28 protein-coding genes and 2 tRNA genes are annotated in these 42192 nt (G+C 57.0%); 10 read left to right on the top strand and 20 right to left on the bottom strand.

Annotated features, from left to right (window positions below):
• Window positions 1-165: 165 nt before the first annotated feature.
• A complete protein-coding gene (locus PQR63_RS19355) occupies window positions 166-1254 on the bottom strand; it encodes a hypothetical protein (protein ID WP_408169585.1) in 1089 nt (362 codons plus the stop codon).
• A 627-nt stretch (window positions 1255-1881) separates the two neighbouring features.
• On the opposite strand from PQR63_RS19355, the gene PQR63_RS19350 reads away from it, so the two are divergent.
• Entirely contained in the window at window positions 1882-2382 is a 501-nt protein-coding gene (locus tag PQR63_RS19350; protein WP_408169584.1) for a hypothetical protein, read from the top strand.
• A 73-nt stretch (window positions 2383-2455) separates the two neighbouring features.
• On the opposite strand, the gene PQR63_RS19345 is transcribed toward PQR63_RS19350, so the two are convergent.
• A tRNA-Ser gene (locus PQR63_RS19345) sits at window positions 2456-2546 on the bottom strand.
• A 204-nt stretch (window positions 2547-2750) separates the two neighbouring features.
• The gene (gene acs / locus PQR63_RS19340; RefSeq protein WP_408169583.1) at window positions 2751-4733 is read right to left on the bottom strand and encodes an acetate--CoA ligase; all 1983 of its coding nucleotides are present in this window, start codon (window positions 4731-4733) and stop codon (window positions 2751-2753) included.
• Window positions 4734-5302: 569 nt separating this feature from the next.
• Between acs and PQR63_RS19335 the strand changes: the two genes are divergently transcribed.
• From PQR63_RS19335 to PQR63_RS19320, 4 genes are all read left to right on the top strand, one after another.
• Entirely contained in the window at window positions 5303-5926 is a 624-nt protein-coding gene (locus PQR63_RS19335) for a YqhA family protein (protein WP_408169582.1), read from the top strand.
• Window positions 5927-5970: 44 nt separating this feature from the next.
• Window positions 5971-7515 carry a fumarate hydratase gene (locus PQR63_RS19330; RefSeq protein WP_094564584.1) on the top strand — a complete coding sequence of 515 codons (1545 nt, stop codon included), beginning with the start codon at window positions 5971-5973 and terminating at the stop codon, window positions 7513-7515.
• Window positions 7516-7570: 55 nt separating this feature from the next.
• Window positions 7571-8443, top strand: coding sequence for a glutamate racemase (gene murI / locus PQR63_RS19325; protein ID WP_408169581.1), 873 nt, complete (start codon window positions 7571-7573; stop codon window positions 8441-8443).
• 119 nt (window positions 8444-8562) lie between these two features.
• Window positions 8563-8638: transfer RNA gene (locus PQR63_RS19320), tRNA-His, on the top strand.
• Window positions 8639-8943: 305 nt separating this feature from the next.
• Here PQR63_RS19320 and PQR63_RS19315 read toward each other — a convergent pair.
• On the bottom strand, window positions 8944-9612 hold the full coding sequence (locus tag PQR63_RS19315; RefSeq protein ID WP_408169580.1) for a response regulator: 669 nt from the start codon (window positions 9610-9612) through the stop codon (window positions 8944-8946).
• 656 nt (window positions 9613-10268) lie between these two features.
• Window positions 10269-11084, bottom strand: a complete 816-nt coding sequence (locus PQR63_RS19310) for a ferredoxin--NADP reductase (RefSeq protein WP_408169579.1) — start codon at window positions 11082-11084, stop codon at window positions 10269-10271.
• A 243-nt stretch (window positions 11085-11327) separates the two neighbouring features.
• Between PQR63_RS19310 and PQR63_RS19305 the strand changes: the two genes are divergently transcribed.
• Both PQR63_RS19305 and PQR63_RS19300 read left to right on the top strand, forming a co-directional pair.
• The gene (locus tag PQR63_RS19305; protein WP_408169578.1) at window positions 11328-13094 is read left to right on the top strand and encodes an autotransporter assembly complex protein TamA; all 1767 of its coding nucleotides are present in this window, start codon (window positions 11328-11330) and stop codon (window positions 13092-13094) included.
• A 42-nt stretch (window positions 13095-13136) separates the two neighbouring features.
• A complete protein-coding gene (locus PQR63_RS19300) occupies window positions 13137-17105 on the top strand; it encodes a translocation/assembly module TamB domain-containing protein (RefSeq protein WP_408169577.1) in 3969 nt (1322 codons plus the stop codon).
• A gap of 243 nt (window positions 17106-17348) precedes the next feature.
• Here PQR63_RS19300 and PQR63_RS19295 read toward each other — a convergent pair whose 3' ends face one another.
• The 3 genes from PQR63_RS19295 to PQR63_RS19285 are packed head-to-tail and all read right to left on the bottom strand — an operon-like array spanning window position 17349 to window position 20694.
• Window positions 17349-18335: a magnesium and cobalt transport protein CorA gene (locus PQR63_RS19295; RefSeq protein WP_408169576.1), complete on the bottom strand. Its 987-nt coding sequence runs from the start codon at window positions 18333-18335 to the stop codon at window positions 17349-17351.
• 22 nt (window positions 18336-18357) lie between these two features.
• Window positions 18358-19248 (bottom strand): DMT family transporter, encoded by an 891-nt coding sequence (locus PQR63_RS19290; protein ID WP_408169588.1) that lies wholly within the window; start codon window positions 19246-19248, stop codon window positions 18358-18360.
• Window positions 19249-19269: 21 nt separating this feature from the next.
• A complete protein-coding gene (locus tag PQR63_RS19285; RefSeq protein WP_408169575.1) occupies window positions 19270-20694 on the bottom strand; it encodes a DHA2 family efflux MFS transporter permease subunit in 1425 nt (474 codons plus the stop codon).
• 203 nt (window positions 20695-20897) lie between these two features.
• On the opposite strand from PQR63_RS19285, the gene pabB reads away from it, so the two are divergent.
• Entirely contained in the window at window positions 20898-22745 is a 1848-nt protein-coding gene (gene pabB / locus PQR63_RS19280) for an aminodeoxychorismate synthase component I (RefSeq protein ID WP_408169574.1), read from the top strand.
• A gap of 22 nt (window positions 22746-22767) precedes the next feature.
• Here pabB and PQR63_RS19275 read toward each other — a convergent pair whose 3' ends face one another.
• From PQR63_RS19275 to PQR63_RS19255, 5 genes are all read right to left on the bottom strand, one after another.
• A complete protein-coding gene (locus PQR63_RS19275) occupies window positions 22768-24234 on the bottom strand; it encodes an efflux transporter outer membrane subunit (protein WP_408169573.1) in 1467 nt (488 codons plus the stop codon).
• A 26-nt stretch (window positions 24235-24260) separates the two neighbouring features.
• Window positions 24261-27506, bottom strand: coding sequence for an efflux RND transporter permease subunit (locus tag PQR63_RS19270; protein WP_408169572.1), 3246 nt, complete (start codon window positions 27504-27506; stop codon window positions 24261-24263).
• 28 nt (window positions 27507-27534) lie between these two features.
• Window positions 27535-30702, bottom strand: a complete 3168-nt coding sequence (locus tag PQR63_RS19265; RefSeq protein ID WP_408169571.1) for an MdtB/MuxB family multidrug efflux RND transporter permease subunit — start codon at window positions 30700-30702, stop codon at window positions 27535-27537.
• A gap of 10 nt (window positions 30703-30712) precedes the next feature.
• The gene (locus PQR63_RS19260) at window positions 30713-32362 is read right to left on the bottom strand and encodes an MdtA/MuxA family multidrug efflux RND transporter periplasmic adaptor subunit (protein WP_408169570.1); all 1650 of its coding nucleotides are present in this window, start codon (window positions 32360-32362) and stop codon (window positions 30713-30715) included.
• 333 nt (window positions 32363-32695) lie between these two features.
• A complete protein-coding gene (locus tag PQR63_RS19255) occupies window positions 32696-33223 on the bottom strand; it encodes a Spy/CpxP family protein refolding chaperone (protein WP_408169569.1) in 528 nt (175 codons plus the stop codon).
• A 207-nt stretch (window positions 33224-33430) separates the two neighbouring features.
• On the opposite strand from PQR63_RS19255, the gene PQR63_RS19250 reads away from it, so the two are divergent.
• Entirely contained in the window at window positions 33431-34159 is a 729-nt protein-coding gene (locus PQR63_RS19250; RefSeq protein WP_408169568.1) for a response regulator, read from the top strand.
• Entirely contained in the window at window positions 34156-35616 is a 1461-nt protein-coding gene (locus PQR63_RS19245; protein ID WP_408169567.1) for an ATP-binding protein, read from the top strand. The genes PQR63_RS19250 and PQR63_RS19245 overlap by 4 nt, the downstream gene beginning before the upstream one ends.
• Window positions 35617-35671: 55 nt before the next feature.
• Here the strand turns inward: PQR63_RS19245 and trpS are convergent, their stop codons facing one another.
• From trpS to PQR63_RS19210, 7 genes are all read right to left on the bottom strand, one after another.
• Window positions 35672-36727 (bottom strand): tryptophan--tRNA ligase, encoded by a 1056-nt coding sequence (trpS, locus tag PQR63_RS19240; protein ID WP_408169566.1) that lies wholly within the window; start codon window positions 36725-36727, stop codon window positions 35672-35674.
• 324 nt (window positions 36728-37051) lie between these two features.
• Window positions 37052-37615: a glycine zipper family protein gene (locus PQR63_RS19235; RefSeq protein WP_408169565.1), complete on the bottom strand. Its 564-nt coding sequence runs from the start codon at window positions 37613-37615 to the stop codon at window positions 37052-37054.
• 92 nt (window positions 37616-37707) lie between these two features.
• The gene (locus PQR63_RS19230) at window positions 37708-38040 is read right to left on the bottom strand and encodes a hypothetical protein (RefSeq protein WP_408169564.1); all 333 of its coding nucleotides are present in this window, start codon (window positions 38038-38040) and stop codon (window positions 37708-37710) included.
• A gap of 268 nt (window positions 38041-38308) precedes the next feature.
• Window positions 38309-39697 (bottom strand): class II fumarate hydratase, encoded by a 1389-nt coding sequence (fumC, locus tag PQR63_RS19225; RefSeq protein ID WP_408169563.1) that lies wholly within the window; start codon window positions 39695-39697, stop codon window positions 38309-38311.
• 156 nt (window positions 39698-39853) lie between these two features.
• The gene (locus PQR63_RS19220; RefSeq protein ID WP_094564604.1) at window positions 39854-40198 is read right to left on the bottom strand and encodes a DUF3579 domain-containing protein; all 345 of its coding nucleotides are present in this window, start codon (window positions 40196-40198) and stop codon (window positions 39854-39856) included.
• Between the two features lie 177 nt (window positions 40199-40375).
• Window positions 40376-41332 (bottom strand): CobD/CbiB family protein, encoded by a 957-nt coding sequence (locus PQR63_RS19215; protein ID WP_408169562.1) that lies wholly within the window; start codon window positions 41330-41332, stop codon window positions 40376-40378.
• A gap of 190 nt (window positions 41333-41522) precedes the next feature.
• A complete protein-coding gene (locus tag PQR63_RS19210) occupies window positions 41523-42188 on the bottom strand; it encodes a CoA pyrophosphatase (protein ID WP_408169561.1) in 666 nt (221 codons plus the stop codon).
• Between the last annotated feature and the right edge of the window lie 4 nt (window positions 42189-42192).

Genomic DNA, 42192 nt, shown 5'->3' with positions numbered 1-42192 from the left:
GATCGGGAGCCTTTTTGTTTGCTGGTGCATCGCGCACCTTCGCGACATTTCGGAAGACGGATAGCAAGATCATCACTTCGTCGTGATAAGCACTTTCAAACCCGGCTCCCGAGACGAAGAAGTTTTAACTTCCCGCTAGCCGGAGCTTACGGGAAGGAATATATCTCAACCACGCGCAGCCCAGGGGATAGCGATGTTCGCCAGGATACAAGAGACTAACAAGACCCAGAACATCACTCGGTCAAGCGCATAGGAAAGCGCCTTGTCTTCTTTCTTGACCATGATGAAGTTGGACAGCAGCGCCAGGATCAGGGACAGTGCGATCGTGGCCAGACCGAACGCTGCCACATAATCGACCAACCCGAACGAACCCGAAGGCGGCAGGATGGAATTGGCCACGTAGGAATTGGCGACAGCACCGAAATACGCTGCTGACGGCAACGAAAACCGCGGCCCCACGTCAGATGCTTTCACGTAAAAACTGCACAAGGCCAAAGCAAGCGCCGCAAACAGCGACAGGAAAATCTTGTTGTAGACGCCCGCGCTTGAGCGCGCGATATTGATGCCAGCGATATATTGCGTAAATACCTTTTCGGTCTTCGCGTCCACACGTGGATCGCCATAGGACGAGCGGTACGCATGCGGTTTGACGACACTGGATTTGCCGGTAATCTTGTAACCGGAAATCTGTACCCGCGAGCTGACATTGGAGCTGGCATCCGCCACGTAACGCAACTTGGTGCTGTCGCGCGCGCCGTCTTCAAGATAAATATTGAGCATGTGGTCCTCAAGCGGAACCCGCATGGTATCGAAGAATTTCAGGAATTTGGCGGAGACTCTGAGCCGCTGATAGTGCGTACCATCCTCGCCATGGTATTCCTCGAGCAGTTCTTTCTTGGTGATATTGCCATCGACGACGACGAGCTTACTGCCCGGGTCGAGCGATTTTTCACCTTTCCATCTGAACCAGACATAAAACGTCCCGCTCCAGCTCGAATCCCTGATAGAGAATGTGTCAATCCCATCCACATAAGTACCCACCGAGACGGTAGGAATATCGCTGCCGGCAGATGCAAGCCCCGACGAGGAATCGCCCTGCTCTTTTCCCAGGCTTGACATGCGCGCCTGATGGTTCAGCTCCGCTGTCACGCGGTTATCCCGCAGAACCTGCACGCTAAGCAGAATGCAAATCAGATACGCCACTGCAACAACCACCGCCATCCCGATGACGAATTTCTTCTTTTCCGGCGCCAATTCGCGCCACGTCTTAAAATCCATTTCCCCGCCCCTAAAAAGTATGACTGATCCCGATCAGTCGTTCTGGCCAACTGCTCACTTACCAAGTGGCAGTTTTGGGCCTGTTGATGGCTACGTATTCTGATTTGAAGCAGGAAAGATCCGCTCTTGCTGCTGGCCATACATCCACGCCCAAATGATTGGCATAGTGGCCCCCTTCGATTTCATGATCGAAGATCAGCGGCCACAAGAATATTGAGCGCAGGGATTGCTGTTTGAAGACTACCTTGTCGCAGTTCCACGAATCGACTCAACGTATTTTTCAATGCGCCCCATGAGAAATTTTCAAGTTTTACCAATCGCAGATCGAGATAGCGCTGCAATAGTATCAAACAATCATTGTCGAAAGGCTAATTGCGGTTGGTGTAAAACTGGTGACATGAGCCGTTACATCAAAACCGGCAGGAGATGGCGCAAGCGCAAGATCTGCACTTACTCAGTGTCCTGCCGTCCTGACATTCGGATGCGCAGGTTCGATCTCGGCTTGTAACATGCGTCCGCATTGTTGCCGCAAAACAATGCAACAACAATGTCATCGCCTACCTGGTTGCGATGGCTACTACATAAAATTTATAAGGAATGGGAATGCAATACCGACAATTTTTCACAGGCCTTGCGGCCGTTTCGGTTCTGATGACGACCACGCTGGCCATCAGCGCTGAAACTGCGCAATTCAATATCGCCCCAAAGGCGGGAAAAACCATCTGCCAGTCAGGAAGCAGCCAGATCGGCGACGCTGCGGCCAAGGTCGAATTGTGCGTCGCTCAGGGAAATTTTTCCCATGACACGTATCTGGTAAAAATCGATGGCAAACAGGTGCTCAAGGGCATCGACGACGAGACCACCAAAGGTGTTTCAGTCGCCTATCAAAGTAGAAAATTGAACCTGGTCTGTACGCCACAAAATGAAGGGCCAACTGACGTCGCGCCGGAGCGTGTCGCCGCCATGCAGAAGAACATGCCCAAGCTATCTGAAGCAGAGGCTAAAGCGATGGTGATCATGATGGAGACTGTGGAAGTCGGCCGACTCTGCAAAGCCACGCTCGACGATCAGGCGTTGTTTGCGGCGCAAGTCACTTTCGAATGACGTGATTGACCTGACGGTCTGCGACTAATAGCACAAATGAAAAAGCCTCCATGTTGGAGGCTTTTCTATGTTCTGGCGGAGAGAGGGGGATTCGAACCCCCGATAGGCTATTAACCTATACACGCTTTCCAGGCGTGCGACTTCAACCACTCATCCATCTCTCCGGAATTTGGCTTCGTTTTTAGCGAAGCCGCTGATTATAGCAACATTTTTCAGAAAATGAGATGGTTTTCTCCCCTCAACCACTAAAAAATAATGGCGACGCATTGCTGCACCGCCATTATTGCTGCCTGATTGCTACTGATCGCCGGACAGTCAGCGGGCCTGATGCGCTGCCCGCCTGCCCTGCCGATCAGCTACTGACCGCTTTATTGCGCTTCTTTCAACTGATCCAAAATAGCTGGATTTTCCAGTGTCGAGATGTCCTGGGTGATGTCCTCGCCCTTGGCAAGCACACGTAGCAGGCGGCGCATGATCTTGCCGGAGCGGGTCTTGGGCAGGTTGTCGCCGAAACGGATTTCCTTTGGTTTGGCGATGGGGCCGATTTCCTTGGCGACCCAGTCGCGCAGTTCCTTGGCAATGGCTTTGGCTTCGTCGCCGGTCGGACGTGGGCGCTTCAGGACGACGAAGGCGCAAATCGATTCGCCGGTAGTTTCGTCCGGTTTGCCGACCACGGCGGCTTCGGCAACGATAGGATTGGCGACCAGTGCGGATTCGATTTCCATCGTACCCATACGGTGACCGGATACGTTGAGCACGTCGTCGATACGGCCGGTGATCGTGAAGTTGCCGGTGTCCTTGTTGCGGATTGCGCCGTCGCCGGCGAGGTAGACTTTGCCGCCGAACTCTTCAGGGAAATAGCTCTTCTTGAAACGCTCGGGATCGTTCCAGATGGTGCGGATCATGGATGGCCACGGACGCTTGACGACCAGAATGCCGCCGGTGCCGTTGGGCAAATCGTTACCGGTTTCGTCGACGATGGCGGCGGTGATGCCCGGCAGCGGCAGCGTGCAGGAGCCAGGCACTTGCAGCGTCGCGCCCGGCAGCGGCGAGATCATGTGGCCGCCGGTTTCTGTCTGCCAGAAGGTGTCGACGATCGGGCATTTTTCATTGCCGATGTTCTTGTAGTACCACATCCAGGCTTCGGGATTGATCGGCTCGCCGACTGAACCCAGCAAGCGCAGCGACGACAGATCGTATTGCTTGGGATGGATTTTTTCGTCGGCGTCGGCGGCCTTGATCAGCGAGCGGATCGCGGTCGGTGCAGTGTAGAAAATGGTGGCCTTGTGGCGTTGGACCATGTCCCAAAAACGGCCGGCGTTTGGATAGGTCGGTACACCTTCAAACACGATTTGTGTTGCGCCGACAGCCAGCGGGCCGTAGGCGATGTAGGTGTGGCCGGTGATCCAGCCGATGTCGGCGGTACACCAGTAGATGTCGTTCGGCTTGATGTCGAAGGTCCACTTCATCGTCAGCACGGCCCACAGCAGATAGCCGCCGGACGCATGTTGCACGCCCTTCGGTTTGCCGGTGGAGCCGGACGTATAAAGAATGAAGAGCGGATGTTCGGCGTCGACCCATTCCGGCTCGCAGATGTCGGACTGATTGGCGACAACGTCGTGCAGCCACAGATCGCGGCCTTCGACCCAGTTGATGTCGGCGCCGGCGCGCTTGTAGACGACGACGTTTTTGAGCGTGTCGCAACCGCCCATGGCGATCGCTTCGTCGACGATCGATTTCAATGGCAGTTGCTTGCCCCCGCGCACTTGATAGTCGGCGGTGATGACGGCCACTGCGCCGGCATCAATAACGCGCTCTTGCAGTGACTTGGCGGAGAAGCCGCCGAACACCACCGAATGCGTGGCACCGATGCGGGCGCAGGCTTGCATGGCGGCGACGCCTTCGACCGACATCGGCATGTAGATGACGACGCGGTCGCCTTTCTTGACGCCGAGCGATTTCAGTCCGTTGGCGAAGTGACAGACTTTCTTGTGCAGTTCGCGATAGGTGACGCGCGTGACTTTGGCGTCGTCGGATTCGAAGATGACGGCGGTCTTGTCGGCATTGCCGTTTTCAAGATTGACGTCGAGGCAGTTGTACGAGACGTTGATCTGGCCATCTTCAAACCATTTGTAGAACGGCGCGTTGGACTCGTTCAGGGTTTTGCTGAAGGGCTTTTTCCATTGCAGATTCTCACGCGCCAGCCGGGCCCAGAAGCCTTCATAGTCGCGCTCTGCTTCGGCGCATAAGGCGTTATAGGCATCCATGCCGGATACGGTGGCATTTTTTACGAATTCTGCCGGTGGAGCGAATACACGGTTTTCCTGCTTGAAGGTTTGAATATCTGCCACGATTAGTCTCCTGCGATTGATGATTTTTGCTTTTGGCAAAAGCCGGTTAGTTTTGCGTGCCGCGAACACCGGTTTTTATGTTTCATAAAAACCGATCTGTTTTTGCGCGGCGCTTCACTTCTCACTTTTGCGTTTTGCAAAACATAGGCGTTTTCACTTACTCAGTCCTTACACCTTCCGGATTGATGATCCGCTGGAACCGGCGTCTGTGCGATGTTCGCTGCAGAATTCAAGCGCATCGAAAGGTCTGACCACAATGCTACGGTGAAGTTTGCGATAACTCTGAGTTGCGCCGGCCTTGCGTCCGTCTTGCAATATTGCCCGCCTGCATTATCGCATTTGACGGCAAGATCGACAGCGATGCGGTTGGAATCCCGCTCCGCCGCCAAGAGAGCGGCAAGGGAGTGTAAAATAGCGCCCTGAATTCGTCCGCAGCTTGCGACGGCGCGCCAGACAAGGTATCGACCGAGTACCGCTTACATGGCGGCAACGATTGAACAACTCGTTGCCCAGATCGCGCCTTGCAGAAATCTCCGGTTTCAACTCTACGACTTTTAAGATTCGCGCCCATGAAAGACACCCGTCCCGCTGCTTCCGGTAAGAAAAAGATCGGCATCCTGCCCAATCTGATTTTCATGAGCCGGTGGCTGCAACTGCCTTTGTATCTTGGCCTGATCCTGGCGCAATGCGTCTACGTCTACCACTTCTGGGTCGAGCTGAGCGATCTGATCGGCGCGGCGATGGGCAATGCCGCATCGCTGGAACATATCCTCGATGCCGTCGCCATCGAAGGCGCGCTGCGCCCCGAAAAGCTCAATGAGCAAACCATCATGCTGGTGGTGCTGGCGCTGATCGACGTGGTGATGATTTCCAATCTGCTGATCATGGTGATCGTCGGCGGCTACGAGACCTTCGTCTCGCGCATGAATCTGGAAAGCCATCCCGACCAGCCCGAGTGGCTGTCGCACGTAAATGCATCTGTGCTGAAGGTGAAGCTGGCGACAGCGATCATCGGCATTTCGTCCATCCATCTGCTCAAGACCTTCATCAACGCCAACCTGTACGACGTCAAGACCTTGCTGGCGCAGACCGGCATCCACATTACCTTTCTGTTGTCCGCCATGGCGATCGCTTACTGCGACCGGCTCATGAGCCATCCACAAGAGCCGCCGGGGTCGACTGACCCGCACTGACAACCCTCTTTCTGCATTATTCATTCAACCCGAGAGAACCAGCCATGACCATCATCAAGCAAGACGATCTCATCGAATCCGTAGCCGCCGCGCTGCAATACATCAGCTATTACCATCCGGTGGATTACATCCAGCATCTGGCGCGTGCCTATGAGCTGGAGCAAAATCCGGCCGCCAAGGATTCCATCGCCCAGATCCTGACCAATTCGCGCATGTGCGCCGAAGGCAAGCGCCCGATCTGCCAGGATACCGGCATCGTCAACGTGTTCCTGCGAATCGGCATGGGTGTGCGCTTTGAAGGTTTCGGCAGCGGCTCCATCGCCGACGCGGTCAACGAAGGCGTGCGCCAGGGCTATAGCCATCCAGACAACGTGCTGCGCGCGTCCATCGTGGCCGATCCGCAATTCGACCGCAAGAACACCAAGGACAACACCCCTGCCGTGATCCACATGGAACTGGTGCCGGGCAATACCGTCGACGTGCGTATCGCTGCCAAAGGCGGCGGCTCAGAGAACAAGACCAAGTTCGTCATGCTGAATCCTTCCGACTCGCTGGTGGACTGGGTTCTCAAGACCGTGCCGACGATGGGCGCCGGCTGGTGTCCTCCGGGCATGCTGGGCATCGGTATCGGCGGCACTGCTGAAAAGGCCATGCTGATGGCCAAGGAAGTGCTGATGGACGACATCGACATGTACGAACTGAAGCAACGCGGCCCGCAAAACAAGACCGAAGAACTGCGCATCGAACTGTGCGACAAGGTCAATGCGCTCGGCATCGGCGCACAAGGCCTGGGTGGCCTGACGACCGTACTCGACGTCAAGATTGCGATGTATCCAACGCACGCGGCTTCCAAGCCGGTCGCGATGATTCCGAACTGCGCGGCAACCCGCCACGGCCACTTCGTGCTGGACGGCTCCGGCCCGGCCTACATGGATCCGCCCTCGCTGTCCGAATGGCCGGAAGTGCACTGGGTTCCTGACACCGAGAAGTCGAAGAGCGTCAACCTCGACACACTGACCAAGGAAGAAGTCGCTTCGTGGAAACCGGGTCAAACCTTGCTGTTGAACGGCAAGATGCTGACCGGCCGCGATGCCGCGCACAAGCGTATCCAGGAAATGCTGGCCAAAGGCGAGAAGCTGCCGGTCGACTTCACCAACCGCGTGATCTACTACGTCGGCCCGGTTGATCCGGTACGCGATGAAGTCGTTGGCCCTGCCGGTCCGACAACCGCGACGCGCATGGACAAGTTCACCGACATGATGCTGGAACAAACCGGCCTGATCTCCATGATCGGCAAGTCGGAACGCGGCCCTGCCGCCATCGAAGCGATCAAGAAGCACAAGTCGGCTTATCTGATGGCAGTCGGCGGCTCGGCGTATCTGGTGTCCAAGGCAATCAAGTCGGCCAAGGTGCTGGGCTTTGCGGATCTGGGCATGGAAGCGATTTACGAGTTCGACGTCAAGGACATGCCCGTCACGGTGGCGGTTGACGCCAACGGTATCTCGGTGCACAACACCGGGCCTGCCGAGTGGAAGGAAAAGATTGCTGCCAGTGTTTCGCTGAGCAAGATTCCTGTCACGACTGCATGATACTGCTGCAACCAGCAAAGCTGCTGCCGGGTATCGGAATGGCGATCACTCTCTGATGGACGGTACAGCTTTGCAATCACATGCAACACCGATGCCGATGGCCGCCGATGCGCCCATCGGCATTTTCGATTCCGGCATCGGTGGTTTGTCGGTACTACGTCACGTTCGCATCGCTTTGCCGCAAGAAAAACTGCTGTATTTCGCCGACTCCGGTTATGCGCCCTACGGTGACAAAAACGAACAGCAGATTGTGGACCGCTCGCTGGCGGTCGCCGGCTTTCTGATCGAGGCTGGCATCAAGGCGCTGGTCGTCGCCTGCAATACGGCCACTGCGGCTGCCATCCAGGCCATCCGCGAACACTGGCCACAACTGATCGTGATTGGTATCGAGCCAGGACTCAAGCCGGCCGCAGCGCAAAGCAAAAGCAAGATCATCGGCGTGCTTGCCACCCGCAGTACCTTGTCGAGCAAGCGTTTTGTCCAGCTCCGCGAACAAGTCGCGACCAATACCGGCGCACGCTTTTTATCGCAAGCCTGTGTCGGACTCGTCGATCAGATCGAAAAAGGTGAATTGCTTGCCGCAACCACCGCCCGACTCGTCGATCAGTACGTCGCCCCGCTCATCGCGCAAGGCGCCGACACCTTGGTGCTCGGTTGCACACACTATCCTTTTGTCCGCACGCTGATTGAATCGGCGGCACACCATGCCGGTTTGACGACACCCATCATCATCGATACCGGCGAAGCCGTGACACGCCATCTGCAACGTCTGCTGGAAGAGCGGTCATTGCTTTGCAATACAGCCCTCGCGCAGGGTGAAATGACGGCCTACACGACTGCCAGCGCGGCCACGCTGGAAAATGTTTTTTCTAAACTGTTGAAAATGAGACCAGATATCATCCAGATCGCCGGAAAAACGCCGCAGTAAGCGATTTATCGATGGCCAGTGAAATAGAGTGACTAATTCATTTGCCATAATGCCAGTAGTTTTGTATAATCTTTTGCTTCACTGATCTGAGACGAAATTTGGTCCCAGGTTATGCAGTGGTGGCTGTAGCTCAGTTGGTAGAGTCCAGGATTGTGATTCCTGTTGTCGCGGGTTCGAGCCCCGTCAGCCACCCCAACACTGCAAAGGCGCTTAGAACATCGAAGGCGTCAACATCTCAGGCAAGAAAAAATAGCCAAAGAAATCAAAGACCGGATACGGTCTTTTTTGCTTTCCGGGCCTGTCTTTTTATCTCTCTGCGCCCTCTCCGACTTTCCTGCAAATCACACTTATCTTTCCGTGTGACTTCTCGTGCCTCAATCAAACGAAATCACGCACGATATGGAAGCACGCGCAAGCTCGTCAATCTCCATGCAAAAAGGCCTGCCCATTTTGTCATGGGCAGGCCTCATCACGACAAGCATCAATATGCATCAACGCGTTCAGATCATTCCGGTCGCATACGCGTACTTGATCAAATCAGCATCCGTTCCCAGGCCCAACTTGCGCATGGCATTGTTTTTGTGGGTGCTGACGGTGCTCGGCGTGCGCGACAAGCGCTCGCAGATATCACTCAACGAACTGCCGCCGACAAACAAGCGCACCACTTCCAGCTCGCTCATTGTCAACTCCTTGTTTTGCGTGAAGGCGTCGCCTTGCGCCCAACTCATCTCCAGCTCACCGCGCAAGGAAACCGGAAAGTAAACCTGTTTGCTGGTTTGCGTCGCCATGCAAGCGTTGATCAACTCTTCCGCTTTTTCTTTCTTGCTGATCACTGAAAATACACCCATGCGGTACAAACGCTTCACCACCGCGCTGTTGCTCATTGCCGTGTAGACGATCAGCTTGGTCGATGGATAGTCATTGCGGATACGCTTGATGAGCACAAAACCATCCGACTCATCTTTGTCGTCGGTCGGCATGGCGAAGTCGGTGATGACGACTTCGCATGGCGTGCGCTGCAATGACTCCAGCAATTTTTCACCGGTCTGCGCCATCAGGACAATGCGAAATTCCGGCAGGCGGCCCAGTTCATTTTTTAATGCATTCAGTACGACCGGGTGGTCGTCGGCAATGGCGATTTGCAAAACTTTATTCAAAATCAAACTCATGTTTTCTCCTCTTATCGATTCAAGTGTTTAGTTACTCCGACCATACTCATCTCGTACATCCGCGGTGCGCCACTCAAAAAACAATGCTTCAACAGTGGTTCTCAAGCGCTTGGTTCCCGGCATTTCTTTTCCTTGAAGTCGATGTCCGCGGCGTTGTCATACGGCAGCACATCAGAAATATTTTTTCATCAAAAAAGCGAAAACGCAGGGCAACAATGATGTTCGAAAATTATTCGCAAACAAATTCATCACGGGGGGCAGTATAGGAAGGGAGTGCCTCAAAGATCTTTAGGAAAATTCTTATTTTTATAATAATTTTTCTTATCGTCCCCAAGTCTTTGGGAGAAGCCAATAGCTGAAAAATGAAATTGAATGCCGAAAGCGATGTGATTTGATTTTGTTTTTTAATGACACATTCGTCGGGCGCAATGTGGATATACGTCGCTATTGATTGAAGCGATCACTCGCCGTGCACGAAGGACGTACCAAGAAGAATGTCGAGTATTCCGCGATCACCGCCAAGCCTTCGCCCTCACGAAAATCTCAGAAAGCAACGCGCAAAAAAAATGGCGATGTGACTTGTCGCCTACATCGCCCCTAATTAATCTGGTCAATCCAATGAATTCGGTCAAGACGATCGAATTTATTCGACGTTATCACCAATAATCCTCGGTAATGAACTGACCGCCACCGGCACGCCGGCAAGGCCCCAGACCACGCTCTTTCAAGAGCTCGCGTACCTCAGTGATCATCTCAGGATTTCCACACACCATGAGGCGCGACGATGCCGCAGTAATGCCTATTCCAAGTTTTTTCTCAAGAGTACCGTCACGCAAGGCTGTCGTGATGCGGCCATACAGACGATCTGCGGCAGCCGGGTAAGCCAGGTCTGCAGAGTCGACTGCATTGTCTCGCGTCGTCATCGTGATCACGTGCAATTGCGCGGGCAAGTCTTGTGCGGCTGCGTCGGCGCGCAAGGTCTCAAATTTTTCCTGATAGGTCAGCTCATTTTCATGGCGCACGCAATGCACCAGAATCAGATTGCGGAACTGCTGCCACACCTCGCGCTGTTGCAGAATTGAAATATACGGCCCCAACCCGGTTCCGGTTGCCAGCATCCAGAAGTCCTCGCCGTCGGTAAAGCGATCCGGCGTCATGAATCCATAGCTGAGTTTTTCCACCCACACCGGGTCGCCCGGCTGCAACCTGTCCAGCGCCGAGGTGAACAGGCCGTCGGGGACGATGATCGCGTAATACTCCAACTGATCTTCGGTTTCGGCTGAAGTAATTGAATACGCGCGCCATACCATCTCGCCATTGACCTGCAATCCCAGGCGGGCAAACTGCCCAGGCGTGAAGCGATAACCGGCCGGACGTGTGGTCCTGAAGGTCAGCAATTTATCGGTCCAGCGGTGAACCGATATCAAACTTTCCTGCGTTGCCTTGTCGGTTGCCGCTGCTTGCTCGTTCACTACCCTGCTCCTTCATGTTCGTATTAGAGAAAGTTCTGAAAATCACGGCAAATCGCGTGTTTCGGACTCGATTCTTCAGTTTGCCGGATACAATAACGACAAATTTTGGCTTGCCCGACCACTGGATTGTCCGGGAACTATTTATGCCCGGCAGGGCCTAGTTCAATAGAACAAACAACATCCTAACTGCACTTTCATCTGAGTGCTTTGATTACTACGATTTCAGAATTTACGAACACCCCAATGAAATGGACTTGTCGATTAGCCATTGCTGTTTTGTCGTGTGCGGCCGGATCTGCGCATGCCGCATATAAAGTCGACATTGATGCTCCCGCGCCGCTGCAAAAAATGCTCAAGGAATATCTCGATCTGGTGCGCTACCAGGATCGCGCAGACCTGAGCGACGAACAGCTGCAGTTCTTGCTTGATACCGTCAATGACCAGGTCGTGCAACTGGCATCGACGGAGGGTTACTTCACTCCCAAGACGACGATCAAGGTGGAGCAATCTCAGGATGAGAAAAGCACCAAACACATCAAATTGCAGGTAGAGGCCGGGCCGCAGACAAAGATCAATGCGGTCGACATCACCGCAACGGGTGCTGCCGTGCAACAAGATCCTGCGCGCATTGCCGATATCCGGAAGAACTGGTCTTTGCCGGCCGGCGCGCCGTTCCGCCAGGAAGACTGGGATACTGCCAAAAATCAGGGGCTGGAAAAACTGCAGCAGCACAAATACGCCGCCGCCCGCATCGCCGAGTCGCAAGCCAGCGTTGATCCCGATGATCAGCAGGCCGACCTGACGGTGCAATACGACAGTGGCCCCCGCTTCACGCTGGGGCCATTGCAGATTACCGGCACCAAACGCTATCCGGAAAGCATCATCCGTAACGTCAATCCGCTCAATATCGGCGAAGAATACGACGTCAATCGCCTGCTGTCGCTGCAGCGACAGATCCAGAATACGCCCTACTTCAGTAACGCCATCGTCGGCATCGACAACGATCCCGAGAATCCCGACATGACACCGGTCAAGGTGCAAGTCACCGAATTCCCCACGCAGCGTATCCGCACGGGTGTCGGTTACGCCACCGATACGGGTGCGCAAGTCGAAGGCCGTTATACGCACTACAACGTTTTCAACAAGGCCTACGTCTTCGACAGTCAATTGCGGCTGGAACAAAAACGCCAGTACGGCTTGCTCAATCTGGCCATGCCGCCTGACAGTAAGAACTTCGTCAACAGCGTCAACACCTCGATGGAACGCACCCGGTTGGAAGGCGTCGACTTGCGCAGCCTTCGTGCCGGGATCAAACGCGCGCGCACCGGTGAACTGTATGACACCGCTTATACACTGACCTATTACCGCGACGAACTGCAACAAGAGAATGGCGCCACCCTGCCAAGCAACACCGTCATTTCGCAGGGCAAGCATCAGGCGCTGGTGCCGGGATTTTCATGGGCGCGCCGCAATGTCGACGATCCTATCTTTCCGCGTCATGGCAATCTGCTGACGATAGAAACCGGTTTTGCGCTGAAGGGCGTGATCACTGATCAGACCTTTGGCCGCATCTACGGCCGCTTCAAACAATATCTGCCGGTCGCCAAACGCGATCTGATCATCTTCCGCACTGAGCTGGGCGGCGTCTTCACCAAAGGCGCGGCATCCCAAGTCCCGGCATCGCTGTTGTTTCGCGCAGGTGGCAATGAGTCTGTGCGCGGTTACAGCTACGACAGCATCGGCAATGAACAAAACGGCACGGTCTATCCGACCAAATATCTGGTGACGGGCAGCGCCGAATATCAGCGCTGGTTCACGGAAAAATGGGGTGCTGCGGTGTTCTACGATGTCGGCGCCGCCGCCGACAACTGGAACAACAAGACCTTTTATAACGGCGTCGGAGCCGGTGCACGCTGGCGTAGCCCGGTCGGCTCGCTCAACCTCGATCTGGCTTACGGCGTACAAAAGAAACAAATCCGTCCGCACATTTCGCTTGGCATCGCGTTTTAATTTTTACTCCTGAATTTACTTTCGAATCGATACGACGTACGCATGACCGCACCAACACCATCCACCGCGTCTGACTCTGGCGACGACCAGCAACCGCCGGCTTCCGCCCCGCGCAAAAGCAGGCATGTCGGGCGCTGGCTGCTGGCCGGTGTCTTTGCACTATTGCTCGCGCTGACGGCGGCAATGGTCTGGCTGGCCGGTACCGACAGCGGCACCCGCAATGCATGGCAGATTGCCGTATGGGCGATGCAAGGCAAGTTGTCGGGCAAACTTGTTGGCGGCAATCTGGCTGAAGGCATACGCCTGCGCGACCTGCGCTATCGCGATGCGACCATGCAACTGGACATTGATCGCATCGAATCCAGCTGGCGCCTGTCATTGCGCCAACGCAGGCTGACGGTGTCTTATCTGCATGTCGGCACGGTCGACATCAACAAGCAGCCCACACCGCCAACGCCGACTGTCTTGCCGTCATCGCTGAGCTTGCCGCTGGCACTGGATCTGAACGATATCTCGCTGCAACAGCTGCACCTGCAAACAGGCACGTCCATCACCGAACTCAGCGGCCTGCAATTGCATGGCACGTCCGACGGCGTGCAACATACGCTGGTGCTGGACAAACTGACCACCGCTTTCGGCCAGGCTACGGCCCTGCTGCATCTGAACGGAAAACGACCCTTTGCCACCAGCGGCGGTCTGGAACTGGCAGGTCTGTATCAGCAGGAAAAACTGCAAGAGAAATTCCAGCTGGCGGCGCAACTGTCCGGCTCCCTTGAAGAACTCGGCATTGCCCTGACCGCCAGCGGTGACAAGCTCAACGGTTCCGCAGACATTGTTGCCACGCCTTTCGCGGCCGTCCCGCTGAAGAAGGCCAGGATCGATCTCCAGCATGTCAATCCGCAAACCTTCAGCTCGGGTGCACCCAAGGCGGATTTACGTCTGCAAGCCAATCTGGCGCCGGTCGCTGGTGCTAGCGCCGACAATTTGCGCGTAGCGGGCGATGTGACGATCAACAACGCCATCCCCGGCAGTATCGATCAGCAACGTTTGCCGTTGACGTCCGCCAAGGCCAATGTCGATCTTGGTGTGGAGAGCCAACAGTTGTCGGACCTGCATATCGCTCTTCTCAGCAAGGCCCGTATCACCGGCAAAGGGCAATTCCGTCCGGCGGACAAGGCCGGCAGTTTTGACTTCCAGATTGCCGACCTTGACTTGCACGCCATCCATGGCGAGCTTAAACCGACTGCGCTGCGCGGCCCACTCACCGTGCAGTTAAAACCCGACACGCAAGACATCGTGCTCAAGCTGCAAGATGCCGTCTACAACGTCCAGGCCGACACCACCATCACCGCCGACAAAGTCACGCTGAATCAAGTCCAGCTGACAGCCGCCAAAGCCCGCCTGGAACTGGCCGGCACATTGGGCACGGTCGGCGCGATGGACTATGCATTCAAGGGCAAGCTCAGCAACTTCGATCCATCCCTGTGGATGCGTACCGGTACCGTGCAGGCCAACACCGGCAGCAGATCAATCTCGGCACGCATCAATATGGATTTCGACACCAGCGGTTCGCTGTCGCCTGAACTGCAAGCGAAGCTCGCCTTCAATATCCACGACAGTAGCTACGACAATCTGCCGATGAGTGGCAATGGCAAGGTACAACTGGCCGGCAAGCGCCTGCTGCCCAGCACCGTCGATTTGCTGGTAGCAGGCAATCAGCTGCAACTCAAAGGCGCTTTCGGCGCACCGTCCGACCGTCTCGACGTACATGTCAATGCACCTCAATTAGCACGATTGGGATTCGGCATCTCCGGTCTGCTGAAGCTGGACGGCCAGGTCACCGGCACCATGCAGCGACCGAACCTGCGCGCGACTTACAGCGGCGAGCAGTTGGCGTTTGGCCCGCATCATCTGACCAAGCTCGACGGACAAACCGATCTGCAAACAGATCTGGCGGGCGGTGCCGCATCAGCCAACAACAAACTGCAATTGACGCTGAACGGCGAAGGCTACAACGGCCCTGATGCCGTGCTCAAACAGTTGAAACTGAACTTGTCCGGTACCTATGGCAGCCATCAGCTTGCGCTGCAAGCCGACGGCCGGGTCAAAGATCAGACGCTGGCGCTGCAGTTCAATGCCCACGGCAAAGTCACCGAAGACAAAACCGGTTACGGCTGGAATGGCGTCATCGACAAGCTGGACAATCAGGGCTTGCCGCGCATCGCCCTGGCCTCGCCGCTGAGCCTGACGCTCGCGCCCGATACGCTGATCGCCGGTGCGACGCGGCTCAATATCGACAAGATGGCCATCGATCTGCGCAGCCTTAGTTATCAGCAGGGCCGCATCCGTTCCGAAGGCAACGCCAAGGCCATCGATGTCGGTCGGCTTCTGGAACTGGCGCAGGAAATGACCGGCACACCGCCGCCGCTCAAGACCGATCTCGTGTTCGATGCCGACTGGAATTTTGGTCTGGCGGAAACCGCCAGCGGCTACCTGCAGATCGCGCGCAAGAGTGGCGATGTCTCGGTCAATACCGGCAGCGCATTGGTGGCACTGGGACTGTCGGCGCTGCAACTGCGCGTCGACCTCGCGGGGCAGGAAGCAAAGTTCGACGGACGTATGGCTGCCAGCCGCATCGGCACGCTGGAAGCCAACGGCCAGGCCGGCCTCGTCAGGCAGGATGGCATCCTCGCACTGCTAGCCGATTCACCACTCAAGGCACAAGCCCGACTTAACGTCCCCGATGTCAAAACCATCGGCGCGCTACTCGGTCCCCAATACAGCCTCAATGGAAAACTGGCCATGGAGGTGAACGCCGGCGGTACGGTTGGAAAGCCGCGCCTGTCGGGCGCCATCAATGGCGACAATCTCGCGGTGACACTATTCGATCAGGGTATCCAGCTCAAGGATGGCATCGCCCGCATCGTGATGGACGACAATGTCATTGACCTGCGTCAGATTGAGTTCCATGGTGGCGAAGGCACTTTGCGCGCAACCGGCAAGGTTCAGCTGGGCGCGTCCGATCCCGATCTCAACGCCACCATAGTCGCTGATCGTCTGCAACTGTTCGCCAGCCCCGACCGGCAACTGATGCTGTCGGGTCAGGCCAAGCTTGCCAACGTCAATGAACAATTGCGTATCGACGGCAAATTCGTGGTCGACAAGGCCTTGTTCGATCTCCCCAAAAGCAGCGCGCCCAAACTCGGCGATGACGTCGTGATTGTGCGGAAAGATGGCAAGACTAAAGCCGGCGCAGCAGCAACATCGAAAGAAAAGCTGACCGCCGCCACCGAAAAACCTGCCGGACGTTTCGCCCCGGTGATGAATATTCAAGTCGATCTGGGCAACAACTTCCGCTTTAACGGCAGCGGCGCCGACCTGCGCCTGCGCGGCGACATGACGGTGCGTAGCGAGCCTTTGATGCCTTTGCGTGCCACCGGCACCATCAACGTCGCAGAAGGCACCTACGAAGCCTTCGGCACCAAGCTCAACATCGAGCGCGGCATCATCAACTTCCAGGGACCGATCAGCAATCCCAATCTGAACATCCTTGCGATGCGCCGCAATCAGGACGTCGAGGCCGGTGTTGAAGTCACCGGCAACGCCAACCAGCCGCGCGTACGCCTAGTGTCGGAACCGAATGTCCCTGACGATGAAAAGCTGTCCTGGATGATGTTCGGCCATGGCAGCGACAGCTCCGGCCTAGGCCAGCGCAGCGCCAGCAGCCAGGCGCTCGCCTTCGTCGGCAATTTCGGCGGCAAGAAGATCGCCAAGGACATCGGTCTCGACCAGTTCTCCATCGGCGCCAGCGAGTCGGGACTCTCCGATGAACAAGTCGTCAATCTCGGCAAGGCGATTTCGGAAAAGCTCTCGGTCGGCTACGAGCAAAGCCTGACCGGCGCCGCCAGCATCGCCAAGGCAACGTGGCAGTTGTCACGCCGCTGGTCGGTGGTGGCGCGTACGGGCACGATCAACGGTCTGAATATTCTGTACAACCGCCGCTTCGACTGAAGCAAGATGAACTGAGGAGATGAATGTGCAGGCGTAAAAAAGGGCGGGAACATCCTAATGCCGTTCAGTTAAGACAAAAAACGCCGCTGCGAAGTAATTCGAAGCGGCGTTTTTCTTGGTTTTACGGCTCTTTTAGCTTCAAAAACTGAACCTGATTGAGCTTAACTGAACGGCATTAGCGGGAACATCCGCCCTTTTTTTATCATCATCCCGCCATCAGGATCGTGTTCCCAAGCCTGCCAACTACAGCCACCCTGCCCTGCGCAACCGACGCCACAGCAGCGAACAGCAGGTAAAGATACCTGCCAGCACCACCGGAAAGCTCCATTGCCAGGACAAGCCCGGCATGTTGGCGAAGTTCATGCCGTACAGGCTGAAGACCATGGTCGGGATAGCCAGGATTGCACCCCAGCCGGCCAACGTCTGCACGATTTCATTCTGATGGATGGTGACCTGAGCCAGATTGATCTGCACCGCCGATTCCACCATTTCGCGCAGGCGATCGCCGGTGTCGATAAAGCGCACCACGTGGTCATAGATGTCGCGGAAGTAGACTTTGCCTTCCTTGGTGATCAGCCCCTCGTGAAAGCGCAGCAGCTGGGTACAGACATCCAGCAGCGGCGACGCCGCCGAGCGCAACCGGATCAGTTGACGCTTTAATTGGTAGAGTTCTTGCAGATAGGCTTTGCCGGTATTGGCGGTCGGATCGAACAGTTGCGCTTCGTACTGGGTAAATTTGGCTTCCAGATCATCCATGATCGGACGATAGTTATCGACCACGAAGTCCATGATGGCGTACAGCACGAAGCTGGGGCCGCGTCCCAGACGCTCGGGCAGCATCTCGCAATGCTCGCGCACCTTGGCATAACTGCGCGAGGCACCGTGGCGTACCGTGACCACAAAGCGCGGTCCGGTCAGGATGTGGGTTTCACCGAACTGCACCTCACCGTCGGCCAATTGCGCAGTGTGCAGCACCACGAACAGGGTGTCGCCGTACTCCTCGATCTTGGGGCGCTGATGAGCGGCGTAAGCGTCTTCCACTGCCAGCTCGTGAAGATGAAATTCTTCCTTGATCTTGTTCATCAGCTCGACGTTTGGCTCCAGCAAGCCCAGCCAGACGAAGGTGCCGTCTTCCGCCAGTACGTCGCTGATTTCATCGAGCGTGATCTCACGCAGCTTCTTGCCTTTTCTGTAGGCCGTGCAGTTGACGATCATGTTTGCGTCGATCATGTTTTACCTTTTTTAGTGTCGATCAGACGGCCGGACGGACGATTCGTTGTTTCAGCATTTGCGCCAGCAACACGCCAACCAGCGTAATGCCGCCGCCGATTGCATGATACGAATGCACAGACTCGCCCAGAGCCACCACTGCGATTATGACGGTAAAAATGGGGAACAAGTTCATGAATACGGTGGCGTGGCTGGCACCCATATGCGCGACCCCGTTCATCCATAGAATCTGCGAAATGATCGATGCAGCAATCGCTGCATACAACAGCAACGGCAGATTGGCCGCCGTCACCGGCGAATACGGTGCCAACAGGAATGGCGGAAACAACAGCACCACTGCAATCCATATCTGCAGATACAGAAGATGCCATGAGGCAATCGGCAACGCCCATTTGCGCAGCAACACGCCGTATAGCGCATACGCCGCGGTCGCCAGCAACATGAGGATGTCGCCGAATACCACGCCGTGTTCAAACAACTGCATCGGATGGCCTTTGCCGATCAGGATCATCAGGCCCAGCAGAGACAGTACACCGCCTATCAACGTGCCCCAGGTCGGCGGCTCACGCAAAAACAGGCTGCTCAACAGCAGAGTCAGCAACGGCATCAGCGAAGCAATCATGCCCATGCTAGTCGCCGACGATGTCGCCGCGGCGAAATAGGCAAGGCTCTGATACAGCACCATGCCGAGCAAAGCCAGTACGAGGATTTTCGGCAGATGCGGCTGTATCGCGCGGCGTTGCCGCCAGACCGGCTTCAGCAGAAACGGCGTCAGAATCAAACCTGCCAGCAGCCAGCGATAAAAGGAAATCGCTGCCGGTTCGATCAAGCCCGCCGACATCTTGCTGACGACGGTATTGCCGGCCCAGATCAGTACTGCTCCGAGAGGAAAGACGCTGTATTTGAGTTGCATGTCGAGAATTTTTTCCGCCATTTATGCTGACGTCGGCTTTGCAGCCGAGGTAGCTTCAGAAGCGCGCCCTGCCAGTTCAGCGCCGGCATTTGCAGGTAAGCGCATTAGCAGCGGAATCGAAAACGAAGCCGCCACCGCGACCGTCAGGAAAGCAGGCCAGAAGTCCTGCGCCACCAGCGTCGCATGACCCTGCAAATGGTTTGAAGTTTGCAAGGCGAAACCACCCAGCACCACGCCCATCCCCACCGACAACTGCTGCGCCACGCTAGCGATGCTGGTGGCCTGGCTCAGCTTGTGCGTATCGACGTCGGCGTAGGAAATCGCATTGAGGCTGGTGAATTGCAAGGAGCGGAAACAGCCGCCGATCAGCAGTACGATCAGCATCACCGCGTAGGGCGTGGTCTGCGTAAACAAACCAATAGCCGCCAGCGAAATCACGCCGCAGGTGCCGTTGACGATCATCACGCGGCGGAAACCATAGCGCTTGAGGAATTTCGCCGCGATCGTCTTCATGAACATGGCGCCCGCAGCCGACGCGCAGGTCAGCAAACCGGAGTGGAAAGCCGTGAAACCAAACCCGAGCTGCAACATCAGCGGCAGCAGAAAAGGAATCGCGCCAATCCCCAGACGGAACAGCGAACCGCCACCAACACCGGCCTGCAAGGTCGTGATCTTCAACAAGTTCAGATCGATCAGCGGATATTCGGTACGGCGCGCATGCCACACATAGACCACCAGCGACAATACACCAATCACCACACACGCCAGCGAGATTCCGCCAGACACCAGATGGCGTCCGGCAGTCGCCAGTCCCATCATCAGTAACGAACATCCCAACGCCGACAAGATGAAGCCAGGCCAGTCAAGCGGTGCGACCTGCGCTTCTTTCTTGTTTTCAATGAAGCGCGTAGCCAGATACAGACCAAGAATACTAATTGGAATATTGATGAAAAAAATCCAGCGCCAGTGAAAGTACGTCGTAATGAAACCACCCAACGGTGGCCCCAGCACCGGACCAAACATCGCCGGAATCGTCAGGTAGCTGAGCGCCTTGACCAGATTGGCCTTGTCCACGCTGCGCAGGATGACCAGCCGTCCTACCGGCACCATCATCGCGCCGCCGATACCCTGAAAGAACCGCGCCGCGACAAACTCCGGCAGATTCTGCGAAATGCCGCAGAGGATCGAGCCCATCATGAACACACAGATCGCCGAGCGGAAAATTGTCAGCGCCCCGAAACGGTCCGCCATCCAGCCGCTGATCGGAATGAACACCGCCAGGCTGACCAGATAAGACGTCAGCGCCAGCTTGAGCGAAATCGGGTCGACCGCCATATCCACCGCCAGCACCGGCAGCGAAGTGGAAATCACGGTGGAATCCATCTGCTCCATGAACAAGGCGCAGGCAACGATCAAAGGAATGGTGAATGTGCGCGGAAATGCCATCGGACGAAATGAGAGTGGAGAATGGGTCTTGATTGCCGCTATCCGGACGACCGATCCGGATACGGGGAACTGCTCTGCAGTATACCGTTTAAGCTATGATGCTGCCGGGCACGCAGATCAGACGGGTATCCCCTCTCCGACTGCAATGCGCCATACTTGCCATCCCTTGTGAATTTGCACCGTTTTTTTGCTCTTTTGGTCCCATGATGCAGTCCCCTTGCTTTGCTTTGCTCGATGACAACGATGTGCGCGCCGCTACACCGCGTTCGCGCCTCTATACGGGCTATCACTCTACGCTGAGCTGCCGTAGCACCGCTGAGCTTCCGGTAATGCTGGCCGAGATGGAAAAAGCAATCCAGGATGGTTTGTACGCCGTCTCCTTGCTGCACTACGAACTGGGAGCAGGACTGCATGGCATTGATCGTCGTCCAGCCGCCAAGAATGCTGAACCGGCACAGGCAGAGATCTTGCTATTCAGGCAACGCGAATTCTTAAGCGCAGCAGAAACCAACACCTGGCTGCAAGAGCAAGCCAACGCTGAAGTGGCGAGCGCCAGCGGCGTCGCCAACGTCCGCGCCAGCGTGGATGAAGGGCAATTTACCCATGACATCGCCCGCATCCGCGACTACATTGCCGCCGGCGACACCTATCAGGTCAACTACACCTACCGGCTACACTTCGACGTATACGGTGCGCCGACTGCTTTGTACAACAAATTGCGCGCGCGTCAGCCGGTGCCTTATGGTGCTTTCATCCGGCTACCGGATCAGCGCTGCATATTGTCGTTCTCGCCGGAGCTGTTCGTACGTCATGAACACGGCACGCTGCATGCGCAACCGATGAAAGGCACGGCCCGCGCCAGCGGTGATGCAAAAGACGATGCGCTCCGCGCAGACGCCCTCTCGAACGACGAAAAGAACCGCGCTGAAAACCTGATGATCGTCGATCTGCTGCGCAACGACCTCGGCAGAATCGCCGTGAATGGATCAGTGGCGGTGCCGCATCTGTTCGCCGTCGAGCGTTTTGGCGAGGTGCTGCAAATGACCTCGACCATCACGGCGCAGTTGCATCCCGACGCCACGCTCGCAGAACTATTCGCCGCGCTCTATCCTTGCGGCTCGATCACCGGCGCGCCCAAGCGGCGCACCATGCAAATCATCCGCGAACTAGAAAGCACACCCCGCGGGCTGTACACCGGGGCCATCGGCTGGTTTGACGCTGCTGCGGATGACATTGCTATCGGTGACTTCTGCATGTCGGTACCGATCCGCACTCTTGTCTTGCAGGCGCCGCAAGACGGCGTACGCAGCGGTGAAATGGGCGTCGGCGCAGGCATCGTGTATGACAGCAATGCTGCCGACGAATATGCCGAGTGCAAACTGAAGGCAAGCTTCCTGACCGGACTGGAAAGCGATTTCAGCCTGTTCGAAACCATCTACGCCACGCAGGAAGACGGCTGTCGCCATCTCGATCGGCATCTGCAACGCCTGCAAGGTTCAGCGAGCTATTTCAATTTCCTGTATGACGAGGCCGCCATTCGTAACGCGCTCAAGGAAGCCTGCGCCAAACTGCCGTCCGCCATGCCGCATCGCTTGCGGCTCGACTTGCATCGCGATGGCGCACTATGCCTGCAACAAGGTACATTGTCAGCGTTGACGGAGCCGCTCAAGGTATTCGTCTCACCGATCAAGACCACCAGCAATGACCTGTTCTTACGTCACAAAACGTCGATACGTACGATCTATGACGACGCATGGAAAACCGCCGAACGCCACGGCGGCTTCGACATGCTGTTTTTCAATGAACGTGACGAACTGACTGAGGGCGGACGCAGCAGCATCTTTGTGAAACTGGATGGCCGCTGGCTGACGCCTCCGCTGTCGGCGGGCGTGCTGCCGGGAATCATGCGCGAGGTGCTGCTGGCAGATCCGGATCTGGCGGCAAGCGAAGCAAACATCACACGCGCAGAGTTGGCGCGTGCAGAAGAGATCGTTGTCTGCAATGCGCTGCGCGGCATGTTGCGCGCGCAGTTGACCGACATGCAGGCCTGAGTTTTACCTTAACCGCCTTGCCCTACTTGCGCGCAACCGGTTGCAGGTCGGTCAGACTGGTATCGCTCCAGCCGCCTCCCAGCGCCTTGGCGAGCAACACACTGGCCGCCATGCGCCGGTTGAGGATATCCAGCGCCGTGCGTTCCGCCGACAGCGCGGTGGCTTGTGCGGTGATCACGTTGACGTAGCTGACCGTGCCGGCCTTGTATTGATTCGTCACCAGTTGCACAGCCTGACGTGCAGCCAATAATCCTTCATTCTGAACCGCGGCCTCTTGCTCCAGGATGCGCAGCGCGGCCAGGTTGTCTTCCACTTCTTGAAACGCGGTCAACACGGCTTGCTTGTATTCCGCCACGGTACCGTCGTACGAAGCGATCGCCTGATCCGTTGCGGCGCGACGCAAGCCGCCGTCAAAAATTGATTGTGCCAGTTGTGGGCCAAGCGACCATACGCGGCCCGGCAGCGAGAACCAATCGGCGAAACTCGAACTCTGGTAGCCGCCTGAAGCGGACAGCGTCAGGCTCGGGAAATAGGCCGCTTTGGCCACACCGATCTTGGCGTTGGCGGCCGCCACGCGACGTTCAGCAGCGGCCACGTCGGGACGGCGCTCCAGCAACATCGATGGCAAGCCTTGTGGAATCGGCGGCGCGGTGGCTTCCAATGGCGCCTTGGGCAACGTAAATGTCGATGGTGTCTTGCCTACCAGCAGCGCAATGGCGTGCTCGATCTGAGCGCGCGAGACACCGTTATCCAGTGCTGAAGCCTGGGCCGAATTCAACTGGCTCTGCGCCTGGATCACGTCGGACTTGGCGACCATGCCGACGGCGTACTGATTTTTTGTGAGCTGGTAGGAGCGCTGATACGCCTCCACCGTTTCTTCCAGAAGCTTTTGCTGGGCATCCAGCACGCGCAATTGCAGATAGTTCTGTGCCAGTTGGGCCTGTGCTGAAAGACGGGTCGCAGCAAGATCGGCGGCACTGGCCTGAGCACTGGCCTGGCTGGCTTCGACGTCGCGCCGCACCCGCCCCCACACATCGGCCTCCCATGACGCGTTCAGCGCAAAGGAATAGGAATTGCGCACGCCTGCATTATTGGACGAAGAAGAATTGCTGGAGCTGCTGCCTGAACGGCTGCGCGTGGCGGACGCAGTGGCATCCAGCGTCGGCGAATAAGCTGCGCGCGAAGTTTGCACCAGCGCCATGGCGCTGCGAAAATTGGCTTCAGCCAGCGCCAGGTTCTGATTCGAAATGTCTACCTGTCCGACCAATGCATTCAGCTGCGCATCGCCAAACATTTCCCACCACTTGCCGTCGGTGGTCAGTTCACTTGGCTGGGCCGGCTTCCAGTTTTGGCCTTCCTTGAAGACCGCAGGCGCTTCGTCCATCTGCGGACGTACATAGTCGGGCCCGACCGAACATGCTGCTAGCGCCAGAACAACAGGAGCCAGCGAGAACCTCGTCAAGGTGCGATTGATTTTTACGTGTGTCATTTTCATTTCTCCGTAGGCGCCTCTGCTTAAGCTGCGCCCGAACTCGTCGAATTTGCCGAATTTGCCGAATTTACTCGCGCCGTCTTGCGTTCGAACAATCCCTTGCTCCACAGACGGAAACGCTCCATGTACAAATAGACGACTGGCGTGGTGTACAGCGTCAGCATCTGGCTGACGATCAGACCGCCGACGATCGAAATACCCAGCGGCTGGCGCAACTCGGCACCGTCACCGGTACCCAGCGCCAACGGCACAGCCCCCAGGAGCGCGGCCATCGTCGTCATCATGATCGGGCGGAAGCGCAGGCTGCACGCCTCGAAGATTGCTTCGCGCGGCGACAGGCCGCGGGTACGTTCCGCCTGCAAGGCAAAGTCGATCATCATGATGGCGTTCTTTTTAACAATACCGATCAGCAGGATCACGCCGATCAACGCAATCAGACTAAAGTCCGTCCCGGTTGCCAGCAAGGCCAGCAGCGCGCCGACACCCGCCGATGGCAAGGTCGAGAGAATGGTGATCGGATGCACCAGGCTTTCATACAGAATGCCGAGCACGATATACACCGCCAGCAAGGCCGTCAGAATCAGCAAAGGCTGGCTGCCCATCGACGACTGGAAAGCATTGGCGGTACCGGCAAACGCGCCATGCACGGACGTCGGCACCCCAAGGCGCGCCAGCGTGTCGTTGATGACGGTCGTGGCTTGCGACAGCGACACGCCTTCAGCCAGATTGAAAGATATCGTCGAGGCGATGAACTGGCCCTCGTGACTGACGCTCAACGCGGTGGTTGTTGGCGCGAAACGCGAGAACGACGTCAGCGGCACCTGCTTCGACGCGGCGGTCGACAGCGTCAAGGCCAGCGACGAGTTGGAGTTCAGCTTGCCACCTGCCGTCAACGCCGGCGGCGTACCCAGCGCTGAAGTGGTCGGCGACAGATTGGCAGTGCTGTTGGGCAGGCTGACGTAGGTGCTGTTCAGGATTTCCGGACTTTGCCAATACTGCGGCGCTGCTTCCATCACCACGTGGTACTGGTTCATGCCGCTATAGATAGTGGAAATTTGCCGCTGCCCGAACAGGTCGCTCAAGCTGGCGTCAATCAATTGTGGTGTAACACCGCTGCGAATGGCTGTTTCACGGTCGATCGTCAGCGTGGTCTGCAAACCTTTGTCCTGCTGGTCGGTGGTGACGTCTTCCAGTTGTGGGATATTGGAGAACGCCAGACGTATCTTCGGCTCCCACACACGCAGCGCCTCCAGATCATCTGATTGCAGTGTGAATTCGTATTGCGAATCGCTTTGGCGTGCGCCGACACGGATGTCCTGTGCCGCCTGGAGGAAGACGTTGGCGCCGGCCACGTGCGCCAGTTTGGCGCGCAGACGGGCAATCACCTTGTCGGCCGAAATCTTGCGCTCGGACAAGGGCTTGAGCGCGACGTACATGCTGCCACCGTTACGCCTTCCGCCGCCAGTGAAGGCAGTGACGTTATCGACCGCCGGATCCTGACGCACGATCTCGATGAACTCATTGAGCTTGATGCGCATCGCCTGGAACGAAATCGACTGGTCGCCGCGAATGCCGCCGATCAGCCGGCCGGTATCCTGTTGCGGGAAGAAGCCCTTGGGTACGATCACGTATAGATAGACATTGAGCGCGATCGTCGCAAACAGGATGATGATCATCAGCGGCGAGAAGCGCAGCGCCCACGTCAGCGAGCGCTCATAACCACGCAGCATGCTGTCGAACAGCCGCTCCACGGCAGAGAAAAACTTCCCCGGTTTGCGTTCTTGCTCACTCTCGCGTTTGAGCAACATGGCGCACATCATCGGCGTGGTCGTCAGCGACACCAGCAGCGAAACCAGAATGGCCACCGACAGCGTTACCGCAAATTCGCGGAACAAGCGGCCGACAATGCCGCCCATCATCAGAATCGGAATGAACACCGCTATCAGCGAAATGCTCATCGACAAGACAGTGAACCCAACTTCACGTGCGCCGATCAACGCCGCCTTGACCGGCTTCATCCCCTGTTCGATATGGCGCGAGATATTTTCCAGCACAACGATCGCATCGTCGACCACGAAACCGGTGGCAATCGTCAATGCCATCAGCGACAGATTATCCAGGCTGTAGCCCAGCAGATACATCACGCCGAAGGTGCCGATCAGCGATACCGGCACTGCCACGCTTGGAATCAGCGTCGCCCGGCCGTTGCGCAGGAAGATGAACACCACCATGATCACCAGCGCGATCGACATCAATAGTGTCTTCTCAGTGTCCTTGAGCGAGGCGCGGATGGTCGGGGTGCGATCCATCATCACCTCGAGGTTGATCGCGTGCGGAATCGATGCACGCAACTGCGGCAACAAGGCCATGACAGAATCAACGGTTTCGATGATGTTGGCGCCCGGCTGACGGTTGAGAATCAGCAGCACCGATGGCTTGCCATTGGCCGATCCGGCGTTGCGCAGATCTGCGACCGAATCCTTGACTTCGGCCACATCGCGCACGCGCACCGGTGAGCCATTGCGATACGAAACGATCAGCGGAGCATATTCGGCGGCGGTCTTGGCCTGGTCGTTGGCATAGATCTGCCAGTTGCGATCGCCGTCTTCGACAATGCCCTTGGGCCGATTGGCGTTGGTGGCGGCAACAGCCGTGCGCACGTCTGCCGAACCGATGCCGTATTTGTTGAGCGCACTGGGGTTGAGCTCTATGCGTACCGCCGGCTGCGAGCTGCCGCCAACGCTGACCTGCCCGACGCCGCGTACTTGTGACAGCTTCTGCGCCAGGATGCTGTCGGCCGCATCGTACATCTGCCCTTGCGTCATGGTGTCGGACGTCAACGCCAGGATCAGGATAGGCGCATCCGCAGGATTGACCTTGCGATAACTCGGATTGCTAGGCATGCCGGACGGCAGCAGGTTGCGTGCAGCATTCAACGCCGCCTGTACGTCGCGCGCGGCGCCATCGATGTCTCGGGTGAGATCGAACTGCAGCGTGATCCGGGTCGAGTTCAGCGAGCTCGACGACGTCATCTCAGTAACGCCGGCGATGGCGCCCAGCGCCCGCTCCAGTGGTGTCGCGATGGTGGCCGCCATGGTTTCCGGACTGGCGCCTGGCATCGAGGCGGAGACGGAAATTGTCGGATAGTCGACCTGCGGCAGCGGCGACACCGGCAACAACCGGAACGCTACCATCCCCGCCAGCGCGATGCCGATGGTCAGCAAGGTGGTGGCGATGGGCCGTTCAATAAAGGGACGCGAAATATTCATGCTGTCTTATGTTGTTTCAGCGCCGGGATCACGGATGCAGCGAAGGTGGTGAAGATGGCGGCACCATTGCTGATGGTGCATCATCATCGAGGTCGCCTGCATCGTTGGGCTTGTCCTTGCCGAAACGCTTGCGCATGCGCTTGGCCAGACTGTCGAAGCCCAGATAGATCACCGGCGTGGTGAACAGCGTCAGCACCTGCGACACCAGCAAACCGCCCACCATCGTGATGCCCAGCGGCTGGCGCAGTTCTGAACCGACACCGCTGCCCAGCATCAGCGGCAACGCGCCGAGCAAAGCTGCCATGGTCGTCATCAGGATCGGACGGAAGCGCAGCAGACAAGCCTGATAAATTGCCTCACGCGGCGACTTGCCTTCGTTGCGTTCCGCTTCGAGCGCGAAGTCGATCATCATGATCGCGTTTTTCTTGACGATACCGATCAGCAAGATGATGCCGATGATGCCGATGATGCCAAGGTCGTTGCGCGAAATCATCAGCGACAACAACGCCCCGACGCCCGCCGACGGCAAAGTCGACAAGATCGTGATCGGATGGATATAGCTTTCGTACAGCACGCCGAGCACGATGTACATGGTGACGATCGCCGCCAGAATCAGCCACAGCGTATTCGACAGCGAAGCCTGGAAGGCCAGCGCCGCGCCCTGGAAGTTGGTGGAAATACTGGCCGGCAGATTGATCTCTTTCTCGGCAGCGGTAATGACCTTGACAGCTTCACCCAGCGAAGCGCCTGCGGCGAGATTGAACGACACCGTCGTCGCCGGGAACTGGCCGAGGTGATTGACGACCAGCGGTGCGGTACGTTCGGTCACCTTGGCGATGCTTGCCAGCGGAATCTGGTTGCCGTTGGAGGCGACCAGGAAAATGCTGTTGAGAGCGTCCGGGCCTTTTTGGAATTCCGGCTTGACCTCCATCACCACGCGATACTGATTCGATTGCGTGTAGATCGTCGAGATCAGGCGCTGACCGAAAGCGTTGTACAAGGCGTTGTCGATCGCTGCCGTTGTGATGCCCATGCGCGAAGCGGCGTCACGGTCAATCTCGACATAGGCCTGCAAACCCTGATCCTGCATATTGCTTGCAACGTCGGCCAGCTCAGGCAACTGACGCAGGCGGTCAATCAGCTTCGGCACCCAGGTGCTGAGTTCGGCGGCATCGGCGTCTTCCAGCGTGAACTGGTATTGCGTGCGGCTGACGCTGTCTTCGATGGTCAGGTCTTGCACCGGTTGCATGTACAGCGTGATGCCGGGGACTTTTTCAGCCAACCGGGGTTGCAGGCGGCGGATGATGTCGCTGGCGCTGATGTCGCGTTCTGCGTGCGGCTTGAGGTTGATCAGCATGCGGCCGCTGTTGAGAGTCGCATTGATGCCGTCGACACCGATGAAGGACGACAGGCTGTCGACCGCAGGATCTTCCAGCACGACCTTTGCCAATTGCTGCTGGCGCTCGGCCATGGCGCCGAAGGAGACAGATTGCGTAGCCTCGGAAATCCCCTGGATCACACCCGTATCCTGCACCGGGAAGAACCCCTTGGGCACATAGATATACAGAATCACGGTCAGCGCCAGCGTACCAAGCGCCACCAGCAGCGTGGAGCGCTGGCGATTGAGCACCCATTCCAGCATGACACCGTAGCGCGCAATGATGCGATCAAAGAAGGCGCCGCTCTTGTGATAGAACCAGCCCTGCTTTTCTTCCGGCACATGATGCAGCAGGCGCGCGCACATCATCGGCGTCAGCGTCAGCGATACGACAGCAGAAATCAGGATCGCCACTGCCAGCGTGACGGCAAATTCGTGGAACAGGCGCCCCACCACGTCACCCATGAACAGCAGCGGGATCAGCACCGCAATGAGAGAAAACGTCAGGGAAATGATGGTGAAACCAATTTGCTGCGCGCCCTTCAATGCGGCTTGCAAAGGCTCCATGCCTTCTTCGATATAACGTGAAATGTTTTCGATCATGACGATCGCATCGTCGACCACGAAGCCGGTGGCAATCGTCAACGCCATCAGCGTGAGGTTGTTGATCGAGAAGCCGGCCACATACATGATGCCGAAGGTGCCAACCAGCGACAGCGGCACCGCCACACTCGGAATGATCGTCGCCGGGATATTGCGCAGGAAGACAAAGATCACCATCACCACCAGCACGATCGACAACAACAATTCGAATTTGACGTCGTCTACCGACGCGCGAATGGTCGTGGTGCGGTCAGTCAGAATCTGCACATCGATAGCACCCGGCAAGCTGGATTGCAAGGTCGGCAGAATTTTCTTGATGCTGTCGACCACGGCGATCACGTTGGCGCCAGGCTGGCGCTGAATGTTGACGATCACCGCTGCGGATTCATTGGCCCAGGCGCCGAGACGAACGTTTTCAGCACCGTCGACCACGTCGGCCACATCGGATACGCGAATCGGCGCACCATTCTTGTAGCCGATGATGAGATTGCGATATTCGTCGGCGGACTTCAACTGGTCGTTGGCGTCAATAGTCGACGCACGCGTCGGCCCATCGAAACTACCCTTGGCCTGATTGACGTTGGCATTGCCGATGGCAGTGCGAATGTCGTCCAGGTTCATGCCCAACGAGGCGATCGCGCGGGGATTCAATTGCATGCGAACGGCAGGACGTTGCCCGCCCGACAAACTCACCAGGCCAACGCCGGAGAGCTGCGAAATCTTTTGCGCCAGACGCGTGTCGATCAGATCCTGCACCTTGGGCAGCGGTATGGTTTTGGACGTCACCGCCAGCGTCAGGATAGGGGTATCGGCGGGATTGACCTTGCTGTAAATCGGCGGCGCCGGCAAGTCCGATGGCAACAGGTTGCCGCCGGCGTTGATCGCGGCCTGCACTTCTTGCTCGGCGATATCGAGACTGAGATCGAGGTTGAACTGCAGCGTGATCACCGATGCGCCGCCCGAACTGGTCGACGACATCTGGTTGAGGCCCGGCATCTGGCCGAACTGGCGCTCCAGCGGTGCGGTCACCGAAGACGTCATCACGTCGGGGCTGGCGCCGGGATAGAGCGTAACGACCTGGATGGTCGGGTAGTCGACTTCCGGCAGCGCCGACAACGGCAACTGCTTGTAGGCCACGATACCGGCCAGCAGAATCGCCAGCATCAGCAGCGACGTGGCGACCGGCCGGAGAATAAACAGGCGTGAAGGATTCATGCTTCAGCCTTTATTTGTTTGCATTGGCGTTGCCTGCTGCAGGCGCACCTGTGGTCGCGGGTGCACCTGCTGTAGCGGAATCGCCGCCATTGGCGCGCTGCTGGCGGCGCATTTCCATCATGCGTTGACGGCGTTGGTCTTCGGGCAGCTTCTTGATCTCTTCGCCGAACTCGCCGGCGTCGATGCGCTTATTGATCTCGGCCCAGCGTTTTTGACGTTCTTCCGGTGTCATGTTCTGACCGCCCTGCCCGCCTTGCTCACCTTGTGCGGTTGATGCTCCTGCTGCAGGGGCTCCTGAACCTGCGCCTGCACCCGCGGCACCATCACGCTTGTGACGGCGCGGACCGGCTTTTTCAGTCAGCTTGTTGGCAGGATCGTCGGCACCGCCGCGCATGACGGGCTCGACCTTAGCGCCTTCGCGCAGACGATCAATACCATCCACCACCACGGTTTCACCGGAAGCGACGCCGTCTTCAACAGCAGTCACGTCGCCTTCGGTCGGGCCAGTCTTGATATTACGTACCGTGACGGTGTTGTCTTGCTTGACGACATAGACGAACAGGCCCTTGGAGCCACGTTGGATTGCCGCACTCGGGATCACTGTCGCGCCCTGGCGAGTATCCAGCAGCATGCGAATATTGACGAACTGATTCGGGAACAGCGCAAAGTCGGTATTCGGGAATTGCGCCTTGAGCTTGACGGTGCCCGTAGTCGCATCCACCTGATTATCGATGGTCAGCAAGGTGCCGCTGGCAAGTTTGTTTTTCTGCTCACGATCCCAGGCATCGGTGGCGAGTTTTTTGCCCGCTTGCAACTGCTTCATGACGGCCGGGATGTTGTCTTCCGGAATGCTGAAGATCGCTGTGATCGGCTGCACTTGCGTGATGATGACGATGCCGCTGGTGTCGCTGGAATGGACGATGTTGCCGATATCGACCTGGCGCAGACCGGTACGGCCGCTGACCGGCGCAGTCACGCGCGAATAAGTCAGTTGCAAGCGCGCGCTGGCAAGATTGCCTTGATCAGACTTGACCGTGCCTTCGTATTGCTTGACCAGTGCTGCCTGAGTATCGACTTGTTGGCTGGCGATGGAGTCTTGCGCCAGCAGCGTGCGATAGCGTTTGAGGTCGAGCTGGGCCGCATTGAGCAAAGCCTGGTCCCGCGCCAATTGGCCTTCGGCCTGGGTGACGGCCACTTCGTAAGGACGTGCATCGAGTTCTGCCAGCAGGTCGCCCTGCTTGACCAATTGGCCTTCTTTGAAATGCAGCTTCATCAACTGGCCGTCAACGCGGCTGCGCACCGTTGCTGTTGCCGTCGGCGTAACACCGCCCAGACCGGTCAGATAAATGTTGACGTCAGCTGTCTTGGTCAGTGCCACACCCACCGGCGACAAACCCATGGTGCCAAAACCGCCGGGACCGCCTGCACCACCGGCACCGCGCTTGCCGCCGGAGCCGCGCTGACCGCCGCCAGCCCCACCGGCACCGCCCTGGGCTTGTTCGGCTGTCGCCGCACGCTTGTGGCTCCAATAGGAATAACCACCTCCAGCCAACACCACCAGCAGGATCCAGAACCACCAGCGCCTGAGCAAGCCCGGTTTGCCGGCAGAAGAAGAGGACGATGGCGTTTGCTTGTTATCGGGAGTTGGTGTGGTAGTCATCTTGGAAGACAGGGAACGGATTAGTTTTAATCAAGACATTTCATGAACATCTGCATTGCTAAGGCAGCCTTCTGCCTCGGCACAGATAGCAGGTGTTCACAAAATGCACTCGTCGTCAGTTACGGGATCATCGGCTGCAATCAGACCCAAGTCAGGCCCGAAATGACTCCCAGCAAAGAGGCTGAAAAAGCCAACTCGATATTATGGTCCAGAAGCATGACGATACGATGATGAAATACCGGAAATGTTCATCGCTGCAAAGCGAAAAACATTCTAAAAACCAAAAGGCCTTGCGCATGAAAATGTGCGCAAGGCCTTGATTACAAAAGAATCTTATTTCTTTGGAGCGTGATCATCGCCGTGTTCACGGCCAAAACGGCCGTGTTTGAAGCGGTGTTCTTCCATCTTGCGGAATTCCTGATCAAAGGTTTTTTGCTGTTCAGGCGACAGAACGGCATAGAACTCCTTGGTCGCGGCGATACGGTCCGTCATGTGCGCCTCCATTTTCTTCATCATCTCCAGATGACGGTCCAGGCGTTCCGGCGTGGTCAGCTTGTTCCATTCATCCTTGCTTGGACGTGCCGGCGGCGTGGCCGGACGCACCGGCGTGGTCTTGTCGGTGAATGTCTTCCAGGCGCCTTCTTGCGCTGCGGTGATCTTCAGCTTGTCGTGCAATTGGGCCTGGCGCTTGGCGCGGTGCTGCTCGAATTTGGCGATCTGGTCGGCGGTCGGGGCATGGCGTCCGGCTGGGCCTGGGCCATTGCCATCGGCTGGCGGCATTTGCGCGAACGAGGACATGGCTGTCAGACCGATACCTGCGGCGACGACGCCGATCATCAGGTGTTTTTTCAGATTGAACATAGTGTGTTTCCTTTCGTGAGAGTGCTTTCTGCACGCTTCATATTTAACTCTCCAGGTGTAACCGCGATCTTTCCCGTGTTGCACGATTTGTATCGTTTTGTATATGGGAAAGGCGGCTTTGTTTCGCTCTATGTCTGGTGGCCTCCCTGTTATCCCAATATACAATTCAGCGTCGCCCTCTTTACAGGAATTGTCATAATGGTCGCCATGGATACAAATTCTCACATTTTGGTGGTCGATGACGACCGCGAGATCCGCACCTTGCTGGCGGAATATCTCGACGCCAATGGTTTTCGCACGCTGACTGCCACCAATGGCGCCGACATGCGCAAGGTGCTGGAAGAGTCGCGGGTCGACCTGATCGTGCTCGACCTGACGCTGCCGGGCGAAGACGGCCTGACGCTTTGCCGCAACCTGCGCTCGCAATCGAACGTACCGGTGATCATGCTGACCGCGCGCGGCGAGCCGCTGGATCGCATCCTTGGCCTGGAAATGGGCGCGGACGATTATCTTGCCAAGCCGTTTGAGCCACGAGAGTTGTTCGCACGCATACGCAGCGTGCTGCGTCGTACCCAGGCATTACCGCCCAACATGAGCCGCTCCGAGGCGAAGGCCATGCACTTTTCCGGCTGGACGCTGGATCTGACGGCGCGCCACCTGTTGAGCAGCGACGGCGTGGTTGTGGCGTTGTCGGGTGCCGAGTTCCGCATGCTCAAGGTATTTCTTGACCATCCCAACCGGATTCTCAATCGCGACCAGTTACTGGAATTGACCCAAGGTCGCGAAGCCGATCCCTTCGATCGTTCCGTCGATATTCAGATCAGCCGCCTGCGTCAGAAGCTGGGCGACGACGCCAGGACGCCGACCATCATTAAAACGATTCGTAACGAAGGCTATGTGCTGGCGACAACCGTCACTATGGAAACCCCTGAATGAAAAAGATCTTCAGTTCGTTTTTTAGCTCGATGGCCAACCGGGTCTTTGTGATCCTGCTGGCAGGGATCGTGGTCGCTACGGTGACCACAACCTGGCTGGCTTCCAACGAACGCCGCAATACCCTCAAGGAAATCCGCTACCAGCACGTTGCGGAACGCGTGGAGCAATTTGTACAGGCGCTGGACGAGATCAGTCCGGAGGCCCGCCGCAACGTCTTGCAAGCGGCGGGAAGTTTTGGTTTTGAAGCAGCGGTTGTCGATAGCATCGGCGATACGGTTCGCCCGAGCGCCAGCCCAATGGCCGATATCCTGAAGGCACGTCTGGGTGCCGACCGTCAGATCGTGGTGCAACGCGAGAGCGACTGCACGCCACGTCCACCGCGCAAGAATCTGCCGCCCCCTCCCTCTCCTCCTCCAGGCAAGCCACGCATGGAAACCTGCCGTGTCATTTATGTGAGCTTGCAGGACAAAGCGCTGCTGCGTCTGCGACTGCATATTCCCGGCGAAGCGCCGACATGGCGCGGCCGCGGTGGCGATATGGGTTCTTTCAGCGGCACCCCGTATATCCTGCTGTTCCTTGTACTCATTGCGATGCTGGCCTATGTGGTGGCACGCATGACGGCACGTCCGATCAAGCAATTGGCCAGTGCGGCCGTCGAACTGGGTCGCGATATCGATCATCCACCACTCGCTGAAAAAGGCCCTACCGAAATCCGACTCGCAGCCACAGCATTCAATGCGATGCAAGCGCGAATTCGCCGCCAGATCCAGCATCGTACGCACATGCTGGCGGCCATCACGCATGATCTGCAAACGCCACTGACACGCCTGCGTTTGCGCCTGGAAAAAGTCAGCGATCACGAACTGCAGCAAAAACTGATCGACGACCTCGCCGTGATGCAGGGCATGGTTCGCGAAGGACTTGATCTGGCGCGCAGTATGGATTCGTCCGAAGCGATGCAGCGTCTCGACATTGACTCTTTGCTCGATAGCGTTTGCGCCGATGCATCCGATGCCGGCCAGCCAGTTACGCTGACCGGTAGCACACGCGCCTTTATCGTTGCCCAGCCGAACGCCCTGCGCCGCTGCCTGACCAACTTGCTCGACAACGCCTTCAAGTACGGCCAACGTGCAGATGTAACGATTGCGCTGGACGATTTGCTGCCCAATCGTGTGCTGATCTGTATCCGCGACTATGGCCCGGGGATTCCTGAAGACCAGTTGGAAGCAGTGTTCGATCCCTTCTATCGGCTGGAAACGTCGCGGTCGCGCGATACCGGCGGTACCGGCCTGGGACTGACAATTGCACGCAATATCGCCGAGAACCACGGCGCCCTGCTGAACCTGCGCAATTATCGCAACGGCGGCCTGGAAGTATTGCTGTCGCTGCCACTCAAGCAGGGCGGCGGCAAAGTCCGCAACAAACAGGATAAACCGGACAAACCGGCTCAGAACTGAAGAATGGTGTTGAGCAGGTAAGGCGCGCCAGAACGGCGCGCCTTGAAAAGCCGGATCAGAAGAAGTAGTTCAGACCCAGCGCACCACGTACTTCGGATACAGTCTGTGCCGCAACAGCGCGAGCGCGCTCGGTGCCGCGACGCAAGATCTCTTGCACTTCACCGCGCTCTTTTTCCCATTCCTGACGGCGTGTACGGATAGGCTCCAGCAAGGCTTGCAGGTGGCCATCCAGACGACGTTTGAGCACGCTGTCGCCAAGACCGCCGCGACGATAGTGCTGCTTCAACTCTTCCAGCGCAACGCGATCCGGTTCGAAGGCGTCGAGGAAGTCGAACACGACGTTGCCTTCGACCTGCCCCGGATCGTCCACGCGCAAGTGATTCGCATCGGTGTACATGCGTTGTACGGCTTGCTTGATTTCATCGGGCGTGGCGCCGAGTGCAATCGAGTTACCGAGCGACTTGCTCATCTTGGCCTTGCCGTCGATACCCGGCAGGCGTCCTGTTTCAGACAAAACTTCTTTGCATTCCACCAGGATTTCCTTGCCGACGACATGGTTGAAGCGGCGCACCAGTTCGTTGGTTTGCTCGATCATCGGCAACTGGTCGTTACCGACCGGCACCAGATTGGCCTTGAAGGCGGTGATATCGGCGGCCTGGCTGACCGGATAGGTCAGGAAACCGGCCGGAATATCGCGCTCGAAGCCGCGCAGGCGAATCTCCTCCTTGATGGTGGGATTACGCTCAAGACGCGACACCGTTACCAGATTCAGCAGATGCATCGACAGCTCGTACAACTCATAGACCTGGGACTGGATGAATATGGTGGATTTTTCCGGATCGATACCTACCGCCAGATAATCGAGCGCAACTTCGAGGACGTTGTCGGTAACCTTCTGGTGGCGGCCGACGTTATCGGTCATTGCCTGCGTATCGGCCAGCAAGAGAAACTGGCTCGCTTCATGCTGCAATTGCACGCGCGATTTGAGCGAGCCGATGTAGTGCCCCAGATGCAGCGGACCGGTAGGCCGGTCGCCCGTCAATACGATAGGTTTCTTGCTAGGTGTAGAAAGGGTAGAAGACTCAGATGCTGGCGAAACATTCAAAGACATGGTCACTCCGGAAATTTCAGAATGTCGCCAGTCAGTCGAACAGCAAAAAATAATGCCGCCAAGACTGGCGGCATCACATTAACAAAAGCTGTACTGCAAAGCTGTGCAAAAGCGGGCCACCTCGATCAGGTGCGCCACCAATGCTGGATTTGCGTAAAGGGAATTTGTGGGATTCGGTATTGCATCGGGCGAGTATATCACCAAGATCCGCGCCTGTGCTGCATTGCAACGGGGTGAACGTGCCCTGCCGCTCTTTCCAAAATAAAAAACCGCATTGCATGCGCGATGCACACAATGCGGTTTTGTCGGACCAACCTGCCAGTGTTAATACGCGCCCGGCGGTGGACCGTAGTAACCCGGTGGCGGGCCGTAATATCCCGGAGGCGGCGGAGGAGCCGAATAGTAGTAACGACGTGGATGATAGGTGTAGACCGTAGTCTGCGCCTGCGTCTGGATCTGGTTGCCCTTGCTGTACATGCATTGGCTGTAGGTCATATCGTAGCGTTGCTGCATCGAATAGTTGCCGCCTGCCGCAGCATTGCTACCGGCTGCACTACCGACCAGCAAGCCACCGCCGGCGCCGATGGCAGCGCCTGCTCCCGCATTGCCGGATGCCGCACCGATCAGTGCCCCTGCCACAGCACCAATTGCCGTACCTGCCGCTGCACTATTGACCGTATTGTTTTGCGTCGCTTGCGCGGCGCCGCCGATGGCTTCCTGCGCATATTGCTGGCATTGCGACTGATCGGCACGAAACTGCTCGTACGGCTTGCCCTTACCCGGCATCGCCATTACTGACGGTCCGGTCGGTACGCTCACGCATCCGCCCAGTGCCAGCAATACGGCGACAGCCGATACAGCACCTGTTGTCTTGTAAATTGGTTTCACGATCTTGTCCTCGAAAATAACTACCCGGCGAATGCGACGCTCATGCTGATTGCAATGGATGGCATGGCGTCGTTGCGCGCTAATTAGGATTCTTATTGCGGTGGAGGCTGATTGCCGCCTGGGCCGTTCGGCACCACCTTCATCCAGTTGCTGGGGCAGCTTTGAACGTAGGGGTAGTAGCCTTTGGATTCCTGGCAGTAGTACCAGTAGTTTTCGGGTGCCGGGCTTTGCTCGATATACACAGGCGGTGCCTGACGTTCAACATAGACTGGCGGTGGATAATAAACCGGCGCTGGATAGTAAGCGGGCGGCGGAATCCACAGCGGCCCGCCGATATAAACACCGAAACGGGTGTGCGCAGAGCTGGCTCCACTTGCCATCATGCAACCCAGCGCAAACAATCCCAACAAAGCTGCTTTCTTCATATTCGCCTCGAATATTTCACGGAGATCTGACGGGGACGGCACGCGCCATCCCTCTGCATTCAATATACTCAAAACGGCAACGTTTTTACGGCTTTGTTTCAATTCGTAACCCAATTTAAGAATACTGTACATGGCGCTACAAAGCCGCCTACAAGCGGCTTTACGAGCAATCGAAACGACAGCGCCGCTTCCTTGGAAGCGGCGCTGTCGGACAAACGGAAAACTTTGGTAACAAGCTCACCAAACCAAGTTTGTTTTCATCATTTTTTTACTTCGGGCCGGTCATCTCTTCCGGCTTGATCCACTGTGCGAATTGCTCTTCGGTGACATAACCGAGCGCTAATGCAGCCTGCTTCAACGTGGTGCCGTCGTGATGCGCCTGTTTGGCGATCTTGGCGGCCTTGTCGTAGCCGATATGCGGCGCCAGAGCCGTCACCAGCATCAGTGAACGCTCCATGAGATCGGCGATGCGATCGCGATTGGCTTCAATGCCTTGCGCGCAATGCTCATCAAAGCTGTCCATGCCGTCTGCCAGCAAACGCACGCTTTGCAGGAAGTTATGCACGATCAGCGGCTTGTAGACGTTCAGCTCGAAATTACCGGACGCACCGCCGAAGTTGATCGCCACGTCGTTGCCGAACACTTGCGCGCAGAGCATGGTGAGCGCTTCGCATTGAGTCGGATTAACCTTGCCAGGCATGATGGAGCTGCCTGGTTCATTTTCTGGAATCGTCAATTCACCCAGACCTGAGCGCGGACCGGAAGCCAGCCAGCGGACATCGTTGGCGATCTTCATCAACGCGGCAGCGAGCGTTTTCAGAGCACCGTGTGCAGACACCATCGCATCGTGGCTGGCCAGCGCAGCAAACTTGTTCGGCGCTGTTTTGAACGGGAAGCCGTAATGCGTTTCCAGCTCTGCAGCAACGCGCATACCGAACTCCGGATGGGCATTGAGGCCGGTACCGACGGCGGTGCCGCCGGCAGCCAGTTCACTGAGCGCATTGAGAGTGGAAATGATCGCCATTTCTGCATGCGTAAGCTGCGCGACATAACCCGAGAACTCCTGACCCAAGGTCAATGGCGTAGCGTCTTGCAAATGCGTACGGCCGATCTTGACGATGTCCTTGAATTCTTCGGATTTCTTTTCCAGCGTCGCGCGCAACTTGTGCAACATCGGGATCAGATGCGTCGCCACAGCCATGCAGGATGCCACGTGCATCGCGGTCGGGAAAATGTCGTTGGAGGACTGGCTTTGATTGACGTCGTCATTCGGATGGACGAGACGCTCTTCGCCACGCATGCCGCCCAGCAATTCTGAAGCGCGGTTGGCCAGCACTTCGTTCATGTTCATGTTGCTTTGCGTGCCTGAGCCGGTCTGCCAGATCGACAGCGGAAACTCCTGAGGGTGTTTGCCGGCGATCACTTCGTCAGCAGCAGCGACAATCGCAGCCCCCTTCTTGGCGTCCAGCTTGCCGAGGCCTTGATTGACGACAGCACAGGAGCGCTTGACTGCCGCCAGTGCGACAACCAGCTCTGCCGGCATGCGTTCGGTGGAAATATGGAAATGATGCAGCGAGCGCTGCGTCTGTGCGCCCCACAGCCGATCGTCGGGGACCTCGATCAGACCAAAGGTGTCACGCTCCATTCGATGTTTCATGATGCTTTTCTCCGCAAGAAATATGGTTCGACAGAACCGCTACATCCCGTACGGCTCTGGCGCACGACCACAGGCTAGCTTGAGCGATATGAGACAACTTAGAACGCATTATCTCAATTGCCTGCCCGATGGCAACAGCAACTGAGGTAATGCGTCCTAGGACTTGCCGGCGTTTTTCTCGGGCAGCAGGCAGGCGTCGATGACCTGCAAGTTGTTGTCTTTGGCGAAATTGAGCACGAAATGATAGGCGAGCGGGTCAAGGCCGCGCAGCGCTTCATTGACGACGACCGAACGGACACCGTTGATCATGGTCGGCAAAACATAGGGGGAATATTGAAGGTGAGCGTTGCGTCCGCCAGTACCTTCCGGGCGGAAACAGGACATGACGCCGCATAGTCGTTCGGCCCAGTCACTGGGGCGGAACTGTTTACCATCCTGGGTCAAACCCATGATGATGAATTCTTGTGCCGGCGCGTTGGTGGTATTGATGGGATCAGCCATGCGTGCAATTCGTTCTCTAGCGCTTGCCACATAAATAGCTCTCGACCGGATGGGAAAAGAGCCTTCGTAACCCAAGTATTATATCTTATAGAAGACCTGGAATGTGCCTGAATGTACCTATATCTCAAATATGAAATGCCTGAAAGAAAGTTGTCTTTCAGGCATTTTTACATTCTATCAGCCCAGCCAGACTGCCACGGACAAGAGCAGAAGCAAGAACATCCATAGCAGCAGAGCACGCCATACCAGGCCCACTGTACTTTGCAAGGTACGCGGCGAAGGCGGATCACCAGGGAAGCCATCCGCAGACTCCAGCGTGGAATCTACCGTCGCGGCATCGATCGGCAATACGTCCGAGGCCGACTCTGCCGGGGTGCCGAAACGCACGCCCATCGCGCCGCCACCTGCCGACAAGATGATGCCGACCGCTTCGTCCTTCCAACGATCCGCAAAATTGCGCCAGGCGTAGATCGCATCTTCAAAATTGCCGACAACCGCAAATGCCGAAGCAGTGAAACGTGCAGGAATCCAGTCAATCCAGTAAAACGCACGTTCGGCAAAGCGACCGAATACTTCCTGCTTCATGTGATCCGGCTCGTTCCATGCGCGCGCCAGATACTCGGCAACGCGGTACATCACCGCGCAAGCCGGACCAACCGGCATCAGGAACCAAAAGAATACGCCGAATACATGGCGGTGTGTGGTGACCAAGGCTTTTTCGGCGGCGATACGGGAAATCTCGGTGATGTCCATATCGGAGGTGTCTTGCTTGATCCATTCGGCCAGCAAAGCACGCGCCGCGACTTCGTCGCCGGTATTGAGGGCAAGTTGAATCGAAGTGAAATAATGGCTGTAATGACGAAAGCCCAATGTCATGTAGACAATCAGGACATTCCACGCCAATGCCGCCAGCGGGCTGATCCGCAGACAGACCCAGTAGATCAGGCCAGCGGGTACCGTCAATGCCGCCACCATGACAAACCATCCCAGACGCCCGTGATGTGCATGACCGGCATTGAACCAGTTCTCGATGCGAGCCGCGAAGGACTTGATCCATGCATAGATGGGGTTATCCGCCCGCAACGGCTTCAATTGTTCGATCAGGAGCGCAAAGAGTATGGAAAGAAATGTCATCAAGCCGCCTTTTGGTGAGTCTTATTTGTGAGCTTCCTTGCGTGGAGAACGGACGCTCGCCTTTGACGCATCACGTTACACAGCAACACGCAAATGATACAACGGCGGCAAGAGTAGCTGATGCTTTATGTTGTCCATAAGAGATATTTTCCCTATGGAGCAAGCACAAAAGTGCAGAAAAAAGCCCGTCTCAACTACGCAGAAAATGGAACAGATTACGCAGCATTCCGGCAGTCGCGCCCCAGATGAAAAAGCGCTCATAAGGCATTGTATAGAAGGTGCGACGGCCGAGTTCCTTGGAAAGTTCGATGGTACGCCTTTGGTGATTCATGCCATCCATCAGGAAAGCCAGCGGGACTTCGAAAATTTCGGCGACTTCGCGCGGATCGGGAACAACTTCAAACGGCGGCTTGATCAGCCCTACGATTGGCGTAACGCGATAGCCAGTGCCGGTGAAATACTCCGGCAGGTCACCGATGACTTCCACATGGCTGCGCGCGAGGCCGATTTCCTCTTCGGTTTCACGCAATGCCGTATCAACCGGAGAGACGTCACTCAGTTCGGTACGGCCGCCGGGGAAGCTGATCTGGCCGGCATGATCTTTCAGATCCGCAGTACGCTGGGTGAACAGCAGGGTCGGCCCCTCTTCGCGCATCACGATAGGCATCAGCACGGCGGCAGGCCGCGGCGTGCCGGCCATCTCACGTATGCGCCGCTCTTCGCTGATTTCGGGCGTCCAGGGCCGAGGATCGGCAAAGCGCTGACGCAGCCATTCTTCGCGCATGCGCTCGGCATCGAGACGCGCTTCGCCGGCAATGGACTCTATCGGAAGAATGAGGGGATCAAAACTGGCCAAGACC

Source organism: Herbaspirillum rhizosphaerae, from assembly GCF_046025915.1.
GTDB classification, from domain to species: Bacteria; Pseudomonadota; Gammaproteobacteria; order Burkholderiales; family Burkholderiaceae_D; genus Herbaspirillum; species Herbaspirillum rhizosphaerae_A.
This window is presented reverse-complemented; position numbering and strand designations above follow the sequence as displayed.

Excerpts from the sequence above, each read along its gene's own strand:
- PQR63_RS19350 (WP_408169584.1), top strand. The coding sequence starts at position 1,882 with ATGCAATACCGACAATTTTTCACAGGCCTTGCGGCCGTTTCGGTTCTG.
- PQR63_RS19335 (WP_408169582.1), top strand. The coding sequence starts at position 5,303 with ATGAAAGACACCCGTCCCGCTGCTTCCGGTAAGAAAAAGATCGGCATC.
- PQR63_RS19330 (WP_094564584.1), top strand. The coding sequence starts at position 5,971 with ATGACCATCATCAAGCAAGACGATCTCATCGAATCCGTAGCCGCCGCG.
- murI (WP_408169581.1), top strand. The coding sequence starts at position 7,571 with ATGGACGGTACAGCTTTGCAATCACATGCAACACCGATGCCGATGGCC.
- PQR63_RS19315 (WP_408169580.1), bottom strand. The coding sequence starts at position 9,612 with ATGAGTTTGATTTTGAATAAAGTTTTGCAAATCGCCATTGCCGACGAC.
- PQR63_RS19305 (WP_408169578.1), top strand. The coding sequence starts at position 11,328 with ATGAAATGGACTTGTCGATTAGCCATTGCTGTTTTGTCGTGTGCGGCC.
- PQR63_RS19300 (WP_408169577.1), top strand. The coding sequence starts at position 13,137 with ATGACCGCACCAACACCATCCACCGCGTCTGACTCTGGCGACGACCAG.
- PQR63_RS19295 (WP_408169576.1), bottom strand. The coding sequence starts at position 18,335 with ATGATCGACGCAAACATGATCGTCAACTGCACGGCCTACAGAAAAGGC.
- PQR63_RS19290 (WP_408169588.1), bottom strand. The coding sequence starts at position 19,248 with ATGCAACTCAAATACAGCGTCTTTCCTCTCGGAGCAGTACTGATCTGG.
- PQR63_RS19285 (WP_408169575.1), bottom strand. The coding sequence starts at position 20,694 with ATGGCATTTCCGCGCACATTCACCATTCCTTTGATCGTTGCCTGCGCC.
- pabB (WP_408169574.1), top strand. The coding sequence starts at position 20,898 with ATGATGCAGTCCCCTTGCTTTGCTTTGCTCGATGACAACGATGTGCGC.
- PQR63_RS19275 (WP_408169573.1), bottom strand. The coding sequence starts at position 24,234 with ATGACACACGTAAAAATCAATCGCACCTTGACGAGGTTCTCGCTGGCT.
- PQR63_RS19270 (WP_408169572.1), bottom strand. The coding sequence starts at position 27,506 with ATGAATATTTCGCGTCCCTTTATTGAACGGCCCATCGCCACCACCTTG.
- PQR63_RS19265 (WP_408169571.1), bottom strand. The coding sequence starts at position 30,702 with ATGAATCCTTCACGCCTGTTTATTCTCCGGCCGGTCGCCACGTCGCTG.
- PQR63_RS19260 (WP_408169570.1), bottom strand. The coding sequence starts at position 32,362 with ATGACTACCACACCAACTCCCGATAACAAGCAAACGCCATCGTCCTCT.
- PQR63_RS19255 (WP_408169569.1), bottom strand. The coding sequence starts at position 33,223 with ATGTTCAATCTGAAAAAACACCTGATGATCGGCGTCGTCGCCGCAGGT.
- PQR63_RS19250 (WP_408169568.1), top strand. The coding sequence starts at position 33,431 with ATGGATACAAATTCTCACATTTTGGTGGTCGATGACGACCGCGAGATC.
- PQR63_RS19245 (WP_408169567.1), top strand. The coding sequence starts at position 34,156 with ATGAAAAAGATCTTCAGTTCGTTTTTTAGCTCGATGGCCAACCGGGTC.
- trpS (WP_408169566.1), bottom strand. The coding sequence starts at position 36,727 with ATGTCTTTGAATGTTTCGCCAGCATCTGAGTCTTCTACCCTTTCTACA.
- PQR63_RS19230 (WP_408169564.1), bottom strand. The coding sequence starts at position 38,040 with ATGAAGAAAGCAGCTTTGTTGGGATTGTTTGCGCTGGGTTGCATGATG.
- fumC (WP_408169563.1), bottom strand. The coding sequence starts at position 39,697 with ATGAAACATCGAATGGAGCGTGACACCTTTGGTCTGATCGAGGTCCCC.
- PQR63_RS19220 (WP_094564604.1), bottom strand. The coding sequence starts at position 40,198 with ATGGCTGATCCCATCAATACCACCAACGCGCCGGCACAAGAATTCATC.
- PQR63_RS19215 (WP_408169562.1), bottom strand. The coding sequence starts at position 41,332 with ATGACATTTCTTTCCATACTCTTTGCGCTCCTGATCGAACAATTGAAG.